The sequence below is a fragment of the Actinosynnema sp. NPDC023794 genome (assembly GCF_040639675.1).
GTDB classification, from domain to species: domain Bacteria; phylum Actinomycetota; class Actinomycetes; order Mycobacteriales; family Pseudonocardiaceae; genus Actinosynnema; species Actinosynnema luteola.
In genome coordinates this window covers 112,357-170,027 of sequence record NZ_JBFAFR010000014.1, presented here as the reverse complement: position 1 = coordinate 170,027, position 57,671 = coordinate 112,357, and the positions used below count along the sequence as shown (strand labels likewise).

The following is a 57,671-nucleotide window of genomic DNA, read 5'->3' as shown; positions in this document are numbered from 1 at the left end:
GTGGTCGTCGGCTCCGTGGTGGTGGTCGTTGTCGTGGGGTCGGTCGTCGTCGTTGTCGTTGTCGTTGTGGTGGTGGTGGTGCCCTCGGGCTGCACCGTGAACTCGTACAGGCGAGTCGACTGGCCCGGCTTGAGCGTGCACGGCGAGGTGAACGTACCCAGCCCCGTCTCCGAGCCGTCGGCGGTGCGCGGGGTCAGGGTGGTCACGAAGTCGCCGACGTCGATGGTCGTGGTGCCCGCGAAGGGGAAGCTCAACGACGGCGTGGTGCCCGTGGCGACCGTGTCGAACTCGCCCGACTCCGGGACCGCGGTCTTGGCCACGGTCAGGTCGGGCACGATGTCGAGCACCAACCCGGCGTTGTCGATCACGGTCTGCGCCGACGCGGTGCCCTCGACGGTCGCCGCGCCGACGAGCGACAGGCCCTGCGTCGCCAGCTCCGGCACGGTGGCGGTGGCGGTCACGCGAGCCTCCGGAATGGGTTCGCCGACCACCGCGGTGTCCGGGAGGTCCTCGACCACGATCTCGACGCTCATGTCCTGCGCGCCGATCAACGGGAACGGGCAGTTGTAGACCAGGGTCAGCCTCGCCGTCGCCGCGCTGCCGACGCTCGCGCCCCACAGGGCCGATCCGCCGACCACCACCGCGGTGACACCCAGCGCGGCCACCCGGTGCCGCAATCTCATCTCAGATCCTCTCCTGGAGAAACGTCGGGGCGGGCCGGCGACGTCGCCGGCCCGCCCGCGCCGGATCACCGCCCGGTGCCGTCGACGACGGTCAGGCCGCCGACACGGTGAAGGTGTGGAGCAGCGTGTTCTGGTTCGCCTTGAGCGTGCAGGCGGAGGTGAACGTGCCGAGGCCGGTCAAGCTGCCGTCGGCCCGGCGCGGCGTCAACGTGGTGCTGAAGGCGCCGACCCGGACCGTGGTGGTGCCCGCCCTGGTGAAGGTGACCGGCGCCGTGCCGCCCGTGGCGATGGTGTTGAACGAACCGGACGCCGGGATGTTCGTCTTGGCCACCACGAGGTTGGCCACGACCTCCTGCACCGCGCCCGCGTTGTCCACCGCGGTCTTCGCGACGGCGGTGCCCTCCACGGTCGTCGCGCCGACCAGCCGGAGCCCGAGGGTCGCGCTCGCCGGCACGGTGGCGATGGCGGTCACCCTCGTCGGCGGGACCGGCTGGCCGACCACCGCGGAGTCGGCGAGGTCGGCCACGGTGATGCGGACCGTCACGTCCTGCGTGCCGATCAACGGGAACGGGCAGCTGTACGCCAGGGTCAGGCTCTTGGTGGCGGCCATGCCGGTGCCCGCGCCCGCGAACGCCACCGATCCGACGACGGCGATGGCGACCGCGAGTGCGCCGATGACCCTGCGGCCAGTGAGTTTCAGCATGTGCGTCTCCTCGTCGAGAGCAGTGCGGAAAACAGCGTGTTCGGTGTGCGGCGGAAGGCTACTCGTCAGTAAAGTAGCTTTGTCGCGCAGGCTCGGCAAGTATTTCTTTCACGTTTGACCTGGCTGTGTCAGGGGTGCCACAAAAGCGCCGGAAAGAGTTGTCACGCACGTGACAAATCATTGATAGGCGCTTGTGCGGACCGCGCGCGGGAAAGTAGTTTCGCAGAATGAGCGGAGCTGTGCGGTGAGGATCGCGGTGGTGCTGGCCGCGGTCGCCGCGCTGCTGGGCGCGGCGCTGACCCCGACGTGGGTGGTGCGCCACGCCGAGGTGCGCGCGCCGGCGCGGTCGGCCGGCATCAAGGTCCTCTACGAGGTCGAGGGGGTGAGTCGGATCCACAAGCTCCAGTCCGACCTCGCCATCGGCCCCGGCACCCTCGAAGCCGAGATCGATCTCGTCAGCGGCACCATCACCGGCGACCTGTCGCTGCCGCCGAGCTTCGGCTACTTCATCGTGTTCGGCTTCGTGCCCAACACCGCGCGCACCGACCTGATCCCGGTCGCCCAGGTCACCGGCACGATCAAGGACGGCTACGTCAAGGCGAACGCCAAGCTCGCCATCGAGCTCAGCGAGGTCGCCGTCGACGAACAGCCGTTGGACGTCGGGGAGGCGTGCCGGACCGTCGAACCCGCGTCGATCGACCTGGAGGGTCCGTTCGAGCTGGCGAAGATGCGGATGAAGGGCGTCTACACGATTCCGCCTTTCGGTGGCTGCCAGGGCCGTGAGCGGCTCGACCCGCTGCTGACCGGCCTGATCTCCGGCCCGGGCAACACGCTCGACCTCACGCTGACCTTGCTCCCGGGGGTCCCGTGAACCCCGCCGGCCCGAGCCGGCGTGGCTGTCCGGCCGCGCCGCCCAGCAGTCGCAGCGCCCGCAGCGCGATGCCCATGTCGAACAACGCGTCCGGGTCGTGCAGCTTCGCCCCGAACAGCTCCTCCAGCTGCCGCAACCGGTAGCGGACCGTCTGCGGGTGCACGGCGAGGCTCGACGCGACCTCCGGCGCGCTGCCGCGCGTCTCCACCCACGCGGTCATCGTCTCCCGCATCCGCTGCTGCTGCTTCGGCGTCAGCCCGTCCAACGGCGCCAGCGTCCGCTTCACCAGCTCCCGCACCAACTCCTCGTCACCGAGCAGCAGCAACGTCGACAGGTGCTCGGTGGTGTCCACCATCGGCCGGTCCGCGATCACGCCCGACTGGATCAGCGTGATGGTGCGGCGCGCCCAGCGCAGCGACTGCCGCGCCGACGCGAGCGGCACGACCGGGCCGACGGCCGCGCGCCAGCCGCCGAGCTTCTGCTCCAACGCGACCAGCTGCCGTTCCGGGTCGGTCAGCAGCAGGCACGGCTCGCTGCCCTCCAGGTCCATCAGGATGTCCTCGTGCAGCGCCGGTATCGGCAGCTGGTGCTGGTCGGTGCGCCGTTCCAGCGCCACCACCAGCACCTTCTCCGGCAACGGCCAGTGCGCGGCCTCGGCCACCTCGGCCAGCGCGTTCGGGTGGTAGCCCGGCTCGCCGAGGAGCAGCTCCAGCAATCGCTTGCGCCGCCGCTGCAACGCGCCCGCGTGCCGGGCCTGCGCCTCGGCGTACCCCTCCATCGACCGCAACGACAGCTCGTCGATGTAGGCGAAGATCGCCTCGGCGATCAGGCACATGGTGGCCAGCGGCACGCGTTCGGTCTGCCCGAACTCGGAGATCCGCCGCCACGCCACCCGCGCGCCGATCCGGTACGCCGTCTGCAGCAGGTCGAGGCTGCGCCCGGCGCTGACCTCGAGCTTGCCGAGCAGGCGGAACAGCTTGGCCCGGTCCTCCCGCTGCGCGGTCGGGTCGACCATCCGGTCGATGAACTGGTGTATCGCCTGTTCCACCCCCTCGACCACCACTTGGCCGAACATCCCCTCCAACTTCTGTGAATATTCGGCGATCTGGTTCTGGATTTCCCGGACCATGTCCACGGCCACGTCGCCGGCCCTGGCGCGGAACTTCGGCGCGAGGTCGGCGGGCAGTCGCTCCCACAGGTCCGCGTTCCCGATGAGCGGTAACTCGGAGGCTCGGAGTTCTCCGGTTCTGTTCATGCTGTTCGCCCACCACCAAACGGTTAGGTGTGATTCCGAACACTGTATTTTTGATCATGAAAAGTTGTCAACCACGGCGCACTCCCGTGACAAAGTCGCCAGTGTTGTTGTGCGTCGCGTGACAAAGAACGGCGCTAGCGGAGCCGGCTGCCCGCGAACACCCGGCCGACCACGCCCGGCTCGGTGATCCGGCGGCCCTGCTCGTCGTAGACGCGCACCTGGCACGTGCGGGGCGGGCGGCCGACCGCGCCCGGAGCCTCGCGCAGGTCCTCGGGCGTGGCCACGGTCGCCACCGCCACCTCGGTCGACCCGTGCGGGTCGTGCGACTCCAGTTCCAGCGGGCCCAGGTCGAGGATGCGCTGGAGCGTGGTCGGCGCGAGCGTCGACGCGGTGGCCCGGTGCCGTGCGGCCGACTCCACCGTCCGGCTTTCGTCGAACTCGCGCGCCAGGGCCACCGCCGAACCCGGGCCCATCGCCGGCACCAGGTGCGCGAACCCGGTGCCGTGGAACACCGGCGCGGCGATCACCGCCACCTCGCGCGACCGCAGCGGCACCACGTCGGCCAGTTGCGGCTCGGCGAACCCGGTGTTGAGCAGCCCGGTCTCGTCGATCACCGCCGTGGCGTCGGGCTGCTCGCGCACGGCGCGGCGCACCGACCAGGGCGGCGGGCCCCACGCGCGCACCTCGACCAGCGACCGCAGCGCCCGATAGGGCCGGTGCGCTTGGACCATTCCGGCGCGGTGGAGCACCCGGACGCAGTGCGGCAGATGTGACACGCGGGCACCCCCGATTCTCGACAACGCCAATCATTGTTAGCCGCAGCGCGGGCCGTGGCGCCAGGCCCCGATCGGGTTTGTGCAGCCGGGTGAGTGTTTCGCGAACCGACTTTGTCATGCGCTTGACAAAGCTTTCCGGTTGCTTGTGCGGTGGGACATCCGTTAGTAACGTACTCGTCGGTAACGTCATTTCGGTCAATTCACACCACTCTTTCGGAGAATACCTGTGGCATTGCGTCGTCGCCTGCTGGGGCTGCTGTTCGCCGCCCTCCTGGTCGCGCTGTGCGGCTTGTCCGTCGCGGCGTACCAGAAGGCGTTCACGTCCCGGGTGACCGTGCTGCTGCGCACCGACCACGTCGGCAACCAGCTCCAGGAGGAGTCGGACGTGAAGCTGCTCGGCGTGCTGGTCGGCGAGGTGCGGGCGATCCGCTCGCACGGCGACGGCGCCGAGGTCGAACTCGGCCTGCGCCCGGAGCAGGTCGGCCGGATCCCGGCGAACGTGTCCGCCCGGCTGCTGCCGAAGACGCTGTTCGGCGAGCGGTTCGTCAGCCTGGAACTGCCGGACGACCCGGCCGGCGCGCTCGACGACGGTGCCGTGATCGAGCAGGACCGCACGTCCGGCGCGATCGAGCTGGAACGGGTGCTCGCGGACCTGCTGCCGACGTTGCAGGCCGTGCGGCCGGACAAGCTGTCCTCCGCGCTGACCTCGATGGCCCAGGCGCTGGATGGGCGCGGAGCGACCCTGGGGCAGGCGATCGTGGACCTCGACGCCTACCTGCGCGAGCTGAACCCGCAGCTGCCCGTGCTCAAGGAGGACATCACCAAGTTCGCCGACCTCACCGGCGTGTACGCGGACGCGGGGCCGGACCTGGTGCGGGCGTTGGCGGACGCCACCGCGGTCAGCCGCACGATCGCCGAGCAACGCGCCGACCTCGACGCCGTCTACTCCAGCCTCACCACCGCGTCCGCCGACCTGACCGGCTTCCTGCGCGCCCACGGCGAGACGGTGGTGGCGCTGGCGGACCGGTCCCGGCCGACGTTCGAGCTGTTCGCCACCTACTCGCCCGAGTTCGGGTGCGTGCTGAGCGCGGTCAACGCCCTCCGGCCCCGGATGGACCAGGTGCTCGGCAAGGGCACCGACCAGCCGGGTGTGCACGCGGAGGTCACGGTCGTGCCGCCGGGTGAGAAGTACGTGCCCGGCCGGGACGACCCGGTGCACCGCCGGGGCGGCGGTCCGCACTGCCCGTCCGGTCCGGTCACCGCCGTCGCGCCGGGCCAGGTGCCCGACTGGGCGCGCCTGCTCACCGTGGGGGTCCGATGAGGAACGTCGCCGCGCCGCTGACCAAGTTCCTGGTGTTCGTCGTGGTCACGGTCGCCGCGACCGGGTTCCTGGCGGCGACCATCGCGGGCAGCCGGGTCGGCTCCGCGGTGGTCTACGAAGCCCGGTTCACCGACGTCACGGCGTTGGCCGAGGGCGACGACGTGCGCATGTCCGGCGTGAAGGTCGGCCAGGTCGAGTCGATGGAGCTGGTGGACGACGAGCTGGTCGACGTGTCGTTCTCGGTCGCCGACGGCCGGTCGCTGTCCGCCGACGTCACCGCCACCATCAAGTACCGCAACCTGGTCGGCCAGCGGTACGTCGCGCTGGAGCAGCCCGCCGGGCGGGTGGGCGAGGAGCTGCCGCCCGGCGGCCTCATCCCGGTCGAGCGGACGACCCCGGCGCTGGACCTGACCACGTTGTTCAACGGGTTCAAGCCGCTGTTCCAGGCGCTGAACCCGGAGGACGTCAACAAGCTGTCGCACGAGATCGTCCAGGTGTTGCAGGGCGAGGGCGGCACGGTGGAGAGCCTGCTCGCGCACACCGCGTCGCTCACCTCCACGTTGGCAGCCAAGGACGACGTCATCGGCAAGGTCGTGGCGAACCTGAACGCGGTGCTGGAGACGGTGAACTCGCGGGACGACCGGTTCGGCGAGCTGCTGACCTCGATGCGGCAGCTCGTGTCCGGCTTCGCCGCCGACCGCGAGCCGATCGGCAACGCCATCACCGGCCTGGCCGCGTTGAGCGACAGCACCGCGTCGCTGCTGGAGCAGGGACGCCAACCGCTCAAGGACGACATCGCCGCGCTCGGGCTGCTCGCGGGCAACCTGGGCGACGCGCCCGAGCTGGAGCCGTTCATCCGGAACCTGCCGGTGAAGTTCGAGGCCATCGGCCGCACCGCGTCCTACGGCTCCTGGCTCAACTTCTACCTGTGCTTCGCCTCCTCGCAGGCGCCGCCCGCGCCCGGCGGACCGCCGGTCGGCATCCCCGTCACCGAATCGAGGTGTCACCGATGACGCGCAGACCCGTGCTGCTGGGAGCCGTCGGCCTCCTGGTCATCGCGCTCACCGCCCTGCTCACCTTCTTCCTGGAGGACCTGCCGTTCTTCGGCGGCGTGGCGCACACCGCCGAGTTCACCGAGGCGGCCGGCCTGCGCGTGGACGACGAGGTCCGCGTCGCGGGCCTGAAGGTCGGCACGGTGACCGACGTCGAGCTGCACGAGGGCAGGGTGCGGGTGACGTTCCGGATCGGCGGTGTCGAGCTCGGCGACCGCAGCCGGGCCGAGATCCGGATCAAGACCCTGCTCGGGCAGAAGTACCTGGCGCTGGACTCGGAGGGCCGCGACCCGCTCACCGACACCATCCCGGTCGAGCGCACCACCTCGCCCTACGACGTGATCGAGGCGTTCAGCGGGCTGTCGACGACGGTCGGCGAGATCGACACCGACCGGCTGGCGGAGAGCTTCCAGGTGCTCTCGGACACCTTCCGCGACTCCCCGGAGCACGTGAAGCAGGCGTTGGAAGGGCTGTCGGCGCTGTCGAAGACCATCTCCTCGCGCGACGAGCAGCTGGCGTCGCTGATCGCGGGCGCGAACCAGGTCAGCGGGGCGTTGGCGGAGCGCAACACCGACTTCGCCGCGCTCATCACGGACGGCAACCTGCTGCTGGAGGAGATCGGACGCCGCCGTGACGCGATCGCGGCGCTGCTCGACGGGACCCGGGCGCTGTCCCGGCAGCTGTCGGGCCTGGTCGCCGACAACTCCGAGCAGCTGCGCCCCGCGTTGGAGCAGCTGGAACGGGTCACCGACGTGCTGCGGAACAACCAGGACGCGCTGGACCGCGGCCTCGCGCTGGCCGGGCCGTACTACCGGGTGCTGAACAACTCCCTCGGCAACGGCCAGTGGGTGGACACCTACCTGTGCGGGCTCGTGGTCGACCCGGGCGCGCGGCGCGACTGCCCGACGGGAGGCCGCTGATGTTCGTCCGACTGTCACCTGATCGGATCGGGGGTCGGCGTCGGCTGGTCGTGGCACTGGCGCAGGGGCTCGTGCTGGTCCTCGTGGCGACGGCCGTCGTGTGGTGGATCTTCCTGCGGCCGTCGCCGACGCGGGTCGCCGCCTACTTCACCGCCGCCGTCGGCGTGTACGAGGGCTCGGACGTGCGGGTGCTCGGGGTGAAGGTCGGCCGGGTGGTCGGCGTGCTGCCCCGGGGCGGGTCGGTGCGGGTCGACCTCGAACTCGACCACGGCGTCGAGGTGCCCGCGGACGCCCGTGCCGTGGTCGTGTCGCCGAACATCGTGGCCGACCGGTACGTGCAGCTCACGCCCGTCTACACCGGAGGCGAGCAGATCGCGCCCGGGGCCGTGATCACCAGCGCGCGCACGGCGGGCACCGTCGAGTTGGACGAGCTGTACACCAGCCTGGACACGCTGCTGACCGCGCTCGGCCCGAACGGGGCCAACCGCGAAGGCGCGTTGTCCGACCTGCTGAGCACGGGCGCGGCGAACCTGGACGGGACCGGCGCGGCGTTGGGCGAGTCGATCCGGCAGCTCGCGGACGCGGCGAAGACGTTGGCCGGGTCGCGGGACGACCTGTTCGGGACCGTCGACAACCTCCAGTCGTTCACCTCGATGCTCGCGGCGAACGACGAGCAGGTGGGGCGGCTGGCCGACCAGCTGGCCGACGTGTCCGGGTTCTTCGCCGCCGAACGGGACGACCTGGGCGCGGCGTTGGGCGAGTTGGCCGCGGCGCTGGAGCAGGTGCGGGGATTCGTGCACGACAACCGCGATCGGGTGAAGTCCGGTGTGGACGACCTGGCCGCGCTGACCGGAACCCTGGTGCGGCAACAGGAGTCGTTGACCGAGATGCTGGAGGTCATGCCGGTCGCGTTGCACAACGTGGTGAACGCCTACGACCCGGCGACCGGGACGTTGAACGCGCGGGCCAACCTGAACGAGTTCGTGACCGACCTGCTGAGCGTTCCCAGCCAGGTCGGTGTCCAAGGAGGTGCGCGGTGAGGCGGCTGTCGGCGGTGGCGCTCGTCCTGGTGCTGACGGGGTGTTCGGCGATGCCGAGCGCGTACGACCTGCCGCTGCCCGGCGGCGCGGACCTCGGCGACCGGCCGTACCGGGTGACCGTCGAGTTCGACGACGTGCTCGACCTCGTGCCGCACGCCGGCGTGAAGGTGGACGACGTGGCGGTGGGCAAGGTCGAGGACATCGGGTTGTCCGAGGACGGCTCCACGGCGCTGGTGCGGGTCGCGGTGCGCGGTGACGTGCTGCTGCCGTCGAACGCCCTCGCCCGGCTGCGGCAGTCGAGCCTGCTGGGGGAGAAGTACGTGGAGCTGGCCGTGCCGGACGAGCGGTCGGCGTCGCCGTTGGTGGACGGCGCGGTGATCCCGGTGACGCGGACCAACCGCAACCCCGAGGTGGAGGAGGTGTTCGGCGCGTTGTCGATGCTGCTCAACGGCGGCGGCATCGCGCAGATCCGGGACATCTCACGGGAGCTGAGCGCCGCGTTGTCCGGCAACGAGGCCGCGGTGAGGTCGCTCTTATCCACTGTGGACTCGTTCGTCGGTGCGATGGACTCGCACAAGGGCGAGATCACGCGTGCTCTAGAGGGGATGGACAAGCTCGCGTCGTCCCTGGAGGCGCGCAAGGGTGACATCGGCGAGGTGCTGGACGGGCTGGAGCCGGGTCTGCGGGTGCTGCACGACCAGCGCGGGCAGTTGGTCGGGCTGCTGAACGCGTTGCGGGAGCTGTCCGACGTCGCGGTGGACACGGTGAACCGCAGCCGTGACGACCTGGTGGCCGACCTGCGGGCGTTGGAGCCGACGTTGCGGCTGCTGGCGGAGTCCGGGCAGAACCTGCCGCAGTCCCTGGAGATGCTGCTGACGTTCCCGTTCACCGACGCGGTGTTGGACGGCATCAAGGGCGACTACCTCAACACGTACCTGACCCTGAAGCCCGGAGGGCGTTGATGATCACTCGGCGGATCAGGGTGCAGGTCGCGCTGTTCGCGGTCATCGCGCTGCTCGGCGTCACGTACGTGAGCGCGAAGTACGTCGGGCTCGTGGTGGTGGACGACGGGTACGCGGTCCGGCTGGAGCTGGCCCGGACCGGTGGCCTGTTCACCGGCGGCGAGGTGACGTACCGGGGTGTGCCGGTGGGTCGGGTCGGGCCGATCCGGCTGGGCGACGGGCAGGTCGAGGTCGAGTTGCGCATCGCGGCGGGCGCGCCGCCGATCCCGGTGGACCTGGAGGCCGTGGTCGCGAACCGCTCGGCGGTGGGCGAGCAGTACGTCGACCTCCGGCCGCGCCGGGACAGCGGGCCGTACCTGGGTGACGGCTCGGTGATCCCGCGGTCGCAGACCAGGCTGCCGCTGCCGGTGGAACAGGTGCTGACCAGCCTGGACGACCTGGCGCGTTCGGTGCCGGTCGAGTCGCTGCGGACCGTGGTGGACGAGCTGGACCAGGCGTTGCGGGGCACCGGGCCGGATCTCCAGGTGCTGCTGGACGCCACGACGGAGTTCATCGGGACGGCCGGCGCGCACCTGCCGCAGACCACGCGGTTGTTGAACGACTCCGTCGCCGTGCTGCGGGCGCAGCTGGACCACTCGGCGGCGATCAACTCGTTCGCCGACAGCGCGCTGCTGGTCGCGTCACGGCTGCGTGAGTCGGATGGCGACCTGCGGCGGCTGATCGGGGCCGTGCCGGGTGCCTCTGCGGAGGTGAGCGCCCTGCTGCGGGAGTCGGGACCCAACCTCGGCATCGTGCTGGCCAACCTCCTGACCACGGCTGACGTCCTCGTCACCCGGCAGGGGGCGTTGGAGGAGGTCCTGGTGACCGTGCCGGACGCGGTGTCGGTGGGCGCGTCGGCGATCGCGTCCGGCCAGGCGCAGTTCGGCCTGGCCCTGACGTTCTTCGAACCCCCGCCGTGCGAGGCGGGCTACGAGTCCACCCCGCGCAGGAACGGCCTCGACACCACGCCCGGCCCGTTCAACACCGGCGCCGCCTGCACCCTCCCGCGCGGCTCGGCCACCGGCGTCCGCGGCTCGCAGAACGCACCGCGCTAGTCCGTGGTTTCGTCCAGGTCGTCGCCATCGGAGAGGATGGCCACCATCTCGTGCGGGATCTCGAACCCGACCGGTTCCACGCCGCTGACGCGGGCCCGGTGTTTCAGGCGGGGGAGACGTAGGACCAGGCGCCGTCCTCGCGGACGAAGCGGCTGTTCTCGTGCAGCACGTCGCGGTGGCCCTGCCAGCGGTAATGGGCGCGGAACTCGACCGTGCCCGTCGTCTGGAACGGGGTGCCGCCGGTGTGCGAGAGGATCTCCAGGTGGGTCCAGCGCTGGTCCGGGTCCAGGTCGACCGACGCCGGGCGGGTGCTGGGGTGCCAGGTGGCCAGGAGGTAGTCCTCGTCGCCCAACGCGAACGCGCTGTACCGGGAGCGCATGAGGGCCTCGGCCGTCGCCGCCTTGCGCCGACCCCGGTGCAACGGTCCGCAGCACTCGTCGTACGGCTCACCCCGGCCGCACGGGCAGCGGTCGCTCATCCCGGGGGCGGTCATTCCGGCCGGTCGCACGCGGTGCGGCCGGAACGGTCGTAGCGCACCCACGCCAGCGCGTTCTCCGCCTCGCGGTCACCGGCCGCCGCCTCCGCCGACAGCGACGCGTGCACCTGGTAACGCAGGTCGGCGGGCACGGCCGGGTTGGTCAGCAGGTTCGCGCGGACCACCGGGCTCGGGTCGTCGGCGAGCGCCGCCAACGCGTCGGCGGGCGCGGACGGGTCGGTCGACAGCGCCTCGCGCACGGCGACGGACATCGGTTCGGTCACGTGCTCAGGATATAAGGAGAGCGGCTCCCCTCCCGTTGACTGCCAGTCGGGGAGGGGAGCCGCTTGGAGGGCTGGGACTACGGCGTCAGCCGCACGCCGCACCGTTCAGAGTGGGAGAAGTGAACGGTGGGGTACCGCCGCTGAAGCTCGCGTTGTAGCCGATGGTCGCGGTACCACCGGTCGCGAGTCCGCCGTTCCAGGCCGCGTTGCCGACGCGGACGATGTCGCCGCCGTCGGTCCACGTCCCGTTCCAGCCCTGGGAAACGGTCACACCGGGCGCGGAGAACGTCAGGGTCCAGCCGTTGATGGCCGCGCCCCGGTTCTCGATGACGATTTCGCCGGTGTAACCGCCCGACCACTGGCTCACCACGCGGTGCGTCACCCTGCATCCGTCCCCTGGAGGCGGAGTGGTGGTCGTGGTGGTAGTGGTCGTGGAAGTAGTAGTGGTGGTGGTGGAAGTGGTGGTGGACGTCGAAGTCGTTGTGGACGTCGTCGTGCTGGTCGGGCCCGCCGCGATCGCCATGTCGTACGCCCGCTGCGGCACGAACTGGCCCGCGCCCGCGATGCAGCCGTCGGCCTCACCGGGGAGCTTGATCCACAGGAACGCGGCGATCTGCGAGTCGCCCGTGTTGGTGGTGCTCGGCGTGCCGATCGCCCGGCCCGCCGGGTCGCACCACTCGTCGCCCAACGGTCCGTTGCCGTTGCGGCTGGTGTCGATGACGGCCTTGAACCGCGAGTCGCCCAGGTTGTTGAGCACGGCCTTGGCGAACGACACCTCGTCGCGGGTGTGCCGGTAGTTCGACACGTTCGTGGAGATGCCGTCGGCGCTGTTGGCGATGTCCGCGCCCCGGAGCCGCTGCCCGGCCTCGGCCGGGGTCAGCCACGCCGAGTGGCCGATGTCGAAGTACACCTTCGTCTGCGCGGAACCGCTCTTGAGCTTCTTGCCCGCGTAGGCCATCGACGCCATCGTCTCGGCCTGCTGGGACTGGCTCTGGCAGTTGGTCATGATCGGCAGCACGTCGGGTTCCAGGACGATGGACGCCGGGCGGCCCGCGATGCCCGCGGCCACCTGGTCGATCCACGCCCGGTAAGCCGAGTGCGAGGGCGCGCCGCCGCCGCTCGCGCCCCCGCAGTCTCGGTTCGGCACGTTGTAGACGACCAGGATCGGGATCTTCCCGGCCGCCGCCGCGGCGCCGACGAATGCGTCGACCTGCCCCCTGACCTCGGAGGTGTTGGTCGTGGTGTACCACCGCGCCTGCGGTGTGTTGACGATGCGGTCGCGGATCACCGCGGCCCGGGAGTCGTTCGGGTTCTGCGCGACCCACCTCGCCGCCGAGGTGTTCGGGTCGACGTAGAACGCCGAGTCAGCCGCCTGCGCGGTCGTCGCGCCGCCGCCGAGGACCAAGGCCACCGCACTGGCCACCAAGGCGCTGGAGAGCGCGCCCGCCGCGGCCAGCCTCGCCCTGTGGCGTGGCCGGCGGACGTCGGGGCCGGGATCGTGGGCGTCGTGTGCTCGCATCGGAAGGTCCTCGCAGCGTCGGTGCTGAACGGGGGCTGACTTCGGCTGGGAGCGCTCCCAGGTGGCAGGACTGTAGCCAGTCGGAAACGGTGAAGAAAAGGGGGCGTGATCCACCGGTGACCCCCGCCGTTTCTCACGTTCTGTGAAGAAAACGCCGGATGAACAGCGTGTGAGACGGGTCAGCCGCCGATGAACGAGCGGTTCGCCACTCAGGGTGAACATTTACCGGCTGCACTAGTCCGATCAGGTGACTGAGATCCAGGTCACGGCGGAGTCGAAGTTGATGTCGAAAACTCGTCGAATTACGCCGTCCGATGGCAGTCGCAATACGCTGAAAAGCTCAGCTCTGGTGCGAAGAACCGGACATTCTTAGTCTGGGAACGCTCCCAGCACTCTCCCGGACCCTGTTCTCCGCCCCGGAGGCAACGCAATGACGCGCACTCCCTCCCGACCTGTCGCGGTGGCCGCGACGACGGCCCTCCTGGCGACCGTCGCCCTCGCCGCCACCGTGCTGGTGCCGCACCTGAGGCCGATCGCCACCGCCCAGGTGGCGGCCCAGGCCGACCCGCGGGTCGAGCAGCTGCTCGCCCGCATGTCGCTGGACGACAAGGTCGGCCAGATGACCCAGGTCGACCGCGGCGCGCTCGACTCCACCGCGGACCTGGCCACCTACCGGATCGGCTCGCTGCTGTCCGGCGGCGGCTCGGTGCCGACGCCGAACACGGCCCAGTCGTGGGCCGACATGTACGACAACTTCCAGCGCACGGCCATGTCCACGCCGCTGGGCATCCCGCTGATCTACGGCGTGGACGCGGTGCACGGGCACAACAACGTGCGCGGCGCGACGATCTTCCCGCACAACATCGGCCTGGGCGCCACGCGCGACCCCGAGCTGGTCAAGCGCATCGGCGAGGTCACCGCGAAGGAGGTCGCGGGCACCGGCGTCGACTGGAACTTCGCGCCCTGCCTGTGCGTGGCGCGCGACGACCGGTGGGGTCGCACCTACGAGTCGTTCGGCGAGGTGCCGGAGATCCCCACCGCGATGACCACCTACATCGACGGCCTCCAGGGCGCGACCCTCGGCGGCACGTCCAGCTCCGTGCTCGCCACGGCCAAGCACTTCATCGCCGACGGCGGCACGGCCGCGGGCGACGACCAGGGCGACGCGCGGATCACCGAGCAGGAGCTGCGCACGGTGCACCTGCCGCCGTTCAAGGCCGCCGTCGACCGCGGCGTCGGCTCGGTGATGATCTCCTACAGCAGCTGGAACGGCGTCAAGGCGCACGGCCACCGCTACCTGATCACCGACCTGCTCAAGGTCGAACTCGGCTTCACCGGCTTCGTGGTCTCGGACTGGGCGGGCATCGACCAGATCGACGGCGCGACGGGCTTCACCGGCGCCGAGGTCGCCGCGGCGGTCAACGCGGGCATCGACATGGTCATGGTGCCGACCGACTACCGGCGGTTCATCAGCCTGCTCAAGGCCGAGGTGCAGGCCGGCCGCGTGAGCACGGCCCGCATCGACGACGCCAACCGCCGCATCCTGACCAAGAAGTTCGAGCTCGGCCTGTTCGAGCGCCCGCTCACCGACCGCTCGCTGACCTCGACGGTCGGCTCGGCCGCGCACCGCGACCTGGCCCGCCAGGCCGTGCGGCAGTCGCAGGTGCTGCTGCGCAACGACGGCGTGCTGCCGCTGGCCAAGTCCGGCCGGTACTTCGTGGCGGGCAAGTCGGCCGAGAACATCGGCCACCAGAGCGGCGGCTGGACGATCTCGTGGCAGGGCGGCAGCGGCAACACCACGCCCGGCACCACGATCCTCCAGGGCATCCGCGACCTGGTCGGCTCCGGCGCGTCGATCACCCACGACCGGTACGGCGCCGGGGTGGACGGCTCGTACACCGCGGCGATCGCGGTGGTGGGGGAGACCCCGTACGCCGAGGGCCAGGGCGACCGGCCGAACGGCCTCGGGCTCGACCGCGAGGACCTGGAGACGATCAACCGGCTCCGCTCGGCGGGCATCCCGGTGGTCGTCGTGCTGGTGTCCGGACGCCCGATGGACATCGCGAACCAGGTCGGCGACTGGGACGCGCTGCTCGCCTCCTGGCTGCCCGGCACCGAGGGCCGCGGCGTGGCCGACGTGCTGTTCGGCGACTACAACCCCACCGGCACGCTGCCCGTGACCTGGATGAGCAGCGGCTCGCAGCAGCCGATCAACGCCGGTGACGGCAAGGCCGCCCTCTACCCGCTCGGGCACGGCTTGAGCTACCGCCCGATCACCACCAGCACCACGCCGACCAGCACCACCACGTCGACGACGACCACCACCACGACCACGACCTCCACACCCCCGCCCGGCGGTTGCGTGGCCACGGCCCACCTCGTCGGCTCCTGGCAAGGCGGATTCCAGGCCGAGGTCACCGTCGCCAACCCCGGCGCCGCGCGGCTGAACGGCTGGACGGTCACCTGGACGAGGCCCGGCGGCCAGACGATCAACTCGCTGTGGAACGGCAGGCTGACCCAGTCCGGCACCTCGGTGTCCGTGGACGACGTCGGCTGGAACGGCACGCTCGCACCCGGGGCTTCGGGGTCCTTCGGGTACACCGCGAGCGGCTCGGCGGTCACGCCCGAGCTGACCTGCCGGGCGAGGTAGCGCCGAGCCGTGGTCACGTTCTGGGAGCGCTCCCCCACGCTGGGTCATTCGGTCCAGCGCCGGCACCCGTTCGGCTCATGGGTCGGGAGACCGCAAGCCGAATTTGTCAAGGCTTTGTGGCTGAACCCTCTTTTCACGGTGTTTCGTTGCCGTTACAGTCCCGGACTGGGAGCGCTCCCAGAACCCTCCACCGCCCTGCCCCTCGGAGGCACCGCATGCGACGACGCATGTCCGGTGCGCTGGCCGGCACGCTAGCCGTGCTGGTCAGCGCCTTGACGCTGACCCCGTTCCAGCCGTCCGCGACGGCCGCGCCCGCGTTCAACTACGGCGAGGCCCTGCAGAAGTCGATCTGGTTCTACGACGCCCAGCGGTCCGGCGACCTGCCCGCGGACAACCGGGTGAACTGGCGCGGCGACTCGGCGTTGCGCGACGGCAGCGACGTCGGCCTCGACCTGTCGGGCGGCTTCTACGACGCGGGCGACCACGTCAAGTTCGGCCTGCCGTTCGCGGCCACGATGTCGATGCTGGCGTGGGGCGCGGTGGAGAACCGCGACGCCTACGAGAGCTCCGGCCAGCTGCGGCACCTCATGGCGAACCTCAAGTGGGGCACGGACTGGATCATCAAGGCGCACCCGTCGCCCAACGTGGTGTACGGGCAGGTCGGCAAGGGCGACGACGACCACAAGTGGTGGGGCGCGGCCGAGGTCATGCAGATGGCGCGCCCGTCGTACAAGGTCGACGCGTCCTGTCCCGGCTCGGACCTCGCGGGCGAGTACGCCGCGGCGATGGCGTCGGCCTCGATGGTGTTCAAGGCGACCGATCCCACGTACGCCGCCACGCTGCTGACCCACGCCAAGCAGCTCTACAGCTTCGCCGACACCTACCGCGGCAAGTACAGCGACTGCATCACCGACGCCGCGAAGTTCTACAACTCCTGGAGCGGCTACCAGGACGAACTCGTGTGGGGCGCGATCTGGCTGTACCGCGCCACGGGCGACGCGAGCTACCTGGCCAAGGCCAAGGCGGAGTACCCGAAGCTGTCCACGGAGCCGCAGACCACCACGCGCTCCTACCGGTGGACCATCGCGTGGGACGACAAGTCCTACGGCGCCTACGTGCTGCTGGCCAAGCTGACCGGTGAGGCCGAGTACGTCGCCGACGCGAACCGGTGGCTGGACTACTGGACCACCGGCTACAACGGCAACCGGGTGCGGTACTCGCCGGGCGGCCAGGCGCACCTCGACACCTGGGGCTCGCTGCGGTACGCGGCCAACACCGCGTTCGTCGCGCTGGTCTACAGCGACTGGCTGCGCGAGCGCGACGCCGCGAGGGCGACCACCTACCACGACTTCGGCGCGCGGCAGATCAACTACGCGCTGGGCGACAACCCGCGCAACGCCAGCTACGTCGTCGGCTTCGGCACCACCCCGCCGCGCAACCCGCACCACCGCACCGCGCACGGCGCGTGGGCCGACACCATGCAGGAACCCGTCACCAGCAGGCACGTCCTGTACGGCGCGCTGGTCGGCGGCCCCGGCACGAACAACGACTCCTACAAGGACGACCGCACCGACTTCGTCGCCAACGAGGTCGCGCTGGACTACAACGCCGGGTTCACCGGCGCGCTCGCCCGGCTCTACAAGGAGTACGGCGGCACGCCGTCGGCGAACTTCCCGGTCGCGGAGGCGACGGACGGCCCCGAGTTGACCGTGCAGGCCTCGATCAACCAGAGCGCGCCCGGCTTCACCGAGATCAAGTCGTTCGTCCTCAACAAGACCGCGTGGCCCGCCCGGATGTTCAACGGCTCGCTGCGCTACTACTTCACCCTCGACGGCGCCACCACGCCGGACCAGATCACCGTCACCACGAACTACAACCAGTGCGGCACGCCGAGCGGCCCGAAGCAGCACAGCGGCTCGGTGTACTACGTGGACGTGCCGTGCCCCGGCGTCTACCCCGGCGGCCAGTCCGCGCACAAGCACGAGGTGCAGTTCCGCATCACCAGCGCGGGCACGTGGGACCCGTCCAACGACTGGTCGTACGAGGGCCTCGGCACGGGCAACACGGTGGCGCTGACCGAACGCCTGGTGCTGGTCCAGGACGGCCAGGTGCAGTGGGGCAAGGAACCGGGTCCGGCGGTGGTGGACCGCGAGGCGCCCACCGTCCCGATCGGACTGCGAGTCGCGAACGTCGGCGCGACCAGTGCCACCCTCAGCTGGGTGGCCTCCACCGACAACGTCGGGGTGACCGGCTACGACGTGCTCCGGGCGGACGGCACGCTCGTAGGTGCCACGGCCACCCCGACGTTCCAGCTCACCGGCCTGGCCCCGGGCACGCACACGTTCTCCGTGCGGGCCAAGGACGCGGCGGGCAACCTGTCCGCGCGGAGCGTGGCCGTCACCTTCACCACCGTCGTCGTCGACGACCCCGAGCCGCCGACCGTCCCGGGTGGACCGGCCGCCTCCGCGATCACCGCCACCGCGGTCACGTTGACCTGGACCGCGTCCACGGACAACCAGGCCGTGGCGGACTACTCCATCGTGCGCCCGGACGGGACGGTCGTGGCCACCACCACCGGGGTCAGCCACCGGCTCACCGGCCTCACCCCGGACACCTCCTACACGTTCACGGTCCGCGCCAGGGACACCTCCGGCAACGTCTCCGCGCCCAGCACGGCGGTGACGTTCCGGACCGCGCCGGGCGGCGCGACCGGCCCGGTCGCCGTGCAGCAGCGCGGCAACGGCTCGGCGAGCGCCAACCAGATCGGCGCGACGCTCGCCGTGGTCAACCGCGGCACGACGGCGGTCGACCGGTCCACCGTGACCCTCCGGTACTGGTTCACCGGCGACACCGCCAACGCGAACTACCAGGTGTTCTGCGACTGGGCGGTGGTCGGTTGCGCCAACGTGCGCGCCACCGTCGTGAAGCTGCCCAACGCGCGGCCGGGCGCGGACTCCTACCTCCAGGTGTCCTTCACCGCGGGCACGCTCGCCGCGGGCGCGAGCACCGGCGACATCCAGTTGCGGGTGGCCAAGTCCGACTGGTCCACCTTCAACCAGGCCGACGACCACAGCTACCGGGTCAGCGCGACCCTCACCGACTTCGACCGGGTGACCGCCTACACCGGCGGAACCCTCGCCTGGGGCACGGAGCCCTAGCACCCAGACTCGGCACGGGGCGTTCTGCGCGCCCAGGCGTCCCGTGCCGACTCCACTCCGCCCCGCCCTTTCAAGCTCGCGGGTCAATGGCTGATCCGTGCAGGAGGAGGACGCATGAGGTACCGCACCAGAGCGGGACGGTTGCGCACCGGTCCGCTCGCGCTGATGGCCGCGGCGGCAACTGCCGCGGGTGTTATGCCGTTCGTCGCGCCGGTGGCGAACGCGGCCGTGGCTTGCACGGTCAACTACCAGGTCACGAACCAGTGGCAGGGTGGCTTCGGCGCCAGCGTGTCCATCCGCAACGAGGGTGACGCGGTCAACAACTGGCGCCTCACGTGGACCTTCCCGGACGGCCAGCGCGTGCAGCAGGGCTGGAACGGCACGTTCTCGCAGAGCGGCGCCGCGGTCACCGTGGCGGCGCCGGGTTGGGCGCCGAACCTCGGCACGGGCGCCACCGTCACGCCGGGCTTCAACGGCTCGTGGACCGGCCAGAACCGGCCGCCCACGGACTTCGCCCTCAACGGCACGCGGTGCACCGGGCCGAACGTCAACGTCGACCCGACGGTGTCGCTGACGTCGCCGACGCCCGCGCAGACGTTCCAGTCCGGCCAGGCGGTCCCGCTGGCGGCCACCGCGAGTGACACCGACGGCACCGTCTCCAAGGTCGAGTTCCTGGCCGACGGCGTGGTCGTCGCGACCGACACGAGCTCCCCGTACACGGGTTCGTGGACCGGAGCGACCGTGGGCGAGCACGCGATCGTGGCCCGCGCCACCGATGACAAGGGCGGGATCGGCAACTCCAGCATCTCGAGCATCCGCGTCATCGCGGGCCAGGCGATCCAGGCCAGCCCGCCGTCGCTGACCGTGCGGCAGGGCGGCACCGGCACCTTCGGCGTCTCGTTGGCCACCGCGCCGACCGCGAACGTGACGGTCACCGTGGCGCGTTCGGGCGGCAGCACCGACCTCACGGCGGGCCCGGCGTCGCTGACGTTCACCCCGACCAACTGGTCGACCAAGCAGAACGTCACGGTCACCTCGGCGGCCAACGGCGGCACCCTGGGCACGGCGACGTTCACCGCGAGCGCCACCGGCGCCGCGGCGGCCACGGTCGAGGTGCGGGAGACCAGCGCCGACACCTCGCCGTTCGAGCAGGAGTTCCTGGACCTCTACGCCAAGATCAACGACCCGGCGAGCGGCTACTTCCGCACCTTCTCCGATGGCCTGAAGGTGCCGTACCACTCGATCGAGACGCTGATGGTCGAGGCGCCGGACCACGGTCACCAGACCACGTCCGAGGCGTTCAGCTACTACCTGTGGCTGGAAGCCAGCTACGGCAAGATCATGGGTGACTGGGCGCCGTTCAAGAAGGCCTGGGCCTCGATGGAGAAGTACATCATCCCGGCCAAGGCGGACCAGCCCACCAACGACAAGTACGACGCCTCCAAGCCGGCGACGTACGCGCCGGAGCACCCGCGGATGGACCAGTACCCGTCGGTGCTCGACTCCGGCGTGTCGGTGGGTCGCGACCCGATCGCGGCCGAGCTGAGGTCGGCCTACGGCAACAGCGACATCTACGGCATGCACTGGCTGCTCGACGTCGACAACACCTACGGCTTCGGCCGGTGCGGCGACGAGTCGGACGCGGCGCCCGCGTACATCAACACCTACCAGCGCGGTTCGTCGGAGTCGGTGTGGGAGACCATCCCGCAGCCGTCCTGCGACACCTTCGCGCACGGTGGCCCCAACGGCTTCCTCGACCTGTTCACCAAGGACGCCAGCTACGCCAAGCAGTGGAAGTACACCAACGCCCCGGACGCCGACGCGCGTGCGGTGCAGGTGGCCATGCTGGCGCAGGAGTGGGCGACCGAGCAGGGCAAGGCCAGCGAGGTCGCGCCCGAGCTGGAGAAGGCCGCCAAGATGGGCGACTACCTCCGCTACGCCATGTTCGACAAGTACTTCAAGAAGATCGGCAACTGCACCAGCCCCAGCTGCGCGGCCGGTACCGGCAAGGACAGCGCGCACTACCTGATGTCCTGGTACTACGCGTGGGGTGGCGCGACCGACACGTCCGCCGGTTGGGCGTGGCGCATCGGTGACGGCGCGTCGCACCAGGGTTACCAGAACCCGCTCGCGGCCTACGCGTTGGCGAACGTGCCCGCGCTGAAGCCGAAGTCGGCGACCGGCCAGCAGGACTGGGCCACGTCGATGACCCGCCAGCTGGAGCTGCTGCAGTGGCTCCAGTCGGCCGACGGCGCCATCGCCGGTGGTGTCACGAACAGCTGGGAGGGCTCCTACAGCGCGCCGCCTTCGGGCACGCCGACCTTCTACGGCATGTTCTACGACGCCCACCCGGTGTGGCGCGACCCGCCGTCGAACCGCTGGTTCGGCTTCCAGGCGTGGCAGATGGAGCGGACCGCCGCCCTGTACGAGAAGACGGGCAACGCGGCGGCCAAGAAGATCCTCGACAAGTGGGTCCCCTGGGCCATCGCGAACACCACCGTCGGCACCGGCGGTCAGTTCCAGATCCCGAACGACCTGACCTGGACGGGCGCTCCGGACAACTGGAACGCCACCAACCCCGGCGCCAACGCCGGCCTGCGCGTCACCGTGGACAACCACAGCCAGGACGTCGGCATCGCCGCGTCCTACGCCAAGACGCTCCTCAACTACGCGGCCAAGTCGGGCAACGCCCAGGCGAAGACCGTCGGTGAGGGCCTCTTGACGGCGATGCTGTCGCACAAGGACGACAAGGGCATCGCGGTGCCGGAGCAGCGCAAGGACTACAACCGCTTCGACGACGTCTACAACACGTCGACGCGTGAGGGTCCTTACGTTCCGACGGGCTGGTCGGGCGACATGCCCAACGGCGACCAGATCAAGCCCGGTGTGTCCTTCGTGGACATCCGCTCGATGTTCAAGCAGGACAAGGACTGGCCGAAGGTCCAGGCGTACCTGGACGGCGGCCCCGCGCCGACCTTCACCTACCACCGGTTCTGGGCGCAAGCTGAGATCGCCACGGCGTTCCAGCTGCACGTGGAGCTGTTCGGGTAGACCCAGGAAGGTCGCCGACACCCCCCTCACGACGTGGTGAGGGGGGTGTTCGGCGTGTCCCGGATCGTCTCAATTGCCGAATGCGTCCGCCGTGGACCTCGCGGATGAAACAACCTTGAAACTTCGGTGTTGACTCCGGCGAGAGAGCTGTGCCACATTTCTGGCACCCCGCCCCGCTGACCCCGGTCGGCGGCGTTGTCGCAGCGATCGAAACGATTCGATTCAGTGAGCTGCACCTTCGAATTATTCGACGAGCGCGAGAGGTGTGACGTGGACCCGTTGCCGTTCCGCGATCCGGGTCTGCCGGTCGAGGACAGGGTGACCGACCTGCTCGGCCGGCTGACCGACGAGGAGAAGGTGGCGCTGCTGCACCAGCACCAGCCCGCCGTCCCGCGGCTGGGCCTGGCCGGCTTCCACACCGGCATGGAGGCGCTGCACGGCGTCGCGCGGGTGGGCGCGGCCACGGTGTTCCCGCAGGCCGTCGGGTTGGCATCGTCGTGGGACACCGACCTGGTGCGGCGGGTCGGCGAGGCGACCGGCGTGGAGGTGCGGGGCTTCCACCACCGCGACCCGGTCAGGCACGGGCTGAACGTGTGGGCGCCGGTGGTGAACCCGTTGCGCGACCCGCGGTGGGGCCGCAACGAGGAGGGCTACTCCGAGGACCCGACGCTGACCGCCCTGATGGGCACGGCGTACGCGAGCGGTCTGCGCGGCGACCACCCGCGCTACTTGCGGACGGCGCCCACCTTGAAGCACTTCCTGGGCTACAACAACGAGGACGACCGCTGCGTCACGTCGTCCGACCTGCGGCCGCGGGTGCTGCACGAGTACGAGCTGCCGTGCTTCCGGGGACCGGTCGAAGCGGGCGCGGCGGTGGCGGTGATGCCGTCGTACAACCTGGTCAACGGCCGTCCCGCGCACCTCACCCCGTTGATCGAGCAGCAGTTGCGGACGTGGGCGCCGGACGACCTCGCGGTCGTCAGCGACGCCTACGCGCCGTCGAACGTGGCCGGTTTGCAGGCGTACCTGCCGACGCAGTCGGAGGGGCACGCGGCGTTGCTGAACGCGGGCCTGGACAGCTTCACCGACCAGGACGACGACCCGACGTTGACGATCGAGAGCGTCACCACGGCGATCAAGGACGGCCTGCTGGACCGGGCGGTGGTGGAGCGGGCCGTCGGCCGGGTGCTCGCGCTGCGGTTCCGGCTCGGCGAGTTCGACCCCGTGCCCGCAGACCCGGACCCGGACGACCCGGCGGCGGTCAACCCCTACCGGGCGATCACCTCGGACGTGATCGGCACGCACGGCGAGTTGGCGCTGGAGGCCGCACGGCAGGCGGTCGTGCTGCTGCGCAACGAGTCCGCGCTGCCGTTGGCGCGCGGCGCGAAGCTCGCCGTCATCGGCACGCACGCCGACACGGTGTTCGAGGACTGGTACAGCGGCACCCTGCCGTACCAGGTGACCGTCCGAAGGGGACTGGAGGAGTTCGCCTCCTCCGTCGCCTGCGCCGAGGGGGTCGACCGGATCGCGCTGCGCGCGGCGGACGGCCGCTACCTCGGGGTGCGCGGCGGCGTCGTGGGCCTGGGCGAGCGGGCGCTGTTCGACCGCTTCGACTGGGGCGGCGGCGTGTGGACGTTGCGGGACGTGGGTTCCCGCCGCTACCTGGGCGTGGCCGAGGACGGCTCGCTGGTCGCCACCGCCGCCATGCCCGGCGGCTGGGACGTGCGCGAGCTGTTCGAGCCCAGGCACACCGCCAGGGGTGTGGTGCTGCGCAACGTGGTCGGCGGAGACGACAACCCGGCGACGGCGCACGGCGGCAGCGTTCGGCTGGACACCACCCCCTTCGAGGTCGAACGCGTGGTGGACGGGGTCGCCGCCGCCGCGGAGGTCGCCGCCCGGGCCGACACCGTCGTCCTGGTGCTGGGCAACGACCCGCACATCAACGGCCGTGAGACCGAGGACCGGACCACGTTGCGGCTGCCGTCGCTCGACCTGGTGCGCGCGGTGCGGGAGGCCAACCCGAACACGGTGCTGGTGCTGGTGAGCAGCTACCCGTACGCGCTCGACGGCGAGGAGGAGCACCTGCCTGCCATCGTGTGGACCGCGCACGGCGGGCAGGAGCAGGGCCGGGCGGTCGCGGAGGCGTTGTTCGGCGCGTTCTCCCCGTCGGGCAAGCTCACCCAGACCTGGTACCGGTCCGACGACGACCTGCCGGACATCTTCGACTACGACATCATCCGGGCCGGCGGCACGTACCTGTACTTCACCGGCGAGCCGCTGTTCCCGTTCGGCCACGGGCTGTCCTACACCACGTTCGAGTACTCCGACCTCACGTGGGCCGACGGCGTCGCCACGGTCTCGGTCACGAACACCGGCGACGTCGCGGGCGCGGAAGTCGTGCAGCTGTACGCCGCGGCGCTCGACTCGCGGGTGCGCCTGCCGGTGCGCAGGCTCCAGTCGTTCCAGCGGGTCCACCTCGCGCCGGGCGAGACGGCGGCGGTCGAGCTGCGGTCCGACCAGCTGTGGCACTGGGACGTCGTCACGCGCCGCCGGGTGGTCGAGGCCGGTCGGTACGAGCTGCTGGCCGGGGCGTCCTCGCGGGACGTCCGTGCCCGGCTGGTGGTCGACGTGCCGGGGGAGACGCGCGCGCGTCGCACGGGCGCGTTGCCCGCCTTGGACTTCGACGACTGCGACGGCGTGCGACTGGTGGACGACGAGGTCGTGTTCACCTGTGAGGGCGCGTGGATCTCCTTCCAGGACGTGACACCGGGGGCGCGGTCCGCGCCACCGGGCACCCGGATATCGATCGACGGCACGTCGCTGGTGCTCACGGCCGACACGCCCGGCGTGCGCGTGCGGGAGGTGCGCTGACGTGGTCACCATCGCCGATGTCGCGCGGCACGCCGGAGTCGCGCCCAGCACCGTGTCGTACGTGCTCACCGGCCGCCGCTCGATCTCCACGGCCACGAAGGCGCGGGTCGAGGCGAGCGTGCGCGAGCTGGGCTACCACCCGCACGCGGGCGCCAGGTCGCTGGCCAGCAACCGCGCCAACGTGCTCGCGCTCGTGCTGCCGATGCGCGAGGGCATGCACATGCCGGTGCTGATGCAGTTCGTCGTCGCGGTCGCCAACGCGGCCCGCCGCCACGACCACGACGTGCTGCTGGTGACCGCCGACCAGGGCGCGGCGGGGCTGCGCCGGGTGGCGGGCAGCGCCCAGGTCGACGGGCTGCTCGTGATGGACGTGGAGATGCACGACGAGCGCGTGCCCGTGCTGCGGGACCTGGACCGGCCGTCGGTGCTGATCGGCTTCCCCGCCGACGCGGCCGGGTTGACGTGCGTGGACCTGGACTTCGCCGAGGCGGGTTCGCGGTGCGTGGACCACCTGGCCGACCTCGGGCACACCTACGTGGCGCTGGTCGGCGCGCCGCGCGCGGTCTACCAGCGCGACACCGGTTTCGCGCACCGGACCATGGCCGGGTTCAGCGCGGCGGCGATGCGTCGCGGCGTCTCCTCGACCACGCTGCCCACGGAGCCCGACCACGGGTCGGTGCGGGCCGCCATCACCGGCCTGCTGGAACGCCATCCCGCGGTGACGGGCCTCGTGGTGCACAACGAGGCCGCGCTGCCGTCGGTGGTCGAGGTGCTCCGGTCGCTGGGCCGCAAGGTGCCCGACGACATCGCCGTGATCGCGATCTGCCCGGACGACCAGGCCGAACGGCTGATGCCGCCGCTGACCTCGGTGGCCGTGCCCGCCGAGCAGTTGGGCCACCACGCGGTGGCGCTGCTGATGGCCAAGCTGGACCGGACGCCGACCCCGCCGCTGACGTTGCTGCCGCCACGGCTGACCGAACGGGCCAGCACGACCCGCTGACCCGACGCCCGTCCGTGACCGACCCGGTGACGGACGGGACGTCCGGCGTCGCCGACCCGCCGCCGCCGCTACCCTCCGGTGGATGAGCGACAACCACGTCGTGGTCATCACCACCACCGACAGCGAGGACGCGGCCGGCACGTTGGCGAAGGCGATCGTGGGGGCGCGGCTGGCGGCGTGCGTGCAGATCAGCGGCCCGATCCGCAGCGTCTACCGGTGGGACGGCGCGGTCAACGACGACCGGGAGTGGCAGCTCTGGATCAAGACCGCCTACGACCGGGTGGACGAGCTGACCGAGTTCGTGACGGCGCGGCACACCTACGACGTGCCCGAGGTGCTGGCCCTGCCGGTGCTCGGCGGCAACCCCGACTACCTGGCGTGGCTCACCGAGGAGACCCGGCCGTCCACGTGAGGGCGTCCACCCGGTTTGGCGGGTCGGCCCCTGGTCACCCCTCACCCATGGTCCCGACCTCGGCGCACGACCTGTACCGGCGGTGGCTCGACGAGCTGTGGAACGGCGGCCCCGACGCCGCCGAACGGCTGGTCGCCGCGGACTTCGTCGGGCACTGGCCGCACCGCGACGTGACCGGACCGGCCGAGCTCGCCGCCGTCGTCGGCGAGACCCACGAGATGTTCGCCGACCTGTCCTTCACCCTCGACGTCGGCCCCGTCGTCGAAGGCGACCTCGTCGCGGCGCGCTGGACCGGTCGCGGCCGGACGGCGGAGGGGCCGGCGAGCTTCTTCGGCAACGACATCCTGCGGATCCGGGACGGCCTGTTCGTCGAGTACTGGGTCGCGACCTGGGCGCAGACCTGACGACCCCGCCGGCGCCTGGCGTTGCTCACCGCGGCGGCCGGCCGTCCAGGAACGCCGTGATCAGCGCGGCTCCGGTGGCGGCCAGCCAGGCGCGCAGGTCGAGCAGGTCGGGGCGCAGCCGGCGGGTGGCCGCGACGTCGGCCCGGTAGCCGCGCTCGTTGAGCCACTCGTTGGCGTGCGTGAAGTCCTCGCCGATCTGCCTGATCACGTCGATCGGGACCTGCTCGTACGGCAGCTCGCGGTCGGTGGCCGCCGAGATCGCCGCGGCGATCTCGACCGGCGTGACCTCGTCCCCGGCCAGGTCCTCCGTGCGGCCGATCCACTCGTGCGGCTCGGCGAAGGCCGTCGCGACGAACGCGGCGACGTCGTCCACCGCGATGAGCTGCTGCGGCACGTGCGGGGCGAGGCCGGTGGACACCGTGCCGCCGCGCAGGGCGTAGCCGCCGGTGAAGTTCTCCATGAACGACACCGGGCGCAGGACCGTGGCGGGCAGGCCGAGGTCGGCGACGTGCCGTTCGATCCGGTGCTTGCTGACGACGTTGACCGGCAGCACCTCGGTGGCGTGGCGGCCCGCGCCGGCGACCGAGCTGAACACGAAGTGCCCCACACCGGCTGCCCGGGCGGCTTCGGCGACGTTGACGCCCCAGCGGACCTCGTCGTCGGCGCCGAACCCCGGCGGTGTGCCGGGTGAGCCGACCGTCGGCTGCACGCTGAACACGCCGTGCGCGCCGTCCATCGCGGCGACCAGCGAGTCCACGTCCTCCATGTCGGCGCACACCAGCGGCGCCCGCGACGCGGCCCTCGCCGGGTCGCGGGTCAGCGCGCGGACGCGCCAACCAGCCGCCAGCAGCCGGGCCGTCACCGCGCGACCTTGCGTGCCGGTCGCGCCGACCACTGCGATCGTCCTGTCCACAGCTCTCCTCGCCATAACCGGGGTGGGCCCCCATTTGCTGCCCGGTACGATATGGAGGACCACCCCAGTTAGTCCAGTGCCTTTCGGGAGGAGCCGTCCGATGCGTGCCGACGCGCGCCGCAACCGGGAGCGGATCGTCGAGGTCGCCGGTGTCGCGATCGCCGAGCAGGGCGCGGACGCGTCGCTGGAGGAGATCGCCCGCCGGGCCGAGGTCGGGTCGGCCACCCTGCACCGGCACTTCCCGACCCGTCAGGCGCTGCTGGAAGCGGTGTTCACCGACCGGGTCGAGGCGTTGTGCGACCAGGCCCGCGCCCTGGCCGCCGACCTGGCGCCCGGGCCCGCCCTGGTGGCCTGGCTGCGTGCGGTCGGTCGGCACGCGGCGGCGAACCGGGGTCTGGCCGCGTCACTGCTGCGCGGCGCGGACCCGTCCCTCGGCCGCACGTGCCACGCGATGATCACCGCGGCCGGCGACGGGCTGCTGGCGGCGGCCCGCCGGGCGGGCGACGTGCGCGCCGACGTGGCCGTCGTGGACCTGCTGAAGCTGGCCAACGCCGTCGCGCTGGCCGCGGAGGGCGAGCCCGTCGAAGCCGACCGCCTGCTCACCCTGGCCCTGACCGGCATCCACCCCGAGAGTCCTACCCCCAGCACGCGAGAGTCCTACGTCCAGCACCCCTGAGTTCAACGCTCGGCTCGAGCCGCCGCGTCGTGAGCGTTGAACTCAGTGGTCGTGAACGTAGGACTCTCGCGGCGTGAACGCCGGACTCTCGCGGTGTGAACGCCGGACTCTCGCGGTGTGGGGGTAGGACTCTCGGTGGTCAGAGGCCCAGGCGCCGCCTGAGCAGGGTGGCCGTGTGCACGGGATCGGCGTCCGAGCCGTGCCGGACCTGCGTGCGGCAGCTGAAGCCGTCCGCCACCACCGCGGTGCCCGCGTCGGCGGCCCGCACGGCCGGGAACAGGGTCTGCTCACCCACCGCCATCGACACGTCGTAGTGCCCGCGCTCGAAGCCGAAGTTGCCCGCCAGCCCGCAGCACCCCTCCAGCACCGACGCGCTCACCCCGGTCTTGACCAGCAGCTCCCGGTCCGCGTCCAGCCCCAGCTCCGCGTACTGGTGGCAGTGCGGCTGCACGACCGCCCGCGTCTCGCCCGCCACCGGTTCCAGCAGCGGCGACACGTGCTCGGCGAACGTGCGCACCGACTCCGCCAGCCGCACCACGTCCGGGTCGTCGCCCGCCACCTCCAGCGCGTCGGACCGCAGGAACGCCGTGCAGCTCGGCTCCAGCCCCACCACCGGCACGCCGTCGCGCGTCCACGGCCGCAGCACGCGGGCCGTCCGCCGCACCACCCGCCGCGCCACGCCCAGCTGACCGGTGGAGAACCACGTCAACCCGCAGCACACCGCACCGCGCGGCACCTCGACCGCCTGACCCACGTGACCGAGCACGGCCGCCGCGTCGAGCCCGATCCCCGGCTCGAAGTGGTTGGTGAACGTGTCCGGGAACAGCAGCACCCGATCACCGCCGCCACCACCGGAGAACCGCGACTGGAACGACCGCGCGGGCGTCGGCAGCGGCCGTTCCGGCGCCACGCCGCCGAACCGCCCGAGCCGCGCGGTGAGCCCGTTCACCAGCCGCAACCGCAGCCACAGCGGCAACCAGCCCATCGAGTAGTGCGCCGCAGGCCGCACCCGTCCCCGGTAGTGGTGGTGCAGGAACTCCGCCTTGTAGGTGGCCATGTCCACGTCCACCGGGCAGTCCCGCTTGCACCCCTTGCAGCCCAGGCACAGGTCCAGCGCGTCCCGGACCTCCTCGGACCGCCACCCGCCGCGCACCACCTGCCCGCCGAGCATCTCGAACAGCAGCCGCGCCCGCCCGCGCGTGGAGTGCTTCTCCTCCTTCGTCACCCGGTAGCTCGGGCACATCACCCCGCCGGCCGTGTTCAGGCACTTGCCCACGCCGACGCACCGCCGCGTCGCCGCCGCCAGGTCACCGCCGTCGGCGTGCAGCGCGAGCTTCGCCCTGGTCGGGATCACCGGGGGCGCGACCAGCACGCGCAGGTCCTCGTCCAGCTTCGCGGGCGCGACGATCCGGCCCGGGTTCATCCGGTTGTCCGGGTCGAACGCCGCCTTGAACCGCCCGAACGCCTCGATCGCGGCCGGCGGGTACATCCGGGGCAACAGCTCCGAACGGGCCTGCCCGTCCCCGTGCTCGCCGGACAACGACCCGCCGTGCGCCACCACCAGGTCCGCCGCGTCCTCCAGGAACGACCGGTGCCCGCGTCGGAAGTCGAAGTCGATCCGCACGTGCAGGCAGCCCTCGCCGTAGTGCCCGTAGGTGACGCCACGCCTGCCGTGCCCGGCCAGCAACGCGTCGAACTCCCGCAGGTAGGCGCCCAGCCGCTCGGGCGGCACGGCCGCGTCCTCCCACCCCGACCACGCCTCGCCGCCGTCGGCCATCCGCGTCGCCAGCCCCGCGCCGTCCTCCCTCACCCGCCACAGCGCGCGCTGCCGCGCCGGATCGGTCACCACCACCGAGTGCGGCGCGAGCGCGGCGGCCCGGTGCGCGACCGAGTCCTCCGCCGTCTCGACGAACAGCCAGCTCTCGCCACGCGGCAGCAGCCGCCGGGACTCGCCGGCCGCCCGCGCCAGCTCGACGTTGAGGCCCTCGATCGTGAGCACGTCCAGCTCGCGCAGCTGCGGGGCCAGGTCGGCGGCGTCGTACGGGCCGTCGAAGCCGAGCACGGCCAGCACCCGGCGCGGCGGGGCCTGCACCAGCCGGACGGTCGCGCCGAGCACCGTCGCGCACGTGCCCTCCGAGCCGACCAACGCCCTGGTCAGGTCCGGCAACGCGTCCAGCCGGTAGCCGGACACGCGCCGGTCCAGCGCGGGGAACCACGCCGGGTCCACGTCGGGCAGGTCGAGCGGCGGGGGAGTGCGGGTGTCGAACCGGCGGCCGTCGGCCAGCAGCACGTCGAGCGCGTGCACGTTGTCGCTGGTCTTGCCCCAGGCCACGGAGTGCGCGCCGCACGCGTCGTTGCCGATCATGCCGCCGAGCGTGCAGCGCGAGTGGGTGGACGGGTCGGGCCCGAACACCAGCCCGTGCGGCCGGGCCGCGTCGTTGAGCCGGTCCAGCACCACCCCCGGTTGCACCACCGCGACCCGCTCGACCGGGTCCACCGAGATCACCCGGTCGAGGTACCGGGAGAAGTCGATCACCAGGCCCGCGCCCGCCGAGTTGCCCGCGATCGACGTGCCGGCGCCCCGGTTCGTGATCGGCACGCCGTGCTCGACCGCCACCCCGATCGCCGCCGCCACCCCGTCCACCGACCGGGGCCGCACCACGACCTCGGGCACGTGGCGGTAGTTGGACGCGTCCACGGAGTACAGCGCGCGGTCGGCGGGGTCGGCGAGCACGTCGCCGTCCACCGCGACCCGGAGTTCTTCGACGAAACCGGTCACCGCCCGATTGTGATCCACCTCCGGCCGATGGTGGCGTACTTGGAGGTAGGGGATAGCCTCGCCCCGCATCAACCAGCAGCGATGGGAGAAAGCGTGTCGAGGTCCGTTCTGGTCACCGGAGGCAACCGGGGCATCGGTCTGGCGATCGCGCGGGCGTTCGCGGCGCAGGGCGACAAGGTCGCGGTGACGCACCGCGGTTCCGGCGCGCCCGAGGGCCTGCTCGGCGTGAAGTGCGACGTGACCAGCTCCACCGAGGTGGACGCGGCGTTCGCCGAGGTCGAGGCCGCCCACGGGCCGGTCGAGGTGGTCGTGGCCAACGCGGGCATCACCGACGACACCCTGCTGCTGCGGATGACCGACGAGCAGTTCACCCGCGTCCTCGACGCCAACCTGACCGGCGCGTTCCGCGTCGCGCAGCGCGCGTCCAAGGGCATGCTGCGCAAGCGCTACGGCCGCATCGTGTTCATCTCCTCCGTGGTCGGCCTCACGGGCGGCGCGGGCCAGGTCAACTACGCGGCCAGCAAGGCGGGCCTGGTGGGCGTCGCCCGGTCGATCGCCCGCGAGCTCGGCACGCGCAACATCACCGCGAACGTCGTCGCGCCCGGCTTCATCACCACGGACATGACCGACGCGCTGCCGGAGGACCGCAAGAAGCAGATCCTCGCCCAGGTGCCGTCGGGCCGCTACGGCACGACCGACGAGATCGCCGCCGCCGTCACCTTCCTGGCCTCCGACGCCGCCGCCTACATCACCGGCGCGGTGCTGCCGGTCGACGGCGGCCTCGGCATGGGCCACTGAACCGCACCACTACCAAGCACAACATCTCGGAGGACGGGTTTCAGTGACGGGACTGCTCGAAGGCAAGCGGCTGCTGATCACCGGCGTGATCACGGACGCGTCGATCGCCTTCCACGTGGCCAAGGTCGCCCAGGAGCAGGGCGCCCAGGTCGTGCTCACCGGCTTCGGCCGGATGAGCCTCGTGGAGCGGATCGCCAAGCGCCTGCCGCAGGCCGCGCCGGTGGTCGAGCTCGACGTGCAGAACCAGGAGCACCTGGACACGTTGGCCGACCGGCTGCGCGAGCACGTGGACGGCCTGGACGGCGTGGTGCACGCGATCGGCTACGCCCCGCCGTCGTGCCTGGGCGCGCCGTTCATGGACGCGCCGTGGGAGGACGTGGCCACGGCCATGCACGTCTCGGCGTACTCGTACAAGTCGCTGGTGACCGCCACCCTGCCGTTGATGGGCAGCGGCGCGTCGGTGGTCGGCCTCGACTTCGACGCCCGCCAGGTCTGGCCCGCCTACAACTGGATGGGCCCGACGAAGGCGGCGTTCGAGTCGATCAACCGCTACCTGGCCCGTGAGCTCGGACCGAAGGGCATCCGGATCAACCTGGTCTCGGCGGGCCCCGTGCGCACGATGGCCGCCAAGTCGATCCCCGGCTTCCCGGCGCTGGAGGCCATGTGGGGCGAGAAGGCCCCGCTGGGCTGGAACGTGGACGACCCGGAGCCGGTCGCCAAGTCGGTGTGCGGGCTGCTGTCGGACTGGTTCCCGGCCACCACCGGCTCGATGGTGTTCGTCGACGGCGGCGTGCACTTCCTGGGCCTGTAGCGCGCGGCACGGGTCGGCGTGCGTTCGATCACGCCGACCCGGTTGTGCGGCGGTCGGGCGGCGGCGCGAGGATGTCGGGGTGAGTTACGACGCGCTGCTCTGGCTGTCCTTCGGCGGACCGGAAGGACCCGACGACGTCCGCCCCTTCCTCGAGAACGTGACCCGGGGCCGGGGCGTGCCGCCCGAGCGGTTGGACGAGGTCGAGCAGCACTACCAGCACTTCGGCGGCGTGTCGCCGATCAACGCGCTCAACCGCGCCGCGATCGAGTCCGTGCGCGGCCTGGTCGACCTGCCGATCTACTTCGGCAACCGCAACTGGCACCCGATGGTCGAGGACACGCTGGCCGAGATGAAGGCCGCGGGCGTGCGGCGCGCCCTCGTCTTCCCGACCAGCGCCTACGGCGGCTACTCGGCGTGCCGGCAGTACGACGAGGACGTCCTGCGCGCGCGTGCGGCGGTCGAGGACGCGCCCGAGCTGGTCAAGCTGCGCCAGTTCTTCGACCACCCGCTGTTCGTGGCGTCGTTCGCGGACGCCGTGCGCGCCGCCGCGGCGCAACTGCCCGACGAGGACTACCGGCTGGTGTTCACCGCGCACTCGGTGCCGGTGTCGGCCGACAAGGCCGCCGGACCGCCCGAGGACGGCGGCCACCTCTACTCCCGGCAGGTCGCCGAGGCGTCCCGGCTCGTCGCGGAGGCCGTGGGCGCGGCCGACCACGACGTGGTGTGGCAATCCCGGTCCGGCCCGCCGCAGGTCCCGTGGCTGGAACCGGACATCGTGGACCACCTCGACACCCTCTACGACAAGGGTGTGCGCAACGTGGTGGTGTGCCCGATCGGGTTCGTCAGCGACCACCTGGAAGTGGTCTGGGACCTCGACACCGAGGCCCGTGAGCGGGCCCAGGAGCTGGGCATGGGCTTCGCCCGCGCGGCCACGCCCAACAACGACCCCCGGTTCGCCGAACTGGTGGCGGAACTCGTCGCCGAGCACGTGGCGGACGCCCCGGCCCGCAAGCTCTCGGACTTCCCCGCGCTGGGCTGCACGGTCGACGGCGCGTTCTGCGCCACGCGGTGCTGCGAACCCGTGAAACGGCCGGGTGCGGGCCGGTGAGCGTGGACTTCAGCTGGTCGCCGCGGCCCGCCGACTGGCGTGACGCGCTGCGGACCTCCGTGCCGCTGTACCGATGGGCGCCGTGGTTCGCCGCGGTGCTCGGGGCACTGGGCGTCGTCGTGCTGGTGATGGGCATGACGTGGGCGGGCGTGTTCGGGCTCGTGCTCGCTGTGATCATCATCGCACTCGTCCCGGTGGGCACCGCGGTGAACTTCCACAACCACCCGCTGGCGGCCAAGGCGGTGACGGGCACGGCGGACGCGCACTCGTTGCGGATGTCGGTCGGCGAGGCCGCGCGCAGCGAGCTGAGCTGGGCCGAGCTGCCCGGTTGGGTGGAGACGGGGCGCGGTTTCGTGCTGCGGACCGGCACGACCGCCGTGTACGCCGTGCCGCACCGCGCGTTCGCCGACGCCGAGGCGGTCGAGAAGTTCCGCTCCCTGCTCGTGGAACACGTCGGCCCGGCGGCCTGAGCTGTCGGCCGGCCCGCGTACCCTCGGTAGGCGTGTCTTGTGCGAGTGCGACGCTGGTCGTCTGGACGTCAGCCTGGCTGCATGGTGCGGCCGCGGCCGACGACGTCCTCGACGCCCTGGGGTTCTGGGCCGGTCTGCACGAAGTGGTGGCCGACGACGACGGCACCGCGACGGCGCTCGACCTGCCCGGCCCCGACGAGGCCCCGGTAGGCCCCGCGCTGCTGCTGGCGTCGTTGCGCCGCGCGTCCGCGACCACGGCCCGGCTGGTCATCCCCGTGCCCGGTGACGTGCGCGGGCTCGGCGCCAACGGCCCGCTCGGCAAGTCGGCGTTGCGCGCGGGCGAGGCCGCCGTGCTGCCCGAGGTCGGCGTGGGGCTGGTGCCGAAGCTGGTGGCCGACGGTGTCGTGCGGTGGACGGTGTTCGACCTGCCCGGCGCGCCGACCGGCGAGCACGTGCCGATCGGCGAGGCCGAGCACGGCCTGGCGTCGGCGATGCGCGAGGCGGCCACCGCGCTGGTGACGTTGGACGTGGCGCGGCACCGGCCGAACGTGCGCGCCGAGATCGCCGCGTTGTCCGCGGAGCACACGGCGCTGGAGTGGCCCGCCGGGATGCCGCCCCGTGCCCTGCGCGTGCTCCAGCGCGCCTCCGAGGTCGCCGCGATCCTGACCGTGGCGGCGTCCGACGCGCCGGGCGGAGCCGTGTCGGCGACCGCGACGAGGGCGCGGGACGAGGCGCTGCGGCCGTTGTCGGAAGCCGTGCGGCGCGCCCGGCTCGCGGCCGTGGACGAAGCCGTCCGGGTCCTTTCGGATCAGGGTGCCGGCCGCCATTAGGCGGTGGCCGCCGTCGAATATTCGACAGCTATTCGGTGACCTTCGAAATGGCCGGTTGTCCGGTGGCGAGAGGTCGAATCGAATATTCGACGGCGAACGTACTCCCGAACCGCTCGACCCCTGGGCCGAACAGGTGATCCGAGTGGCGGCCGTTCGCGCTCCGAATCGATTCCGGCAGAACGCTCGCCACGAATCCCGGCTGCGGTCGACGGTGTCATAAGGCCAGCTCAGCGGGCCTGGGATGGGGTGAGCCCCCGGGTATAGCCACGGATTATGTCCAGGTCAACCCCTCGTCAACACGAGGTGTCGTGCGTTACGGTACGTCTGGGAGCGCTCCCAGGCAGCTGTGTCGGTCTCGCGTCGAATGCCGATTCGGCGATATCGCTGGGAGCGCTCCCAGATGGCGGGTTGCTCGCAAGGAGGCGATGCATGAGTCTGCGCACGTTCGTACGTTCCCGGAAACTGACCGGGGCATTGGCGGTGACCTCGGTGGCGGCTCTGTCCGTGGCCGGGGTGGTGGCTTCGACCGCCACCGCCAACGCTGCTCCCGGTTGTCGGGTTTCGTATCAAATCAGTAGCCAGTGGCAAGGCGGATTCGGCGCCAACGTCACGGTCACCAACCTGGGTGACGCCATTTCCGGTGGGTGGACGCTGGAGTGGGACTTCGCCGCCGGCCAGCGGGTCCAGCAGGGCTGGAACGGCACGTTCTCCCAGTCCGGGGCGCGCGTGACGGTCCGCAACCCCTCGTGGGCCGGCAACCTCGGCACGGGCGCGTCGGTGACGCCGGGCTTCAACGGCTCGTGGACCGGGTCCAACCCGGCGCCCACGCAGTTCCGGTTGAACGGCACGGTGTGCACGGGGTCGGTCGACACGACGACCACCACGACCACCACGACGACGACCACCACGACCACGACGACCACCACCACGACCGGCACCAACCCGGGCGGTCCGAAGGTGGACAACCCGTACGTGGGCGCCGGCGTGTACGTGAACCCGCAGTGGTCGCGTCAGGCCGCCGCCGAGCCGGGTGGCTCGCGGATCGCGAACCAGCCGACCGGTGTGTGGTTGGACCGGATCAGCGCGATCGACGGCAACGACTCGCCGACGACGGGCACCATGGGTCTGGCTGATCACCTCGACGAGGCCGAGAAGCAGCGCGCGGCCCGTGCGGACGGCCAGTTGGTCTTCCAGTTCGTCGTCTACAACCTGCCCGGCCGCGACTGCGCCGCGCTGGCCTCGAACGGTGAGCTGAAGGCCGACGAGATCGGTCGCTACAAGACCGAGTACATCGACAAGATCACGAGCATCGTCGGCGACGCGAAGTACTCGAAGCTGCGCATCGTCGCGGTCATCGAGATCGACTCGCTGCCGAACCTGGTCACCAACGTCTCGCCGCGCCCCACGGCCGTGGCGAACTGCGACACGATGAAGGCGAACGGCAACTACGTCGAGGGCGTCTCGTACGCCGTCGGCAAGCTCGGTGCCATCTCCAACGTCTACAACTACATCGACTCCGGTCACCACGGCTGGATCGGTTGGGGCGACACCGTTCCCGAGTACGACAACTTCTTCGCCGCGGCGAAGCAGTTCGCGGCCATCCTCGGCAAGAACGGCGCCACCAAGGACAAGGTCCACGGCTTCATCACCAACACCGCGAACTACTCCGCGCTGGAGGAGCCGTACTGGACGGTCGACGACCTGGTCGGCGGTCGCCCGGTGAAGGAGAACGCCAAGTGGGTCGACTGGAACGACTTCAACGGTGAGCTGGGCTTCGCCACGGCGATGCGCACCGAGCTGATCAAGCAGGGCTTCGACAGCGGCATCGGCATGCTGATCGACACCTCGCGCAACGGCTGGGGCGGCCCGAACCGACCCACCGCGAAGTCGACCGCGACCACCGCGGACGCCTACGTGAACGAGTCGCGCATCGACCGCCGCTACCAGAAGGGCAACTGGTGCAACCAGGCCGGCGCCGGTCTGGGCGAGCGTCCGAAGGCCGCTCCGAAGCCGAGCATCGACGCCTACGTCTGGATCAAGCCGCCGGGTGAGTCCGACGGTGCGAGCAAGGAGATCCCGAACCCCGAGGGCAAGGGCTTCGACCGGATGTGCGACCCGACCTACGGCGGCAACGTGCGCAACGGCAACAACCCCTCGGGTGCTCTCGCCGACGCGCCGCTCTCGGGCCACTGGTTCTCGGCCCAGTTCCAGGAGCTCATGCGCAACGCCTACCCGGCGCTGTGACCATCGGCTGACCGGCACGACAACTGAATAGCTCTGCACACCCGTAGGCGGCGCCCATTCAGGGCGTCGCCTACGGGCATTATTCGGTTGTGCGCGCCTTTACCGTGGCACGGGTGGACGTCGACGAGATCACCGAGCGGTTGACCCTGCGGTTCGGGCCTCCGGTGGCCGAGTGGTGCGCGCGCGTGCCGGAGCAGGCGGCCGAGGCCGCCGCGCGTTGGGACCTCACCCTGGGCGACGTGATGCCGCCGGGCGCTTCGTCGGTCGTGGTGGCGTGTGCGCGTGGGGACGCGGCGCTGGTCCTGAAGCTGAGCCCGGACCCCGTGTTCCTGGCCGAGCAGGCGTCCGTGCTGCGGCACTTCGCCCTGTCCGGCCGGGTGCCGGCGGTGCTGGCCGAGGCGGACGGCGCGGTGCTGATGGAAGCCGTCCGGCCCGGGACGCCGGCCGACGAGCTGCCGACCCCGCCGTCACCGCGGGAGTGGGCCGACCTGGTGGCCGCGTTGCACACCGTGCCGACCGGGGGAGGGCCCTGGCAGACCCTGCGCGCCCGCTGCGAGGAGGCCTACACGCGCATCGGCCGCCGCTTGGCCGAACCCGCGGTGGCCGCCCACGTCTCGGAGCAGACGTGGACCCGCGCCCTGAACCGCTGCCGCGCGCTGCTCGACACCCAGCCGCAGGTGCTGCTGCACGGCGATCTCCACCTGGGCAACGTCCTGGGCGGCGGCAAGGTCCTGATGGCGATCGACCCGCGCCCGTGCGTGGGCGACCCGTGCTTCGACGTCGTGGACTACGCCCTGGCCGGCGCGGGCCGCGAGGGCGTGGCCGAGCGCGCGGCCGCCGTGGCCAAGGCCGCTTCCCTCGACCCGGACCGCCTGCACGACTGGTGCCGAGCCCTCGCGCCGATGATCGCCATCGCCTACCTGGACGACGAGGCGGCCCGCACAGAACTGCTCACCCTGGCCCGCTGACCCCGCTGTCACGTCCGCCCCGTGACGCGTCGCCCGAGCCGGTGCTTCGCACGAGTCCCCGCCCCAGGCAGGGATGCGGCAACGTCGTTTCGCCGTTGTCAGCCGGTGATTCCGCGCTGCGTCGGTGGTCGTGCGGCGTTCGCGGGCCGTGGCCCACGACCCGGCGGCGACCGGGGCAGGCGTGCGTCGCGGCGGGCGCCGAACTCGTCCACGCCACCGACGACCTCGGCGAGGGGCGTGACCTGCTGACCGCGCGGCGCGCGCTGTCACCCCGAGATCGACCTTCTGAATGGCGCTCCGCGACTCCGAGGGCGTTGCCGGCGCGGATCCGAGCGTGGTCTTCGCGGTAGGTGACGTCGTGGACCAGTGCGGCCGGTTCTCGATTGGCCGGTGTCCGCGCGGGTGGGCGGAGACGCGGGCGGAACTGCGCGCACGACGTCGGCCAAGCCGATGCTGCGCAGTGGGCCGGGCCGATGCTGCGCAGGAGTCCCCGCCCAGGGGACCCCTGTTTTCATTCTCCCAGAAGGGTCCGACAATTCGAGGCGCCGAAGGCTCCACCGAGTGCGAAACCCGAGGTGGAGTGGGTCCACGTCGACCGACGGCCCATCAGTGCGTAACTTCGGTGGAGTGACCTCTGACCTTCCCACCACCGCAGGCACCCTCCGCGCGGCCGGTCACCTGCCGCGCGGGGTCAAGGCCGAGATCCGGGAGAACCTCCTGGCCGCTCTCCGCGACGGCCGCGACCCGTGGCCCGGCATCGTCGGCTTCGACCGCACCGTCCTGCCGCAGTTGGAGCGCGCCCTCCTCGCGGGGCACGACGTGGTGCTCCTCGGCGAACGCGGGCAGGGCAAGACGCGGCTCCTGCGCACCATCGTCGGCCTGCTGGACGAGTGGACCCCGGTGATCGAGGGCGCCGAGCTGAACGAGCACCCGCTCGACCCCATCACCCCCGAGTCGAAGCGCCGCGCCGCCGAACTCGGCGACGACCTGCCCGTCACCTGGAAGCACCGCGACGAGCGGTTCGCCGAGAAGCTCGCCACGCCGGACACCAGCGTCGGCGACCTGGTCGGCGACGTCGACCCGGTCAAGGTCGCCCAGGGTCGCAGCCTCGGCGACCCGGAGACCATCCACTACGGCCTGCTGCCCCGCTCCCACCGCGGCGTCATCGCCGTCAACGAGCTGCCCGACCTGGCCGAACGCATCCAGGTCGCGCTGCTGAACGTGATGGAGGAACGCGACATCCAGATCCGCGGCTACACGCTGCGGCTCCCGCTGGACGTCCTCCTCGTCGCCACCGCCAACCCCGAGGACTACACCAACCGCGGCCGGATCATCACGCCGCTCAAGGACCGCTTCGGCGCGGAGATCCGCACCCACTACCCGCTGGAGATCGGCGCCGAGGTCGAGCTGGTCCGCCAGGAGGCCCACCTGGTCGCCGAGGTCGGCGACCACCTGCTGGAGGTCATCGCCCGGTTCGTGCGGCACCTGCGCGAGTCGTCCTCGATCGACCAGCGCTCCGGCGTCTCGGCCAGGTTCGCGGTCGCGGCGGCGGAGACGGTGGCCGCCAGCGCCCTGCGCCGCAGCGCGCTGATCGGCGAGAACCCGCCCATCGCCCGCCCGGTCGACCTGGAGTCGGTGACGGAGGTGCTGCGCGGCAAGCTGGAGTTCGAGGCGGGCGAGGAGGGGCGCGAGCAGGAGGTGCTGGTCCACCTGCTGCGCCGGGCGACCGCGGACACGGCGCGGTCCACGTTCGCGGGGATCGACCTGCGGCCGTTGGCCGAGCTGGTGTCCGACGGCCACCCCGTGGCCACCGGTGAACGCGTGCACCCCGGCGACATGCTGGCCGCGCTGCCGGAGCTGCCCGTGCTGCACGACGTGGCGCAACGGGTCGGCGCGGGCCCCAAGGACCCGGCGGGACGCATCGCGTCGGCCGTGGAGCTGGCGCTGGAATCGCTCTACCTGACCCGTCAGCTGTCCAAGGACAGCGACGACGACCGGACGGTGTACGGATGAGCGGCTACCGGTACGGCCGGTACGTCGACGGGCCGGACCCGCTGGCCCCGCCGACCGACCTGCGCGCGGCCATGGACGAACTCGGCCGCGAGGTCATGGAGGGCGCGTCACCCGCCTCGGCGCTGCGCGAGCTGCTGCGCCGGGGCCTGCCCGGCACGCGCGGCCTGGACGACCTGACCGCCCGGCTGTGGCAGAAGCGCGCCGCCCTCACCCGGCGTCACCGGCTCGACGGCACCTTGCAGGAGATCCAGCGGCTGCTGGAGGAGGCGTTGGCCGCCGAACGGGCCGCGCTGTTCCCCGACCCGGACGACGAGGCGCGGTTCCGCGAGGCCCGGCTGGACGCGTTGCCGCAGTCGACCGCGGCAGCCGTGAGCGAGCTGGCCGAGTACGACTGGCGCTCCCCGCAGGCCCGCGAGTCCTACGAGCAGATCCGCGACCTGCTCGGCCGCGAGCTGATGGACCAGCGGTTCCAGGGCATGAAGCAGGCCATGGAGAACGTCCGGCCCGAGGACGTGCAGCGCATCCAGTCCATGCTCGACGACCTCAACGGCCTGCTCGCCGCGCACGCCGCCGGCGAGGACACGGGCGAGCGGTTCGAGCGGTTCATGCGCGAGCACGGCGAGTTCTTCCCGGAGAACCCGAAGTCGGTCGACGAGCTGGTCGACGCGCTGGCCGCCCGGTCCGCCGCCGCCCAGCGCATGATGAACTCGCTGTCCGAGGAGCAGCGCCGGGAGCTGTCGTCGTTGTCGCAGCAGGCGTTCGGCAACTCGGGCGTCGGCGCGCAGCTGTCCCAACTGGACGCCCTGCTGCAAGGGCTGCGGCCCGGCGAGGACTGGAACGGCTCGGCGCGGTTCCGCGGCGACAACCCGCTGGGGCTGGGCGAGGGCGCGCAGGCGATGGCGGACCTGGCCGAGCTGGACGCGTTGGCCGAGCAGCTCTCGCAGGGCTACCCCGGCGCGCGGCTGGAGGACATCGACCTGGAGGCGCTGGTCCGGCAGCTCGGCGGCGAGGCGGGCGTCGACGCGCGGCGGCTGGCCGAGCTGGAACGCGAGCTGCGGTCGCAGAACCTGCTGGAACGCGCGCCGGACGGCTCGCTGCGGTTGACGCCGAAGGCGTTGCGGCGGTTGGGCGAGACGGCGTTGCGCGGCGTGCTCGACAGCGCACGCGAGCAGGGTCAGCGGGACAACTCGTCCGCCGGCGCGGCCGGTGAGCTGATCGGGTCGACGCGGCCGTGGCGGTTCGGGGACACCGAGCCGTGGAACGTGTCGCGGACCGTCACGAACGCCGTGCTGCGGTCGGCGGGCGGCCCGGTCGAGCTCGACGTGGTCGACGTCGAGGTGAGCGAGACCGAGCAGCGGTCACGAGCGGCGGTCGCGTTGTGCGTGGACACGTCCTGGTCGATGGTGCAGGACGGCCGGTGGGTGCCGATGAAGCGCACCGCGCTGGCGTTGCACCACCTGGTGCGGACCAGGTTCCGCACCGACGCGCTGGAGCTGATCACGTTCGGCCGGCACGCCGAGACCGTCGACATCGGGCAGCTCACCGCGTTGGAGGGGGTGTGGGAGCAGGGCACGAACCTGCACCACGCGCTGCTGCTGGCCGGTCGGCACGTCCGCAAGCACCCCGACGCCCAGCCGGTGGTCCTGGTGGTCACCGACGGCGAGCCGACCGCGCACCTGGAGCCGACCGGCGACGCCGAGTTCCAGTACCCGCCGCTGCCGCGGACCATCGGCAAGACCCTGGTCGAGGTCGACAACCTGGCCAGGCTCGGCGCGTCGATCACGGTGTTCCGGCTCGGCGACGACCCGAGGTTGACCAGGTTCGTCGACACGGTGGCCCGGCGGTCCGGCGGCCGGGTCGTCGCGCCCGGCGAGGACGGCCTGGGCGCGGCCGTGGTCAGCGACTACCTGCGGTCGCGCAAACGCCGTTGACGGAGGTGGCGCGTCCCCGGCCGGGTCCGCGCCACCCCGGGGTCACATCACGTGCGTGAACGAGCCCCAGCCGTGGCCGATCTGCTTGGGCGTCGAGAGCGCCAGGCCGTTGTTCGGGTAGTAGAGCAGTTCGCCGGCGGCGTCGACCCCGAGCACGTCCGCGTGCCCGTCGCCGCTGAAGTCGGACGCGAAGACCTGCGTGAACGCGTTCCAGCCGTGCCCGATCTGCTTCGGTGTGGAGAGCGCGAGGTTGTTGTTGGGGTAGTAGAGGAGTTCGCCGGCGGCGTTGACGCCGAGCACGTCGGCGTGTCCGTCGCCGCTGAAGTCGGCGGCCATGACGTGGGTGAACGCGTTCCAACCGTGGCCGATCTGCTTGGGCGTGGAGAGCGCGAGGTTGTTGTTGGGGTAGTAGAGGAGTTCGCCGGCGGCGTTGACGCCGAGCACGTCGGCGTGTCCGTCGCCGCTGAAGTCGGCGGCCATGACGTGGGTGAACGAGTCCCAGCCGTGGCCGATCTGCTTCGGTGACGAGAGCGCCAGGTCATTGTTCGGGTAGTAGTGCAGTTCGCCGGCGGCGTTGACGCCCAGCACGTCCGCGTGCCCGTCACCGCTGAAGTCGGCGGCCATGACCTGCGTGAACGAGCCCCAGCCGTGCCCGATCTGCTCGGGCGTGGAGAGCGCGAGGCCGTTGTTGGGGTAGTAGAGCAGCTCACCGGCCGCGTTGACGCCCAGCACGTCGGAATGCCCGTCACCGCTGAAGTCCGACACCCGTTCGAGGTCGGGCTCCTCCTGGCAGTTGCGGCTCGTGACGTCACGCCACGTGCGCGACGCCCCGGTGTAGGTGACCCCGTCGAACGTCGCCGCCACGCGCTCCGCACCGGCGAAGCCCCAGGTGGCGCTGCCGTCGCCGTTCGCGTCGAAGCCCTGCTCGTAGTGCAGGTGCGGGTGCCCGTTCGAGGTGGGGCCGCTCTTGCCGACCCGGCCGATCAGCTGACCCCGGGCGACCCGCGCCCCGACCCCGACCGCACGCGAGTCCAGGTGCAGGTAGGTGGTGAAGTGCCCGCCGCCGTGGTTGATCTGGATCATGTGACCGGCGTTGTCGTGGTAGGTGGACTTGTTCACCGTGCCGGCCGCCGGCGCCAGCAGGGCCGCGCCCAGGGTGCCCACCTGGTTCGGCTCGCGCACCATGTCCAGCGCGGGGCTGTGCGCCCACGTGTCCAGCCGCCACTCCTGCCCGCACTCGAACGGCAACTGGAACGCGGGCGCGGCCTGCGCCGGTGACGCGAACACCACCAGCCCGGCCGCGGCGGCCAGGCAAGCGCTCACGGCGGCACGCAGCCGTGCCGTTCTGCCTCGTGACATCCGAGGTCCTCCCCAACGGTCGTCCGGAAACCCGTCCCGACTGGGACACATCACCGTAGGGAAGCGACCAGGTGCCCGACTATCGGGCAAACGCCCGACAACGCGGCCGGCTCAGTCCTGCCGGTCCTCCTTGACCTCGTCCTTCGTCTCGCGCTCCCGTTCGGTCGAGGCGAGGGCCTTCTCGGTCGTGGCGTCGGGTTCGACCCGGTGCTTGCCGGGCCGCAGCGAGAAGTGGGACTCGTCGCGCATCCGCTCCACCATGTGCGGGTAGTGCAGCTCGAACGCGGGCCGCTCGGACCGGATCCGCGGCAGCTCGGTGAAGTTGTGCCGCGGCGGCGGGCACGTCGTCGCCCATTCGAGGGAATTGCCGAAGCCCCACGGGTCGTCGCGCTCGGCCGGGTCGCCGAACCGGTAGCTGCGCAGCACGTTCCACACGAACGGCAGCACGGACGCGCCCAGCAGGAATGCCCCGATCGTGGAGATCGTGTTCATCAGGGTGAAGCCGTCGCCGGGCAGGTAGTCGGCGTACCGGCGGGGCATGCCGATGTTGCCGAGCCAGTGCTGGATCAGGAACGTGCCGTGGAAGCCCAGGAACGTGGTCCAGAAGTGCAGCTTGCCCAGCGGCTCGTTGAGCATCCGCCCGGTCATCTTGGGGAACCAGAAGTACAGGCCCGCGTAGGTGGCGAACACGATCGTGCCGAACAGCACGTAGTGGAAGTGGGCCACCACGAAGTACGTGTCGGTGACGTGGAAGTCCAGCGGCGGCGAGGCCAGGATGATGCCCGTCAGCCCGCCGAGCAGGAACGTGATGAGGAACCCGATGCTGAACAGCATCGGCGTCTCCAGGGTGATCGACCCCTTCCACATGGTGCCGATCCAGTTGAAGAACTTGATGCCCGTCGGCACCGCGATCAGGAACGTCATCAGCGAGAAGAACGGCAGCAGCACCGCTCCGGTGGCGAACATGTGGTGCGCCCACACCGCCACCGACAGCGCCGCGATGGCGAACGTGGCGAAGACCAGCCCCTTGTAGCCGAACAGCGGTTTGCGGCTGAACACCGGGAAGATCTCCGACACGATGCCGAAGAACGGCAGCGCGACGATGTAGACCTCGGGGTGGCCGAAGAACCAGAACAGGTGCTGCCACAGGATCACGCCGCCGTTGGCGGGGTCGAACACGTGCGCGCCGAGGTGCCGGTCGGCGGCCAGGCCCATCAGCGCGGCGGTGAGGATCGGGAACGCCAGCAGGATCAGGATGCTGGTGACGAAGATGTTCCAGGTGAAGATCGGCATCCGGAACATGGTCATGCCGGGCGCGCGCAGGCAGCACACCGTCGTCACCATGTTGACCCCGCCGAGGATCGTGCCGAGGCCGGACACCGCCAGCCCCATGATCCACAGGTCCGGCCCGATGCCCGGGCTGTGGATGGCGCTGCTCAACGGCGTGTAGGCGGTCCAGCCGAAGTCCGCCGCGCCGCCGGGCGTGAGGAACCCGGCCATCACGGTCAGCCCGCCGAACAGGAACAACCAGTAGGAGAACGCGTTGAGCCGGGGGAACGCCACGTCCGGCGCGCCGATCTGCAGCGGCAGGATGTAGTTGGCGAAACCGAACAGGATCGGCGTCGCGTACAGCAGCAGCATGATCGTGCCGTGCATGGTGAACAGCTGGTTGTACTGCTCGTTGGACAGGAACTGGAGCCCCGGCCGGGCCAGCTCGCCCCGGATGAGCAGCGCCATCACGCCGCCGACCATGAAGAACATGAACGACGTGACCAGGTAGAGCATCCCGATCTGCTTGGGGTCGGTCGTGCGGAGCAGCCCCAGCAGCACCGAGCCCTTGGCGCGCCGTCGGGCCGCACCCGGGTGGGTGATCACGGGTTCCGGCTTGAGCGCGGTCATCCCGCCTCCCTCGTCCCGACGACGTGAGCCAGACCACATCGTCCCCCGGTCCGTGGCACGGGGCAAACGCTCAGCCCTGCTTGGGCACCGTGACCTGCTGTTCTATCGCGCCTGACGCCCGTTCGAGGAAGCGGAGCAACTCGACCGGGAACGGCAGCACCAGGGTCGAGTTCTTCTCCGCCGCCACCTCCACGATGGTCTGCAGCAGCCTGAGCTGCAGCGCGGCGGGCGTGGCGGACATGGCCGCGGCGGCCTCGGACAGCTTCTTCGACGCCTGCAGCTCGCCGTCGGCGGTGATGATGCGCGCCCGCCGCTCCCGCTCCGCCTCGGCCTGCCGCGACATGGACCGCTTCATGCTCTCCGGCAGCGCCACGTCCTTGATCTCGACCCGGTCGATCTCGATGCCCCAGGACACCGCCGGGTTGTCGATCATCAGCTCCAGGCCCTGGTTGAGGCGTTCCCGGTTGGACAGCAGGTCGTCGAGCTCGCTCTTGCCGATGATCGAGCGCAACGACGTCTGCGCGACCTGGAGCATGGCGAACCGGTAGTCCTCGACCGTGACGACGGCGCGCACCGCGTCGACCACCTTGAAGTACACGACGGCGTCCACGCGCACGGTGACGTTGTCGCGGGTGATGCCGTCCTGCGCCGGGATGGGCTGGGTGACGATCTGGAGGTTCACCTTCCGCAGCCGGTCGACGCCCGGCACGACCATGGTCAGCCCCGGCCCGCGCAGCGCGGGCCGCACCCTGCCGAAGCGGAACACCAGGCCCTGCTCGTACTGCTTGACGATGCGCGCGCTGCTCGCGAGGCCGACGGCGAACACGCCCAGCACACCGATGACGATGTCCAGGATCATCGCGACCATCTCCCAGGTCCCCTGGTCAGAGGGTACGCCCGCGTCCCGCGGTGCGGACGCTGCGTGGCCCGTCCGACCGGCGAGTTAGGGTCGTTCACATGCAGACCTGGTCATCCACTCCTGTCCCGCGGGTAGCGGGCGAGCCGCGCCCGTTGCGGCTGTTCGACACCGCCACCGGTGAGGTGCGCCCGACCGCCCCCGGCGCCACCGCCAGGCTGTACGTCTGCGGCATCACCCCGTACGACGCCACGCACCTCGGTCACGCGGCCACGTACCTGGCCTTCGACCTGGTCCACCGGGTGTGGCTGGACAACGGCCACGACGTCCACTACGTGCAGAACGTGACCGACATCGACGACCCGCTGCTGGAGCGGGCCGAGCGCGACCAGGACGACTGGGTGGTCCTGGGCATGCGGGAGACCGCGCTGTTCCGCGAGGACATGGTGAGCCTGCGGGTGCTGCCGCCGCGCGACTACGTGGGCGCGGTCGACGCGATCCCCGAGGTGGTCGAGGTCATCGGGAAGCTGCTGGCCGGCGGCGCGGCGTACCGGGTCGACGACCCCGAGCACCCGGACGTCTACTTCGACCACACGGCGACCGGGCGGTTCGGCTACGAGTCGAACTACGACCTGGAGACGATGGGCAGGTACTTCGCCGAGCGCGGCGGCGACCCGGACCGGCCCGGCAAGCGCCACCCGCTGGACGCCCTGCTGTGGCGCGCCGCCCGGTCGGGCGAGCCGTCGTGGCCGTCGGAGCTGGGCCCCGGCAGGCCCGGCTGGCACATCGAGTGCAGCGCCATCGCGCTGAACCGGCTCGGCACGTCGTTCGACGTGCAGGGCGGCGGGTCGGACCTGATCTTCCCGCACCACGAGTTCTCCGCCGCGCACGCCGAGGCGGCGACCGGCGAGCACCCGTTCGCCCGGCACTACGTGCACGCGGGCATGATCGGGCTGGACGGCGAGAAGATGTCCAAGTCGCGCGGCAACCTGGTGTTCGTGTCCAAGCTGCGCGCGCAGAAGGTCGACCCGAACGCGGTGCGGCTGGCGTTGTTCGCGGGCCACTACCGCGCCGACCGGCCGTGGAGCGACCGCCTGCTGGCCGAGGCCGAGGCGAGGCTCGCGAAGTGGCGGCTCGCGGGGTCGCTGTCGACGGGGCCGAGCGCGGTCGCCACCGTGGCCCGCCTGCGCGACCACCTCGGCGACGACCTCGACACGCCCAAGGCGCTGGCGGCGCTGGACGCGTGGGCGGCCGAGGCCCTCTCGACCGGCGGCTCGGACCACACGGGCCCGACCCTGTTCCGCGCTGCGGCCGACTCGCTGCTGGGCGTGGAGCTCTAAGCCTCGCGGATGCGCCGGGCGCGCTCGGCCCGACCGGACGCGGTGCCCGTCCGACCGGCGCCTTTCCGCTGGTCGTGGCGCACGCGAACGGGGCCGTCCCGCAGTGGGACGGCCCCGCCGGTCACGTCAGGCTCAGACGTCGAGCGTCCAGCTGTTGATGTAGCCCGTGTCCAGGTACGCCTGGTCGCGGACGCGCAGCTTCCAGGTGCCCGCGGCGGCCTCGGAGGAGGCGTTCACGGTGAAGGTGCGGTTGATGTTGTCGGTGCCGCCGCCGCTGCGGTTGTGCAGGTTGTACACCGAGCCGTCCGGCGCGACCAGGTCGACGATCAGGTCACCGATGTAGGTGTGCACGATGTTGACCTGCACGCTCGTGGTCGCCGAGGCGTTCGTGGCGCAGGTCAGCGCGATCGGGCTGGAGACGTCGGAGTTGTCGCCGATCGCCACGTCGGTGCCGTTGGTGACCGCGTCGCAGGCCCCGCCGGTGGACGTGACCGTCCACGAGAACGTGGTGCTGCCGGTGCGCGACGCCGCGTCGGTCGCCGTCACCGTCACCGAGGACGTGCCGGTGGCCGTCGGCGTGCCGGTGATCAGGCCCGAGGAGCTGATCGACAGGCCGGCGGGCAGGCCGGTGGCCGAGAACGTGTACGGCGCGGTGCCGCCGCTCGCGGACAGCTGCAGGCTGACCGCCGTGCCGACGACGGTCGACTGGTTGCCCGGGTTGGTCACGGACGGGCCGCCGGGGGTCGCCGTGCCGGTGAACAGCAGCTTGTTCGGCGAGCCGGTGCCCGGGCTGGTGATCTTGTCGGACGTGGCGGCGGCGACGATGGCCGCGTTCACCGTCGGCGGGGTCGCGGTCGGGTTGTCCGCCAGGTACAGCGCGGCGGCGCCGGCCACGTGCGGCGACGCCATCGACGTTCCGCTGATCGTGTTGGTGGAGGTGTCGTTGGTCATCCACGCCGAGGTGATGTTCTGGCCGGGCGCGAACAGGTCGGTGCAGGTGCCGAAGTTCGAGAACGAGGCGCGCGCGTCGGTGTTGGTGGACGCGTTCACGCTCAGCGCCTCGGCGACCCGCGCCGGGGAGTAGTTGCACGCGTTCGCGTTGGAGTTGCCCGACGCCACCGCGTAGGTGATGCCCGCGGCGATGGAGTTGCGCACCGCGGTGTCCAGGGCGGTGTCGACGCCGCCGCCCAGCGACATGTTGGCGACCGCGGGCTTGACGGCGTTCTGGGTGACCCAGTTGACGCCGTTCACCACGCCCGCCGTGGTGCCGGAGCCGGCGCAGTTGAGCACCTTGACCGCGATGAGCTGCACGCCCTTGGCGACGCCGTGCGCCGTGCCGCCGACGGTGCCGGCGACGTGGGTGCCGTGGCCGTTGCAGTCGGTGTTGTTCGAGTCGACCGTGTTGGTGCCCCAGGTCGCCCGGCCGCCGAAGTCGGAGTGGGTCGTCCGGATGCCGGTGTCGATGATGTACGCCCGCACGTTGCTCGCGGTCGTCGAGTAGTTGTAGGCGCTGTCCAGCGGCAGGTTGCGCTGGTCGATGCGGTCCAGGCCCCAGGACGGCGGGTTCTGCTGGACGGCGTCGACCGAGATCGGCAGGTCGGCCTGCACGAACGCGACCCGCGGGTCGGCGGCCAGGCGCCGCGCCTGCGCCGCGGACATGGTGGCGTGGAAGCCGTTGAGCGCGTGCTGCCAGGCCACGCGGACCTGGCCGCCGTACTTGTCGACCAGCGAGGACGCGGTCGAGGCGGACGCGGATCTCGGCGACGACGAGTCGTTGAGGGCCACGATGTAGGAGCCGGGGACGGCGTCGGCGCGCTCGGCGCCGAGCACGTCGCCCTCGGCCGCCGCCACGCCGACGTTCGCGAAGGCCAGCGCGGCGGCCGACACGGCGGCCAGGCCGAGCACGGCCAGTCTCCTGGTGGTTCGGGCGTCTCCCATGGAGGGTTCTCCCTTTGGGCAGGGCTGCGCGGCCGTGCCGGGCGGGTGCGCCGGTCGGCCGTGCGATGCAGGGGATGGGAACGTCCGCGCGAACGGGGTGGAGCGACCTGGTCACATGCATGGTCGGGACAAAACCGGTCGCTCGTTAGCGCCGATAGTCGTAACTACGTCGAATCAGGTTCGATCGAGCACGATCAGGACGGGTCGGAGGGCCGGTCGGGTGAACCCGGCGCGCCCAGTCGCTCGTCCCGGTACGTCCGCCAGTGCTTGAGCATGTTCGGCAGCTCGGCGTGGAAGAACTCGAAGAACATGAGGGTCTCGGAGATCCGCCTGCCCGCGGGCGTGTCGGCGCCGAGCGCGCTGATGCCCTCCTTGAGCGGTCCGGTCATCCGGCGGAGCATCTCGTCGCGGCGGAACAGCGCCTCGTACCAGAGGTCGTCGAGCACGCGGTAGATGTCGCGGCGCGTGCCCGTCTCCCGCTCCCGGCTCACCAGGCCGACCTGGGTGAGGTACCGGACCGCGCCGGAGATGGCGGCGGGGGAGACGCGCAGCAGGTCGGCCAGCTCGGCGGAGGTCATCTCGCCGGAGTCGGCGGCGAGCAGCGCGACGAACACCCTCGCGGGCATCCTCGCCATGCCGGACTCGGTGAACACCGAGGAGAAGCGCTCGATGAAGCGCAGCACGGCCTGATCGTCCCGCTCGTCCACCTGTGTCACCGCCGGATCATCCCTTCGAGGCCCTCTGACCGGGTGGCAGTTTATACGCTTCCTTAACTTCACGACTTTGTGAAATCACTGTAACTTACCGCTCATGACTGCTGCGATATCCGTGTCGGGCCTGGTCAAGACCTTCGGGCCGACACGTGCACTCGACGGTCTCGACCTGACCGTCCGCGAGGGGGAGGTGCACGGCTTCCTCGGCCCCAACGGGTCGGGCAAGTCAACCACCATCCGGGTCCTGCTGGGTCTGCTGCGCGCCGACGCGGGCTCCGCGTCGCTGCTGGGCGGCGACCCGTGGCGCGACACCGCCGAGCTGCACCGCAGGCTCGCCTACGTGCCCGGCGACGTGAGCCTGTGGCCGAACCTGACCGGCGGCGAGGTCATCGACCTGCTGGGCAGGCTGCGCGGCGGGCTGGACGAGAAGCGCCGCGCCGAGCTGCTGGAGCGCTTCGAGCTGGACCCGCGCAAGAAGGGCCGCGCCTACTCCAAGGGCAACCGGCAGAAGGTGGCCCTGGTCGCGGCGCTGGCCTCGGACGTGGAGCTGCTGATCCTGGACGAGCCGACCTCCGGGCTCGACCCGTTGATGGAGGCCGTGTTCCAGGAGGCGGTGAACGAGCTGCGCGGCAAGCGGACCGTGCTGCTGTCCAGCCACATCCTGGCCGAGGTCGAGGCGCTGTGCGACCGGGTCAGCATCATCCGCAACGGCCGCACCGTCGAGACCGGCACGTTGGCCGACCTGCGCCACCTCACCCGCACCAGCGTCTCCGCCGAGCTGGTCGGCGAGCCCTCCGGGCTGGCCGGGTTGACCGGCGTGCACGACCTCGTGGTCGAGGGGGACCGGGTGCGGTTCGAGGTCGACACCGACCACCTGGACGCGGCGCTGCGCGCGTTGGTCGGCAGCGGTGTCCGCACGCTGACCAGCCGGCCGCCCACGCTGGAGGAGCTGTTCCTGCGCCACTACGAGGACGAGCTGCCCGCCGGGCAGGCGGAGGGGGCGATGTCGTCGTGACCGGCCTCGGCTCGCTGGTGCGCCTGGCGCTGCGCCGCGACCGGCTGCTGCTGGCCGTGTGGGTCGTCGGCCTGGTCGGCATCACGCTGGCGACCGCGTCGACCGTCGGCGAGCTGTACGGCTCGCCGGAGTCGCGGCAGCAGCTGGGCGCGACGGCGGGCAGCAACCCGGCGTTCCTGGCCATGCTCGGCCCGCTCTACGACGCGTCGACGACCGGCGGCGTGCTGGCCTGGCGGTGGGGCGTGTTCGGCGCGCTGCTCGTCGGCCTGATGTGCATGTTCCTGGTCACCCGGCACACCAGGGCGGAGGAGGAGACGGGCCGGCTGGAGCTGATCGGCTCGGCCGTCGTCGCCCGGCACGCGCCGTTGGCCGCCGCCGTGGTGGTGGCGCTGCTGGCGAGCACGGTGATCGGCCTGCTCGTCGCGCTCGGCCTGACCGGCCTCGGCGAGTCGGCGTCCGGGTCGTTCGCGCTCGGCCTCGCCTTCGCGTCCGTCGGGTGGGTGTTCACCGGCGTCGGCGCGGTCAGCGCGCAGCTGTCGGAGAGCGCGCGCACGGCCAACGCGATCTCCGGCGCCGTGCTCGGTGTCGCCTACCTGCTGCGGGCCGTCGGCGACGCGGCGGGCGACGAGGGGCCGACCTGGCTGACCTGGCTGTCGCCGCTGGGGTGGCTGGAGCGGACGAGGGCGTTCGCGGGCGACCGGTACTGGGTGCTGCTGCTGCCGGTGGCGTTGTTCGCGGCGCTGGTCGCGGTCGCCGCGACGTTGGTGACCAAGCGCGACCTCGGCGGCGGCCTGGTGCCGACCCGGCTCGGCCCGGCCCGCGCGCCCGGCTCGCTGGGCAGCGCGTTCGGCCTGGCCTGGCGGTTGCAGCGGGGCATGCTGATCGGCTGGACGCTGAGCCTGTTCGTGCTCGGCGCCGTGTACGGCTCGGTCGCGCGCGGCGTGGAGCAGATGCTGGAGGCCAACCCGGCGTTGCAGCAGATCATCTCGCAGCTGGGCGGCGCGGGCGCGATCGTGGACGTCTACCTGGCGTCGATCATCGGCATCATCGCCCTGTTCAGCGCGATCTACGTGGTGCAGTCGACGTTGCGCCTGCGCGCCGAGGAGACCGAGTTCCGGGCCGAGCCGGTGCTGGCCACGCCGGTCAGCCGGTTCGCGTGGGTCGGCAGCCACCTGCTGTTCGCCACCGTCGGCACGCCCGTCGTGCTGGCCGCCGCCGGTCTGGGCGCGGGTCTGGTGCACGGCACGCGCGTCGGTGACGTCGGCGGCCAGGTCGTGCGGCTGGTCGGCGCGGCGTTGACGCACGTCCCGGCGGTCTGGGTGGTCGCGGGACTCGCGCTGGCGCTGTTCGCGCTCGTGCCGAAGCTGGCGTCGGCGAGCTGGGCGGTGATCGTGGTGTTCCTGGTGCTCGGCCAGCTCGGGCCGCTGCTCCAGCTCGACCAGTGGGCCATGGACCTCTCGCCGTTCACGCACATCCCCAAGGTGCCGGGCGCGGACGTGACCGCGACGCCGCTGCTGTGGTTGACGCTGGTCGCGGCGGCGCTGGTGGCGGTGGGGTTCGCCGGGTTCCGGCGGCGGGACGTCGGCTGAAAGTCTGAAGGAACTCTTTCGAAAGAAGTCTTTCAGGTATACCGTCGGGGCCATGGATCTCCCAGGGCCCCGACGGATCACCGATGTCGACGCGCTGAAGGCGCTGGCGCACCCGCTGCGCGTCTCGCTGCTGAACCAGCTGTTGGCGGTCGGTCCCCGCACGGCCAGCGAGTGCGCCGAGGCGGTCGGGTCGACCGCCTCCAACTGCAGCTGGCACCTGCGGCAGCTGGCGAAGTCGGGCTTCGTCGAACGGGTCGAGGCCGGCGACGGGCGGGAGCGGCCGTGGCGGGCCACCTCGGTCGGCTACGACGTCGGCGCGTTCGACGACGACCCGGAGGTGCGCACGCAGCAGGACGCGCTGCTCGCGTTGGGGCTCAACGAGGACAACCGGCTGGTGCAGCGGTTCCTGGACCGCCGGCACGAGGTGCCGCGCGAGTGGCTGGAAGCCTCCGCGATGCACGGCTACACGGTCAACGTGACGGCCGAGGAGCTGTCCGGCCTGCTCGGCATGATCGACGACATCCTGCGGCCGTACCTGGTGCCGGTGCGCCGGGACGCGCCCGAGGGCGCGCTGCCCGCGCACGTCGGCATCCGGGCGTTCCCGCGATGACCGGGCCGTTGGGTGTGCCCGCGTTCCGCAGGCTGTGGGTCGCCGGGTTCGTCTCCGAGATCGGCGACTGGGTGCTGCTGGTCGCGCTGCCGGTGTACGTGTACCAGCGCACCGGCTCGGCCGCGGCGACCGCGACGACGTTCGTGGTGGCGTTGCTGCCGAGCCTGGCGCTGTCGCCGCTGGCCGGCGTGCTGGCCGACCGCTGGGACCGGCGGAAGCTGATGCTGGTGGTGAGCCTCGCGCAGGCGGTCGCGCTGCTGCCGCTGCTGACCGGCGACCTGGTGCTGGTGAACGTGGTGACGGCGGTGCAGGCCGGGCTGGCGGCCTTGTTCGAACCGGCCAAGAACGCGTTGCTGCCGACGCTGGTGCCGCGCGACCAGGTGCCGGCGGCCAACGGGCTGGTGGGCTTGAACGCCAACCTGGCGCGGCTGGTCGGCGCGTCGCTCGGCGGCCTGCTCCTCGGCTACACCGGGCTGGCGGGCGTGGTGCTCGCGGACGTGGCGTCGTTCCTGCTCGCGGCGGCGCTGCTGGCGACGCTCGGCACGCGGGACCCCGTCCGTGCGGCGGGGAAACCCGCGTGGCGGGCCTGGCTGGACGGCCTGCGCGAGATCCGCGGCCCGTTGCGGCCGATGGTCGCCGTGGTCGGGTTGATGGCGACCGGCCAGGGCCTGTTCGTGGTGCTGTTCGTGGTGTTCGTGACCGAACGGCTCGGCGGCGGCGCGGCCGAGGTGGGGTTGCTGCGCGGCGTGCAGGCGGTGGGCGGGTTGCTCGGCGGCCTGCTGGTCGGCGTGCTGGCCCGCCGGCTCGAGCCCGGCAGGCTCCTCGGCGTGTCGCTGCTCGGCTTCGCCGCGGTCGCCGCGCTCGGCTGGAACGGGCCGCCCGTGACCACCGCACTGGTGTTCTACCTGGCCGCGTTCGTGGTGGTGGGCGTGCCGGGCGTGATCGCGGGCGCCGGGATGATGTCGGTGCTCCAGCTGCACGCGTCCGACGAGGTGCGCGGCCGGGTGATGGCGACGTTCGTCAGCCTCTACGACGGCGGTCAGGCGCTCGGCATGGTGCTCGCCGGCGCCCTCACGCCCGTGCTCGGCCTGTCCGCGCTGCTCAACGGCCAGGCCGCGCTCTACCTGGCGGCCGGCGTGCTGGCGCTGCTCACCCTCGGCGCCCGGGTTCCGGTCAGCCCTCCGGGAACGTGAGGTCAAGGCGACCGGCCAGGGCGGCGTGCCGGCTCACGCTGGAGTTGATCGGGCTGCGGGTGGGCCGGATCGACGGCTGCGGCGGGTCGTCGGGTCGGGCGGAGTCACATCCCGGTGGGCCCGCGGCCCGGCCCGCGGCCACGCCGCCGCAGGTACCGCTCGAACTCGGCCGCGATCGCGTCGCCGCTCGCCTCGGTGATCTGGATCTCCGCGTCCCCGCGCTCCTCCAGCGCCCGCACGTAGTTGCGCACGTCCTCGTCCTCGTCGGCCATCTCGCTGACCGTGCGCTCCCACTCCTCGGCCTGCTCGGGCAGCGCGCCGAGCGGCACCTCGACGTCCAGCACCTCCTCGACCCGGTGCAGCAGCGCCAGCGTCGCCTTCGGCGAGGGCGGCTGGGACACGTAGTGCGGCACGGCCGCCCAGAACGAGATCGCGGGCACGCCCGCCTGCACGCACAGGTCCTGGAACACGCCGACGATCCCGGTCGGCCCCTCGTACCGCGACCGCTCCAGCCCGTACTTCGCCGCCGCCGCCTCGTCGTACGCCGTCCCCGTGACGGGCACCGGCCGGGTGTGCGGGGTGTCCATCAGCAGCGCGCCCAGCGTGACCACGGTGGTCACGCCCAGGTCCTCGATGTGGCCGAGCAGCTCGGCGGCGAACTTCCGCCACCGCATGTTCGGCTCGATCCCGTGCACCAGCACCACGTCGGTGGACGACCCGGGCGGGCGGCAGACCGACAGGCGGGTCGTCGGGAATTCAACCCGTCGGGTGACACCGTCCACCAGGCGGACGGTGGGTCGAGTCACCTGGAAGTCGTAGTAGTCGTCCGGATCGATCTCCGCCAACGGCGTCGCGTCCCACGTGAGTTGCAGGTGTTCGATCGCCGTGCTGGCGGCGTCGCCAGCATCGTTCCACCCCTCGAACGCCGCCACCATGATCGGGTTGGTGAGCGGTTCGCTGGGGTCGAAGGGGGTCTGGGCGGCCTGGTCCGGATCGGTCACGCGGCCAGACTACGACCACCGCCGCACACCCGACGCCGTAGGCTTGGCGCATGTCGGTTCGTGTCACGCCGCCGTTCCCCGGCGCGCCCGCCGACCGCGTCCTCCTCGCGGACCGCGCGAGGGGCGCCACGCTCCGGTCCGCCGAGCCGACCACCCATGAATTCGCAGGTCAAGAGGGTCGCGGCGAAATCTTGAACGTGATCACGTCCGACGCCGTGCGCCCAGCGCGCCACGGCTGCCCCGAAACCGGCGCGGACGCCGTGAAGACCAACACCTTCGGGGTCGATCTCGCCGGTTCGTCCTCGACCCGGCTGGACCGGGCGCCGAGTCGCCCAGCCTCGGTCACGCTCCGTGCGCAACGCTGCGGGATACTTGCCTCGAACAGGTGAAGGACACGACCACGCGTGATCAACGAAGGACGTACATGACGGTCGAGGCTGTGCTGTGGGACATGGACGGCACGCTGCTGGACTCCGAGAAGCTGTGGGACATCCCGCTCTACGAGTTCGTCGAGAAGCTGGGCGGCACGCTGTCGCTCGCGACCAGGCAGGCGATGGTCGGGTCGAGCGTGCCCCGGACGATGTCGATGCTGTTCGCGGAAGTGGGCGTCGAGCGGCCGTCCGAGGAGGACGTCACCGACGGCGCGGCGTGGATCATGCGGCGCACCGAGGAGGTGTTCCGCGCCGGCCTGCCGTGGCGGCCGGGCGCGCGTGAGGCGCTGCGCGCGGTCCGCGACTCGGGTGTGCCGATGGCGTTGGTGACGTCGACCGAGCGGCAGTTGACCGAGGTCGCGCTGGACACCATCGGGCGAGACCTGTTCGACGTCACGGTGTGCGGCGACGAAGTCGACCGCCGCAACAAGCCGCTGCCCGAGCCGTACCTGAAGGCCGCGCGGCTGCTCGGCGTCGACCCGACCCGGTGCGTCGCGATCGAGGACTCGCCGACCGGTGTCGCCTCCGCCGTGGCGGCCGGCTGCACGGTCCTGGTCGTGCCGTGCGACGTGCCGGTCGAGCAGGGCGAGCGCCGCGTGTTCCGCGAGTCCCTGGTGGGAGTGGACCTCGAGACGCTCGCCCCGCTGCTAGACCGCTGACACCCGTCCCGCCCGGCGCGTGGCCGGGTCGACCAGCAGGCCGAACACGACGCCGAGACCGAGCCACAGCGTGGCCGTCTCGGCGAGCGAGGCCAGCCGGAACTCCCACAGCACGCTGCCCGGAACGTCGGACGGCACGGCGTCCGGCGTCGCCGGGAAGGCGACCAGCAGCACGACCACCGCCGCCACCACGGCCAGCGCCACGGCCGTGGCCCGGATCGGCGCGCCGATCCGGGCCAACCGGGAGGCCAGGTAGCTCGCGCCGACCGCGACCAGCAGCCCGGCCGCGATCAGTCCCAGGTAGAGCACCGTGCGGTACTCCACCGTGTCCGGGTCGCCCACAGCCGGCGGGTTGGCCGGGTACTTCACCGCGGGCAGCAACGCCGCCGCCCCGAACGCCGCCGCCGACAGCGCCACCGCCCGGACGAACGGCGCCTTCGACGCGAACCAGCGCCGCGACCCCGCGTAGGCGGTGGCGAACAGCGCGCCGACGGCGACACCCACCACGACCGCGGCGAGCACACCGCCGACCACCTGCGTGCCGCGGCTGAACAGCTCGCCGTGCCCATGACCCGCGTCGGGCGACGCGGGCCGTGCCTGCTCGACGGCCAGCGCCGCCCGGATCGGCGCCTCGACCACCAGCACGCCGACCAGGCCCGCCAGCAGCCCGGCCACCGCGCCCGCGCCGAGACCGCGCAGCAGCAGGCCCTTGTAGGTGTTCGTCGACATGGCGACCGCGCCTAGTGGCACGGGACGCCGAGCGCGTGGCGCCCGTCGTGGAAGAACTCGTGCACGGTCTCGGCGGCGTGGCCGAGCGCGATGCCGTTCTCCTGCAGGACCAGCCAGGTCACGGTCAACGCGACCAGTGCGACGGCGTAGGCCCACTTGGGGAGGTGAGTGGAAAGGGGGTGCGCGGGGCTCGTCATGACGGCCTCCTCCATACCTCGTGGAAGGTCAACAACAACTCGTGCCGCAGCCGGTCTCCTGACTCCCGGATCGACGCCGTCCCCGCGTCTTCCCAGCCGC

Annotated in this window: 48 protein-coding genes, 1 pseudogene and 1 riboswitch (2 of these 50 only partly in view); of the genes and pseudogenes, 32 read left to right on the top strand and 17 right to left on the bottom strand. The window is 71.6% G+C overall.

Going from position 1 to position 57,671, the window contains the following annotated elements; all coding sequences use genetic code 11:
- A protein-coding gene (locus AB0H12_RS26550; RefSeq protein ID WP_499626265.1) for a DUF6801 domain-containing protein crosses the window boundary here: on the bottom strand, positions 1-683 show its 5' portion. It extends 475 nt beyond the left edge of the window; only the first 683 of its 1,158 coding nucleotides appear in the window; it begins with the start codon at positions 681-683; its stop codon lies off the left edge, out of view.
- A 91-nt stretch (positions 684-774) separates the two neighbouring features.
- A complete protein-coding gene (locus AB0H12_RS26545; RefSeq protein WP_499626263.1) occupies positions 775-1,386 on the bottom strand; it encodes a DUF6801 domain-containing protein in 612 nt (203 codons plus the stop codon).
- Positions 1,387-1,630: 244 nt separating this feature from the next.
- Between AB0H12_RS26545 and AB0H12_RS26540 the strand changes: the two genes are divergently transcribed.
- On the top strand, positions 1,631-2,257 hold the full coding sequence (locus tag AB0H12_RS26540) for a hypothetical protein (protein WP_499626261.1): 627 nt from the start codon (positions 1,631-1,633) through the stop codon (positions 2,255-2,257).
- On the opposite strand, the gene AB0H12_RS26535 is transcribed toward AB0H12_RS26540, so the two are convergent.
- A complete protein-coding gene (locus AB0H12_RS26535) occupies positions 2,226-3,512 on the bottom strand; it encodes a PucR-like N-terminal domain-containing protein (protein WP_499626260.1) in 1,287 nt (428 codons plus the stop codon). The two genes, AB0H12_RS26540 and AB0H12_RS26535, sit on opposite strands and share 32 nt — an antisense overlap.
- Positions 3,513-3,646: 134 nt before the next feature.
- On the bottom strand, positions 3,647-4,288 hold the full coding sequence (locus AB0H12_RS26530; RefSeq protein ID WP_499626259.1) for a hypothetical protein: 642 nt from the start codon (positions 4,286-4,288) through the stop codon (positions 3,647-3,649).
- A 226-nt stretch (positions 4,289-4,514) separates the two neighbouring features.
- On the opposite strand from AB0H12_RS26530, the gene AB0H12_RS26525 reads away from it, so the two are divergent.
- From AB0H12_RS26525 to AB0H12_RS26500, 6 genes are read left to right on the top strand one after another with little or no spacing between them, the layout of a single operon-like run.
- Positions 4,515-5,609 carry an MCE family protein gene (locus AB0H12_RS26525; RefSeq protein ID WP_499626258.1) on the top strand — a complete coding sequence of 365 codons (1,095 nt, stop codon included), beginning with the start codon at positions 4,515-4,517 and terminating at the stop codon, positions 5,607-5,609.
- Positions 5,606-6,622: an MCE family protein gene (locus tag AB0H12_RS26520; protein ID WP_499626256.1), complete on the top strand. Its 1,017-nt coding sequence runs from the start codon at positions 5,606-5,608 to the stop codon at positions 6,620-6,622. The genes AB0H12_RS26525 and AB0H12_RS26520 overlap by 4 nt, the downstream gene beginning before the upstream one ends.
- Positions 6,619-7,581: an MCE family protein gene (locus tag AB0H12_RS26515; RefSeq protein ID WP_499626254.1), complete on the top strand. Its 963-nt coding sequence runs from the start codon at positions 6,619-6,621 to the stop codon at positions 7,579-7,581. The genes AB0H12_RS26520 and AB0H12_RS26515 overlap by 4 nt, the downstream gene beginning before the upstream one ends.
- A complete protein-coding gene (locus tag AB0H12_RS26510; protein ID WP_499626252.1) occupies positions 7,581-8,621 on the top strand; it encodes an MCE family protein in 1,041 nt (346 codons plus the stop codon). Before AB0H12_RS26515 ends, AB0H12_RS26510 begins: the two co-directional genes overlap by 1 nt.
- A complete protein-coding gene (locus tag AB0H12_RS26505) occupies positions 8,618-9,583 on the top strand; it encodes an MCE family protein (RefSeq protein WP_499626250.1) in 966 nt (321 codons plus the stop codon). Before AB0H12_RS26510 ends, AB0H12_RS26505 begins: the two co-directional genes overlap by 4 nt.
- Positions 9,583-10,677 (top strand): MCE family protein, encoded by a 1,095-nt coding sequence (locus AB0H12_RS26500; RefSeq protein ID WP_499626248.1) that lies wholly within the window; start codon positions 9,583-9,585, stop codon positions 10,675-10,677. The genes AB0H12_RS26505 and AB0H12_RS26500 overlap by 1 nt, the downstream gene beginning before the upstream one ends.
- 103 nt (positions 10,678-10,780) lie before the next feature.
- Here AB0H12_RS26500 and AB0H12_RS26495 read toward each other — a convergent pair whose 3' ends face one another.
- The 3 genes from AB0H12_RS26495 to AB0H12_RS26485 form a co-directional block, all read right to left on the bottom strand.
- Entirely contained in the window at positions 10,781-11,155 is a 375-nt protein-coding gene (locus AB0H12_RS26495; protein WP_499626246.1) for a YchJ family protein, read from the bottom strand.
- An 11-nt stretch (positions 11,156-11,166) separates the two neighbouring features.
- Positions 11,167-11,436, bottom strand: coding sequence for a hypothetical protein (locus AB0H12_RS26490; protein ID WP_499626244.1), 270 nt, complete (start codon positions 11,434-11,436; stop codon positions 11,167-11,169).
- An 85-nt stretch (positions 11,437-11,521) separates the two neighbouring features.
- Positions 11,522-12,955, bottom strand: a complete 1,434-nt coding sequence (locus AB0H12_RS26485) for a glycoside hydrolase family 6 protein (RefSeq protein WP_499626242.1) — start codon at positions 12,953-12,955, stop codon at positions 11,522-11,524.
- Between the two features lie 430 nt (positions 12,956-13,385).
- Between AB0H12_RS26485 and AB0H12_RS26480 the strand changes: the two are divergent.
- From AB0H12_RS26480 to AB0H12_RS26445, 8 genes and pseudogenes are all read left to right on the top strand, one after another.
- Positions 13,386-15,224: pseudogene (locus AB0H12_RS26480) on the top strand (glycoside hydrolase family 3 protein); the annotation flags it as partial.
- Between the two features lie 93 nt (positions 15,225-15,317).
- Positions 15,318-15,605 (top strand): cellulose binding domain-containing protein, encoded by a 288-nt coding sequence (locus AB0H12_RS26475; RefSeq protein ID WP_499626373.1) that lies wholly within the window; start codon positions 15,318-15,320, stop codon positions 15,603-15,605.
- A 215-nt stretch (positions 15,606-15,820) separates the two neighbouring features.
- Positions 15,821-18,763, top strand: a complete 2,943-nt coding sequence (locus AB0H12_RS26470; RefSeq protein WP_499626240.1) for a glycoside hydrolase family 9 protein — start codon at positions 15,821-15,823, stop codon at positions 18,761-18,763.
- Positions 18,764-18,877: 114 nt separating this feature from the next.
- Positions 18,878-21,814 (top strand): glycoside hydrolase family 48 protein, encoded by a 2,937-nt coding sequence (locus AB0H12_RS26465; RefSeq protein ID WP_499626238.1) that lies wholly within the window; start codon positions 18,878-18,880, stop codon positions 21,812-21,814.
- Between the two features lie 225 nt (positions 21,815-22,039).
- The gene (locus tag AB0H12_RS26460; protein WP_499626236.1) at positions 22,040-24,685 is read left to right on the top strand and encodes a beta-glucosidase family protein; all 2,646 of its coding nucleotides are present in this window, start codon (positions 22,040-22,042) and stop codon (positions 24,683-24,685) included.
- 1 nt (position 24,686) lies between these two features.
- Entirely contained in the window at positions 24,687-25,685 is a 999-nt protein-coding gene (locus AB0H12_RS26455; protein ID WP_230565703.1) for a LacI family DNA-binding transcriptional regulator, read from the top strand.
- Positions 25,686-25,767: 82 nt separating this feature from the next.
- Positions 25,768-26,097 (top strand): divalent-cation tolerance protein CutA, encoded by a 330-nt coding sequence (cutA, locus tag AB0H12_RS26450; RefSeq protein ID WP_499626234.1) that lies wholly within the window; start codon positions 25,768-25,770, stop codon positions 26,095-26,097.
- Positions 26,098-26,144: 47 nt separating this feature from the next.
- Positions 26,145-26,501, top strand: a complete 357-nt coding sequence (locus AB0H12_RS26445) for an ester cyclase (RefSeq protein ID WP_499626232.1) — start codon at positions 26,145-26,147, stop codon at positions 26,499-26,501.
- A gap of 25 nt (positions 26,502-26,526) precedes the next feature.
- Here the strand turns inward: AB0H12_RS26445 and AB0H12_RS26440 are convergent, their stop codons facing one another.
- Complete coding sequence (locus AB0H12_RS26440; RefSeq protein ID WP_499626230.1) at positions 26,527-27,414, bottom strand: NmrA/HSCARG family protein; 888 nt, start codon at positions 27,412-27,414, stop codon at positions 26,527-26,529.
- Between the two features lie 100 nt (positions 27,415-27,514).
- Here AB0H12_RS26440 and AB0H12_RS26435 point away from each other — a divergent pair, with 100 nt between their 5' ends.
- Complete coding sequence (locus AB0H12_RS26435) at positions 27,515-28,090, top strand: TetR/AcrR family transcriptional regulator (protein WP_499626228.1); 576 nt, start codon at positions 27,515-27,517, stop codon at positions 28,088-28,090.
- A 139-nt stretch (positions 28,091-28,229) separates the two neighbouring features.
- Here the strand turns inward: AB0H12_RS26435 and AB0H12_RS26430 are convergent, their stop codons facing one another.
- Positions 28,230-30,938, bottom strand: coding sequence for an FAD-binding and (Fe-S)-binding domain-containing protein (locus tag AB0H12_RS26430; protein ID WP_499626226.1), 2,709 nt, complete (start codon positions 30,936-30,938; stop codon positions 28,230-28,232).
- 24 nt (positions 30,939-30,962) lie between these two features.
- Here AB0H12_RS26430 and fabG point away from each other — a divergent pair, with 24 nt between their 5' ends.
- From fabG to AB0H12_RS26385, 9 genes are all read left to right on the top strand, one after another.
- Positions 30,963-31,667, top strand: coding sequence for a 3-oxoacyl-ACP reductase FabG (gene fabG, locus AB0H12_RS26425; protein ID WP_308257159.1), 705 nt, complete (start codon positions 30,963-30,965; stop codon positions 31,665-31,667).
- Between the two features lie 43 nt (positions 31,668-31,710).
- A complete protein-coding gene (fabI, locus tag AB0H12_RS26420; RefSeq protein ID WP_230565710.1) occupies positions 31,711-32,478 on the top strand; it encodes an enoyl-ACP reductase FabI in 768 nt (255 codons plus the stop codon).
- A 79-nt stretch (positions 32,479-32,557) separates the two neighbouring features.
- Positions 32,558-33,586, top strand: a complete 1,029-nt coding sequence (locus AB0H12_RS26415) for a ferrochelatase (RefSeq protein WP_499626224.1) — start codon at positions 32,558-32,560, stop codon at positions 33,584-33,586.
- On the top strand, positions 33,583-34,056 hold the full coding sequence (locus AB0H12_RS26410) for a YcxB family protein (protein ID WP_499626222.1): 474 nt from the start codon (positions 33,583-33,585) through the stop codon (positions 34,054-34,056). Before AB0H12_RS26415 ends, AB0H12_RS26410 begins: the two co-directional genes overlap by 4 nt.
- A 32-nt stretch (positions 34,057-34,088) precedes the next feature.
- The gene (locus tag AB0H12_RS26405; protein ID WP_499626220.1) at positions 34,089-34,886 is read left to right on the top strand and encodes an Rv1486c family protein; all 798 of its coding nucleotides are present in this window, start codon (positions 34,089-34,091) and stop codon (positions 34,884-34,886) included.
- Positions 34,887-35,315: 429 nt separating this feature from the next.
- Positions 35,316-37,130 carry a glycoside hydrolase family 6 protein gene (locus tag AB0H12_RS26400; protein ID WP_499626217.1) on the top strand — a complete coding sequence of 605 codons (1,815 nt, stop codon included), beginning with the start codon at positions 35,316-35,318 and terminating at the stop codon, positions 37,128-37,130.
- A 113-nt stretch (positions 37,131-37,243) separates the two neighbouring features.
- The gene (locus AB0H12_RS26395; protein WP_499626215.1) at positions 37,244-38,098 is read left to right on the top strand and encodes an aminoglycoside phosphotransferase family protein; all 855 of its coding nucleotides are present in this window, start codon (positions 37,244-37,246) and stop codon (positions 38,096-38,098) included.
- Positions 38,099-38,725: 627 nt separating this feature from the next.
- Positions 38,726-40,111: a sigma 54-interacting transcriptional regulator gene (locus tag AB0H12_RS26390; protein WP_499626213.1), complete on the top strand. Its 1,386-nt coding sequence runs from the start codon at positions 38,726-38,728 to the stop codon at positions 40,109-40,111.
- Positions 40,108-42,042, top strand: coding sequence for a vWA domain-containing protein (locus tag AB0H12_RS26385; protein ID WP_499626211.1), 1,935 nt, complete (start codon positions 40,108-40,110; stop codon positions 42,040-42,042). The genes AB0H12_RS26390 and AB0H12_RS26385 overlap by 4 nt, the downstream gene beginning before the upstream one ends.
- 42 nt (positions 42,043-42,084) lie before the next feature.
- Here AB0H12_RS26385 and AB0H12_RS26380 read toward each other — a convergent pair whose 3' ends face one another.
- The 3 genes from AB0H12_RS26380 to AB0H12_RS26370 form a co-directional block, all read right to left on the bottom strand.
- The gene (locus AB0H12_RS26380; RefSeq protein WP_499626209.1) at positions 42,085-43,401 is read right to left on the bottom strand and encodes an FG-GAP-like repeat-containing protein; all 1,317 of its coding nucleotides are present in this window, start codon (positions 43,399-43,401) and stop codon (positions 42,085-42,087) included.
- 111 nt (positions 43,402-43,512) lie between these two features.
- On the bottom strand, positions 43,513-45,300 hold the full coding sequence (ctaD, locus tag AB0H12_RS26375) for an aa3-type cytochrome oxidase subunit I (protein ID WP_230565719.1): 1,788 nt from the start codon (positions 45,298-45,300) through the stop codon (positions 43,513-43,515).
- A gap of 70 nt (positions 45,301-45,370) precedes the next feature.
- On the bottom strand, positions 45,371-46,159 hold the full coding sequence (locus AB0H12_RS26370) for an SPFH domain-containing protein (RefSeq protein WP_499626371.1): 789 nt from the start codon (positions 46,157-46,159) through the stop codon (positions 45,371-45,373).
- Positions 46,160-46,257: 98 nt separating this feature from the next.
- Here AB0H12_RS26370 and mshC point away from each other — a divergent pair, with 98 nt between their 5' ends.
- Positions 46,258-47,496, top strand: a complete 1,239-nt coding sequence (mshC, locus tag AB0H12_RS26365; protein WP_499626207.1) for a cysteine--1-D-myo-inosityl 2-amino-2-deoxy-alpha-D-glucopyranoside ligase — start codon at positions 46,258-46,260, stop codon at positions 47,494-47,496.
- A gap of 132 nt (positions 47,497-47,628) precedes the next feature.
- On the opposite strand, the gene AB0H12_RS26360 is transcribed toward mshC, so the two are convergent.
- On the bottom strand, positions 47,629-49,434 hold the full coding sequence (locus AB0H12_RS26360; RefSeq protein WP_499626205.1) for a S8 family peptidase: 1,806 nt from the start codon (positions 49,432-49,434) through the stop codon (positions 47,629-47,631).
- A 194-nt stretch (positions 49,435-49,628) separates the two neighbouring features.
- Positions 49,629-50,150 carry a GbsR/MarR family transcriptional regulator gene (locus AB0H12_RS26355; protein WP_499626203.1) on the bottom strand — a complete coding sequence of 174 codons (522 nt, stop codon included), beginning with the start codon at positions 50,148-50,150 and terminating at the stop codon, positions 49,629-49,631.
- A 94-nt stretch (positions 50,151-50,244) separates the two neighbouring features.
- On the opposite strand from AB0H12_RS26355, the gene AB0H12_RS26350 reads away from it, so the two are divergent.
- Genes AB0H12_RS26350 through AB0H12_RS26335 form a run of 4 tightly spaced genes read left to right on the top strand, consistent with a single transcriptional unit; the run spans position 50,245 to position 54,554 of the window.
- Entirely contained in the window at positions 50,245-51,162 is a 918-nt protein-coding gene (locus AB0H12_RS26350; protein WP_499626202.1) for an ABC transporter ATP-binding protein, read from the top strand.
- The gene (locus AB0H12_RS26345; RefSeq protein ID WP_499626199.1) at positions 51,159-52,751 is read left to right on the top strand and encodes an ABC transporter permease; all 1,593 of its coding nucleotides are present in this window, start codon (positions 51,159-51,161) and stop codon (positions 52,749-52,751) included. The genes AB0H12_RS26350 and AB0H12_RS26345 overlap by 4 nt, the downstream gene beginning before the upstream one ends.
- 52 nt (positions 52,752-52,803) lie before the next feature.
- Positions 52,804-53,361: an ArsR/SmtB family transcription factor gene (locus tag AB0H12_RS26340; protein ID WP_499626198.1), complete on the top strand. Its 558-nt coding sequence runs from the start codon at positions 52,804-52,806 to the stop codon at positions 53,359-53,361.
- Complete coding sequence (locus AB0H12_RS26335; RefSeq protein WP_499626196.1) at positions 53,358-54,554, top strand: MFS transporter; 1,197 nt, start codon at positions 53,358-53,360, stop codon at positions 54,552-54,554. The genes AB0H12_RS26340 and AB0H12_RS26335 overlap by 4 nt, the downstream gene beginning before the upstream one ends.
- A 104-nt stretch (positions 54,555-54,658) precedes the next feature.
- On the opposite strand, the gene AB0H12_RS26330 is transcribed toward AB0H12_RS26335, so the two are convergent.
- Positions 54,659-55,555 (bottom strand): PAC2 family protein, encoded by an 897-nt coding sequence (locus tag AB0H12_RS26330; protein WP_308257160.1) that lies wholly within the window; start codon positions 55,553-55,555, stop codon positions 54,659-54,661.
- Between the two features lie 50 nt (positions 55,556-55,605).
- Between AB0H12_RS26330 and AB0H12_RS26325 the strand changes: the two genes are divergently transcribed.
- Both AB0H12_RS26325 and AB0H12_RS26320 read left to right on the top strand, forming a co-directional pair.
- The gene (locus tag AB0H12_RS26325; RefSeq protein WP_499626193.1) at positions 55,606-55,944 is read left to right on the top strand and encodes a hypothetical protein; all 339 of its coding nucleotides are present in this window, start codon (positions 55,606-55,608) and stop codon (positions 55,942-55,944) included.
- Positions 55,945-55,979: 35 nt separating this feature from the next.
- Positions 55,980-56,645, top strand: a complete 666-nt coding sequence (locus tag AB0H12_RS26320) for an HAD family hydrolase (RefSeq protein WP_499626192.1) — start codon at positions 55,980-55,982, stop codon at positions 56,643-56,645.
- Here AB0H12_RS26320 and AB0H12_RS26315 read toward each other — a convergent pair.
- Both AB0H12_RS26315 and AB0H12_RS26310 read right to left on the bottom strand, forming a co-directional pair.
- Complete coding sequence (locus tag AB0H12_RS26315; protein ID WP_499626191.1) at positions 56,634-57,374, bottom strand: CbtA family protein; 741 nt, start codon at positions 57,372-57,374, stop codon at positions 56,634-56,636. The genes AB0H12_RS26320 and AB0H12_RS26315 overlap by 12 nt on opposite strands.
- Before the next feature lie 11 nt (positions 57,375-57,385).
- Positions 57,386-57,571 (bottom strand): CbtB domain-containing protein, encoded by a 186-nt coding sequence (locus tag AB0H12_RS26310; protein WP_499626190.1) that lies wholly within the window; start codon positions 57,569-57,571, stop codon positions 57,386-57,388.
- A 31-nt stretch (positions 57,572-57,602) separates the two neighbouring features.
- Positions 57,603-57,671, bottom strand: a riboswitch (cobalamin riboswitch); it runs 113 nt beyond the window's last position.

Coding starts and splice junctions, on each gene's coding strand:
- AB0H12_RS26545 (WP_499626263.1), bottom strand. CDS start 1,386: ATGCTGAAACTCACTGGCCGCAGGGTCATCGGCGCACTCGCGGTCGCC.
- AB0H12_RS26340 (WP_499626198.1), top strand. CDS start 52,804: ATGGATCTCCCAGGGCCCCGACGGATCACCGATGTCGACGCGCTGAAG.
- AB0H12_RS26360 (WP_499626205.1), bottom strand. CDS start 49,434: ATGGGAGACGCCCGAACCACCAGGAGACTGGCCGTGCTCGGCCTGGCC.
- AB0H12_RS26485 (WP_499626242.1), bottom strand. CDS start 12,955: ATGCGAGCACACGACGCCCACGATCCCGGCCCCGACGTCCGCCGGCCA.
- AB0H12_RS26430 (WP_499626226.1), bottom strand. CDS start 30,938: ATGCGGGGCGAGGCTATCCCCTACCTCCAAGTACGCCACCATCGGCCG.
- AB0H12_RS26320 (WP_499626192.1), top strand. CDS start 55,980: ATGACGGTCGAGGCTGTGCTGTGGGACATGGACGGCACGCTGCTGGAC.
- AB0H12_RS26370 (WP_499626371.1), bottom strand. CDS start 46,159: ATGATCCTGGACATCGTCATCGGTGTGCTGGGCGTGTTCGCCGTCGGC.
- AB0H12_RS26500 (WP_499626248.1), top strand. CDS start 9,583: ATGATCACTCGGCGGATCAGGGTGCAGGTCGCGCTGTTCGCGGTCATC.
- AB0H12_RS26385 (WP_499626211.1), top strand. CDS start 40,108: ATGAGCGGCTACCGGTACGGCCGGTACGTCGACGGGCCGGACCCGCTG.
- AB0H12_RS26535 (WP_499626260.1), bottom strand. CDS start 3,512: ATGAACAGAACCGGAGAACTCCGAGCCTCCGAGTTACCGCTCATCGGG.
- AB0H12_RS26465 (WP_499626238.1), top strand. CDS start 18,878: ATGAGGTACCGCACCAGAGCGGGACGGTTGCGCACCGGTCCGCTCGCG.
- AB0H12_RS26510 (WP_499626252.1), top strand. CDS start 7,581: ATGTTCGTCCGACTGTCACCTGATCGGATCGGGGGTCGGCGTCGGCTG.
- AB0H12_RS26435 (WP_499626228.1), top strand. CDS start 27,515: ATGCGTGCCGACGCGCGCCGCAACCGGGAGCGGATCGTCGAGGTCGCC.
- AB0H12_RS26520 (WP_499626256.1), top strand. CDS start 5,606: ATGAGGAACGTCGCCGCGCCGCTGACCAAGTTCCTGGTGTTCGTCGTG.
- AB0H12_RS26470 (WP_499626240.1), top strand. CDS start 15,821: ATGCGACGACGCATGTCCGGTGCGCTGGCCGGCACGCTAGCCGTGCTG.
- AB0H12_RS26515 (WP_499626254.1), top strand. CDS start 6,619: ATGACGCGCAGACCCGTGCTGCTGGGAGCCGTCGGCCTCCTGGTCATC.
- AB0H12_RS26335 (WP_499626196.1), top strand. CDS start 53,358: ATGACCGGGCCGTTGGGTGTGCCCGCGTTCCGCAGGCTGTGGGTCGCC.
- ctaD (WP_230565719.1), bottom strand. CDS start 45,300: ATGACCGCGCTCAAGCCGGAACCCGTGATCACCCACCCGGGTGCGGCC.
- AB0H12_RS26315 (WP_499626191.1), bottom strand. CDS start 57,374: ATGTCGACGAACACCTACAAGGGCCTGCTGCTGCGCGGTCTCGGCGCG.
- AB0H12_RS26350 (WP_499626202.1), top strand. CDS start 50,245: ATGACTGCTGCGATATCCGTGTCGGGCCTGGTCAAGACCTTCGGGCCG.
- AB0H12_RS26325 (WP_499626193.1), top strand. CDS start 55,606: ATGTCGGTTCGTGTCACGCCGCCGTTCCCCGGCGCGCCCGCCGACCGC.
- AB0H12_RS26445 (WP_499626232.1), top strand. CDS start 26,145: ATGGTCCCGACCTCGGCGCACGACCTGTACCGGCGGTGGCTCGACGAG.
- mshC (WP_499626207.1), top strand. CDS start 46,258: ATGCAGACCTGGTCATCCACTCCTGTCCCGCGGGTAGCGGGCGAGCCG.
- AB0H12_RS26380 (WP_499626209.1), bottom strand. CDS start 43,401: ATGTCACGAGGCAGAACGGCACGGCTGCGTGCCGCCGTGAGCGCTTGC.
- cutA (WP_499626234.1), top strand. CDS start 25,768: ATGAGCGACAACCACGTCGTGGTCATCACCACCACCGACAGCGAGGAC.
- AB0H12_RS26310 (WP_499626190.1), bottom strand. CDS start 57,571: ATGACGAGCCCCGCGCACCCCCTTTCCACTCACCTCCCCAAGTGGGCC.
- AB0H12_RS26495 (WP_499626246.1), bottom strand. CDS start 11,155: ATGAGCGACCGCTGCCCGTGCGGCCGGGGTGAGCCGTACGACGAGTGC.
- AB0H12_RS26400 (WP_499626217.1), top strand. CDS start 35,316: ATGAGTCTGCGCACGTTCGTACGTTCCCGGAAACTGACCGGGGCATTG.